The following is a 56062-nucleotide window of genomic DNA, read 5'->3' as shown; positions in this document are numbered from 1 at the left end:
GTTGACGTTGCACGAGGACCAGACGGTCCTCGGGGTGCTGGGGCTGGCGTCGGCCGTGGCGGCGTTCGCGGCGCCGACGCCGGGGGCCCGGTTGAAGAGGGTGCCCGAGCCCACCAGGGCGAGCCCGCCGCCGACCGCGGCCGACCACTTGAGGAGGGAACGGCGCCCGAGCCCGCCGATGAGGGTCCGGCCTTCGGGTCCGGCCGGGGCGACGATGGCCGTCCGCCCCTCGGTGGCCGGCCGTCCTGCGGACCGGTCCGCCTCCGTGTCGTACGACATCGCATGCTCCTGTGGGGATGTGGCGCTCCGTCACGCGCCCGACGATCACCGTCAGTCTCCGCCCCCGCGGCGGGCGAACCGTCCGGTGAAAGTCGGGGTCCTGCGGGCCCAACGGCCCCAACCGCGGGTGCCATGAGGCCATGAGGGCACCCTTACCCGGCCGCCGCGGCCCCACGGTCGGAGCCCGTGGGGCACCGCGGAAGGCGCGCGGCGCGCGCTCGCGCGGCAGGGGATCCCGGGGGTCCACGTGCAGACCTTGCAATGGACCTGTCAGAAGGGTTGGCGTCGCAGGCCCGGATGCCTACCGTAGGAGCAGAACATGAGCCGGACTCACATTAAGGATCCGTGTGATGATCATGCTTCACCCCCCACGCCGCAAACTGAGATCCGTCACTGCGGTGTCCCTGCTCATCGCCGTGATGGCCCTGGTGCTCGGCGCGATTCCCAGCTCCGCGGCGGAGTCCGACTGGTGGACCCCGACCGCGCGGCCCACGCCCGACGCCCAGGTCAACGTCACGGGCGAGCCCTTCAAGGGCACCGACGCCCAGGGCCGCGTCAAGGGCTTCGTCGACGCCCACGACCACATCATGGCCAACGAGGGCTTCGGCGGCCGGCTGATCTGCGGCAAGCCGTTCTCGGAGCAGGGCGTCGCCGACGCGCTCAAGGACTGCCCCGAGCACTACCCGGACGGCTCGCTGGCCATCTTCGACTTCATCACCAAGGGCGGTGACGGAAAGCACGACCCCAACGGCTGGCCCACGTTCAAGGACTGGCCCGCCCACGACTCGCTGACCCACCAGCAGAACTACTACACCGGGATCGAGCGCGCCTGGCGCGCCGGCCAGCGGGTGCTGGTCAACGACCTGGTCACCAACGGCGTCATCTGCTCGGTCTACTTCTTCAAGGACCGCAGCTGCGACGAGATGACCGCCATCCGCCTGGAGGCGAAGAAGTCGTACGACATGCAGGCCTACATCGACAAGATGTACGGCGGCCCCGGAAAGGGCTGGTTCCGGATCGTCACCGACAGCGCGCAGGCCCGCAAGGTCGTCGAACAGGGCAAGCTGGCCGTCGTCCTGGGGGTCGAGACCTCCGAGCCGTTCGGCTGCAAGATGATCCTGGACAAGGCCCAGTGCAGCAAGGCGGACATCGACCGCGGCCTGGACGAACTGCACGATCTCGGCGTGCGCAGCATGTTCCTGTGCCACAAGTTCGACAACGCCCTGTGCGGGGTGCGCTTCGACTCCGGCGCCCTGGGCACCGCGATCAACGTGGGCCAGTTCCTGTCGACCGGGACCTTCTGGAAGACGGAGACCTGCCGCGGCCCGCAGCACGACAACCCCATCGGCAACGCCGCGGCACCGGAGGCGCAGAAGAAGCTCCCGGCAGGGGTGTCCGTACCCACGTACGCCGCGGACGCGCAGTGCAACACCCGCGGGCTGACCGACCTGGGGGCGTACGCGACGCGCGGCATGATGAAACGCGGCATGATGCTGGAGATCGACCACATGAGCGTCAAGGCCGCGGACCAGGCCTTCGACATCCTCGAATCCGAGGCGTACCCCGGCATCATCTCCTCGCACAGCTGGATGGACCTGGGCTGGACCGAGCGGCTCTACAAGCTCGGCGGGTTCGCCGCCCAGTACATGAGCGGCTCCAAGGCGTTCAGCGACGAGGCCGGACGCACCAAGGCGCTGCGCGACAAGTACCAGGTCGGCTACGGCTACGGCACCGACATGAACGGTGTCGGCGGCTGGCCCGCGCCGCGCGGCGCCGGCGTCCCGAACCCGGTGAAGTACCCCTACCGCAGCACGGACGGCGGCTCGGTGATCGACAAGCAGACCACCGGCCAGCGCACCTGGGACCTCAACACCGACGGCGGAGCGCACTACGGCATGGTGCCCGACTGGATCGAGGACATCCGGATCGTCGGCGGCCAGGGAGTCGTGGACGACATGTTCTCGGGCGCCGAGTCCTACCTGCGCACCTGGGCGAACTCCGAGAAGTACGAGCCGGGGAAGAACCTGGCCGCGGGTGCTTCCGCCAGCGCGTCCTCGACGGAATGGTGGGATCCGTTCACCAACTTCGCCCCCGCGAGGGCCGTGGACGGCGACACGGGCACCCGCTGGGCCAGCGAGTGGAAGAACGACCAGTGGCTGCGGATCGACCTCGGCGCGGTGAACCCGGTCAAGCGCGTCACCCTCGACTGGGAGGCGGCGTACGCGAAGTCGTACCGCGTCGAACTGTCCGAGGACGGCACCAACTGGAAGACGGTGTGGTCCACGACGGCCGGTGACGGCGGGCTGGACACGGCGCGGTTCGCCGAGACCAAGGCGCGCTACGTGCAGATCAAGGGGCTGGAGCGCGGCACCAAGTGGGGCTACTCGCTCCAGGAAGTGGGCGTCCACAGCAACTGACGGTGCCGGCGGCCGGTACGGCGGAACCGGCGGCCGGTGCCCGGGGCCGGTCCTGCCGGACGAGAGTTCCTCGTCCGGTGGGGCCGGCCCCTCCCTGTGCGCCCCGAGACCCGGCCCCCCAAGCGGAATGGCTGCTCGCACGTCTTCACCGCCCGGCCGACCTGCTGAGCTCCCTGCCGTACGTGCCGGTCCCGCCGATCGCCTCTCTCGTGCTCGGCGGGCCCGGCGGGCCGCGGTGTGTTCATCCGAGCCGGTGGTTCAGGTAGCTGTTGAGGACTCGTTTGCACTCGGCGATCATCTCGGCGTCGCCCTCGGGGTCGGTACGGAAGGCCAGCTTGAGCACGCTGTCCGCGCACTCCAGGGCCACCCGCACGGCGAGTTCCAGATCGGCGTCGTCCCGGATCCGGATCAGCGACGCGGTCAGCGAGCGCAGCCGCGCGGCCACCGCGGTGTTGTTGTCCAGGGACGGCGACAGGATGCGGTCCTGCCCCTCCGAGCCGAAGTCGACCACGCCGAACCCGGTGATCGTGCGGCGCATGGTGACGAACTCGTCGACGGTCACGTCCACGATCCCCGGGATGCCTTCGGGCTCCTCGCGCTCCAGCCGGTCCGCGACCCGCTCCAGGAAGGACTCCAGGTTGCGCGAGGCCAGCGCGCCGATCAGCCCCTGCCGGTCGGAGAAGAACTGGTACAGGGTGCCGATCGGCACCTCCGCCCTGCGGGCCACCTCCTTGGTGGTCAGCGCTGCGTAGCCGACCTCGTCCAGGAGTTCGGCGCAGGCGTCCAGCAGTCGTTCGAAGCGTTCCGCGCTGCGCTTCTGGACGGGCAGCCGGCGCAGCGTTCCCGCGTTGCGATCTTGATTCACGCTTCCATCATCCCATCGAACGCATTAACGTGAGCCATGCTCATGTTTTAGGAGGACAGACGTGACACTGGACCATCTCCCCGCGGACTTCGTCTGGGGCGCCTCGACGGCGTCGTACCAGATCGAGGGCGCCACCAAGGAGGACGGCCGCGGGCCGTCGGTGTGGGACACCTTCACCGCACGCCCCGGCACCGTCCGCGACGGACACACCGGCGACGTGGCCTGCGACCACTACCACCGGTACGAGGAGGACCTCGCGCTGATGGCCGAGGCGGGCCTCACCGGCTACCGCTTCTCGATCGCCTGGCCCCGCGTCCTGCCGACCGGTACCGGCGAGGTCAACCAGCGGGGCCTGGACTTCTACGACCGGCTCGTCGACGGTCTGCTCGCCCGCGGCGTCGAACCCGTACCGACCCTCTTCCACTGGGACCTCCCGCAGGGCCTGGAGGACCACGGCGGCTGGCTGAACCGCGACACCGCATACCACTTCGCCGCGTACGCCGCTCTCGTCGCCGACCGGCTGGGCGACCGGGTGAAGAAGTGGATCACCCTGAACGAGCCCTTCATCCACATGGTCTGGGGCTACGGCCTCGGTACGCACGCGCCGGGCCGCGCCCTCTTCCTGGACTGTCTGCCGGTCGCCCACCACCAACTCCTCGGCCACGGCCTCGCATTGGCGGAACTGCGGTCGCGCGGCCTCCAGGTGATGATCGCCAACAACTGCACCCCGGTGTGGCCCGCCTCGGACTCCTCCGCCGACCTCGCCGCCGCACGCGCCTACGACAACCTCCACAACCGCCTGTTCAACGACCCTCTCCTCACCGGCGGTTACCCGGATCTGTCCGCCTTCGGCGCGGACCCCACGCTCGGCGGTTCGGTCCGGGACGGCGATCTGGAACTGATCTCGGCCCCGCTCGACGCGCTCGGCATCAACTACTACAACCCGACCCGGATCCAGGCCCCGACGTCCGAGGGGCTGCCGTTCGAAGAGGCCCCCATCGAGGGCTACCGCCGCACCGCCTTCGACTGGCCCGTGGTCCCCGACGCACTGCGGGAACTCCTCGTCGGACTCAAGGAGCGCTACCCCGCGCTGCCGCCCGTCTACATCACGGAGAACGGCTGCTCGGTCGAGGACGTCGTCGGCGCGGACGGCACCGTCCCCGACCACGACCGCATCGACTACCTGGACACCCACATCCGGGCGGTCGACGCCGCCGTGGCCCAGGGCGTGGACGTGCGCGGCTACTTCACCTGGACCCTGATGGACAACTTCGAATGGGCCGAGGGCTTCCACCAGCGCTTCGGTCTCGTCCACGTCGACCACGACACCCAGGTCCGCACCCCGAAGGCGTCCTTCGCCTGGTACCGGGACCTCATCCGCGCCCACCGCGGCTGAGCCGGCCGTCGCGGGACCGGGGAACCCGGGCGTCCTTTTCGGACGTTCTCGCCAGGTCCGGCGAAGCCTGCTCCGCGCGGGAGTCACCCGGCCCTATGCTTCTACACGCTCGTAGAGCAAATGGGGGTGCCCCGCGCCCCGCCGTCCCGGCGGCGGGGCACCGCGCCCCCTTCATCTGCGTGCCTCTGAGTCCCACGCACAATATGAAGGAGCGGACGCCATCATGGTGTTCAAACGACTGCTCGGCTCGATCGGTGTCGGTGGCCCCACTGTGGACACGGTACTGGAGGGGGGACCGTTCCTGCCCGGCGGGACGGTGCGGGGCGAGGTGCAACTCGTCGGCGGAAAGGCCGACTTCGACATCGAGCGGATCACCCTTGAGCTGGTCGCCCGGGTCGAGGCCGAGCACGAGGACGGGGAGAGCGAGGGCGTCGTCGTCTTCGACCGCGTCCAGGCCGGTGGCGGCTTCCGGCTCGCGGAGGGCGAACACCGCGATGTCGCCTTCGCGTTCACCCTTCCGTGGGAGACCCCCGTCACCGAACTGTGGGGTCAGCAGCTGGGCGTCGCGCTCGGGGTACGGACGGAACTGGCCGTCGCGGGCGCCAAGGACAAGGGCGACCTCGACCAGCTGACCGTACGGCCGCTCGCGGTGCAGGAGGCCGTACTGGAGGCCCTCGGCGGGCTCGGCTTCGGCTTCAGGTCGGCCGACCTGGAGTACGGGCACATCGACGGCACCGGCCAACAGCTCCCCTTCTACCAGGAGATCGAGCTCACCCCGGCCCCGCAGTACGCGCACGCCATGGGCGAGATGGAGGTGACCTTCCTGGCCGGTCAGGGCGGCGTCGAGGTGGTGCTCGAAGCGGACAAGCGGGGCGGACTCTTCTCCTCCGGCCACGACGCGCTCACCTGCTTCGCCGTCAGCCACCAGAGCGTCGGCCAGTACGACTGGAACGCGGAGGTCGACGGCTGGGTGCGTCAACTGGTCGGCTCCCACGGCGTCCCCGCCCCGCACAGCGGCGACGCGTACGGTCACGCCCACGGATCCCACGGCTCGCACGGCGGGCATCCGCACAAGGACGAGCACGGCCACCACGGCGGCGGACACCGCTCCGGGCCCGGCATGGGCACCGTGGTCGCCGCGGGCGCCGCCGGTGTGGCGGTCGGCGTGGTCGGCGGCATGGTGGCCGCCGAAGTCGTCGACGAGGTGGGCGACTTCTTCGAGGGCGACGACGAGGACTCCGAGGAGGAGTACGGCGGCGACGAGGACTGACGGGGACCCAGGCCGCCCCGGCCGCACCCGGCTACCGGGCTGCCCCCTCCCGGGCTCAGGGCTCCCGGCTCCCGGGCCCCCGGGCTCCCCGGCCCCGGGCTCCCTCGCTCCCTCGCTTCCTCGCTTCCTCAGCGGACGCTGCGGAAGTCCGGGCCGACCACGAGCGTCACCGTCTCCACCGGGGCGGCTCTCGTCGCCGCGCCCGGGATCCGGGACGCCAGGACCTCCGCGTGCTTCTTGAGCGCCGCCGGATACTCGACCGCGGTCCGCTCCACCGGGGCGGGCGCGTTGCCCGTTCCGGTGACCGAGTAGCCCAGGGCCGTGAGGCTCTGGGCGACCTTGGAAGCCGCCCCCGGCCTGCCGCTGCCGTTGAGCACCCGCACACGTACCGACTTCGCGTGGACCGGGTTCTTCGCGGCGGCTTCCAGCTTCTTCTTGTCGACCTCGCGGTCCTGCGCCAAGGAGTCGAACAGCTCGGCCGCCTGCGGGAACTGCCACACCACATTGGCCCGGTCGGACGGCACGTCCGCCTCGCGGGCGTAGTTCGGCACGGTCAGGAAGGTCAGCCGGTCGCCCTCGATGCCCTTGAGTTCGGACGCCAGACCGTAGAGGGGCTTGATTCCCGCCAGCGCGTTGTCGGTGGTCAGCGACTTGGTGATGGAGTCGAGCACTCCGTACAGCGCCCCCGGGCTGGTGAGCTTCTGCTGCGCCTTCCCCATCAGCGCCTGGAGGAACTCCTGTTGGCGGTTGATGCGTCCCAGGTCGGAGCCGTCGCCGATGCTGTAGCGCGTGCGTACGTAGCCGAGCGCCTGCTCGTCCCGGACGGTCTGGCAGCCGGCTTCGAGATCGAGCTGCGCCTTCGGGTCGTGGATCGCCGACCTGGGACAGATCTCGATGCCGTCGAGAGCGTTGACCATCCCCTTGAAGCCCTGGAAGTCGACGGACACGAAGTGGTCGATGCGCAGCCCGGTGTTGCGTTCCACCGTCCGGATGGTGCACGCGGCGGCCTCGGAGACCCGGCCGCTCGTCCCGCCGATGGCGAACGCGGAATTGATCTTGAACGTGTGCGGGGTGGAGGACGTTCCGTCGCCCTTGTCGCAGGCGGGGATGGGGACCCAGGAGTCGCGGGGCAGGGAGACCACCGTCGCCCAGCTGCGGTCGGCCGACAGGTGCAGGACCATCAGCGTGTCCGACTGCATGGTGACCAGGCCCTTGCCGTACTTGGCGTTCCCGCCGGCACGCGAGTCGGAGCCCACCACGAGGATGTTCTTCGAGCCGGGGCTCAGATTGACGGGCCGGTCGGTGCCCAGCTTGGCGTCGACGTCCGCACCCCGGATGTTCCCGTCCAGTCCCTGATAGACCCAGAACGCCGCCCCGCCGGCCAGCAGGAGCAGCGCGACCACGGCACCGCCGCCCCACAGGGCCCAGCGGCGGCCCCGCCGGACGGGCCTGCCCGGGGCGCCGCGTGCGGCCCTCTCCCGGCGTTCCGACCTGCTCCTGCCGCGTGTTCCCATGCTGTCGCCTTTCGCACCCGTCGGCCCTCGCCGGGCCGTGATGCGGCGCGACGGATGCGGATTCTACAGCTCTGTAGAAGTAATGCGGAAAGCTCGTTCCGTACGCCCGCCACGACGGGCGAGAGGAGGCTTCGGGGTGCCCTCATCCGTAGGTGGCGGCCTCCAGGACCAGGAACAGGGCCACGGCCGCGTTGAGCGCGGAGAACGTGGAGGCGGCGGCTCCGGCCGCCGCGACGATGGCCGCGAGCCCGGCGGAAGTGAGCGTCGGCGGCCAGCTGTTGACGGGCGGGCCGGGCCGGAGCAGCGCGGCCACCCGGCGCGGAACGGGGCCCGCCTCCGCGAAGGCCGCCAGCCCGCGGAACACCGTACGGGCGGACGGGCGCGGGCCGGAGACGAGCGCGGCCCTGCCCACCGCACGGGCGGTCGTGCGCCGGTCGCCGGTGGCGCGGGCGGCCTCCTCGTCGGCCCACCGCTCGGTGCAGTAGCCGACGGCCTCGCGGAGCGGCCGCAGCAGCGGATTGGCGCGGCTCGCCAGCCGTACGGCGAGGAGCAGCCGGTGGTGGTGGCCGTGGAGGTGGGCGCGTTCGTGGGCGAGGAGGGCGTGGCGTTCGGTGTCGGTGAGGGCGGCGAGCATGCCGGTGGAGACGAGGATGCGGCCGGGTGCACCGGGCAGGGCGTAGGCGTACGGTGCGTCGTCGCTCAGTACGGCGACCTCCGAGGACGTCCCCAGACCGGCCAGCGCGCGGTGCGCCCGGGTGCGGTAGCGGCGGTCGCGGTGGAGGGTGAGCCCGCAGGCGAGTACGACCGCCATCAGCGCGACGATGGAGAGTTTTCCGGCGATCTCGTCGTGCGGGACGGCCTCGCGGACTTCAGGGTCGGACCAGCTGTCGGGCAGCGGGTTGCCGGGCAGCTGCGCGGTGCCCACGACCACCAGGAGGCACAGGCACACGGTGCTGCACACGGCCAGGATCACCGCCACGGCCGTCAGCAGACGCGCCGCGGTACGCGGATGCAGATGCTGCTCGGCGAGCCGGGCGATGGGCAGAGCGGTCAGCGGCAGGATCAACGGCAGGAAGACGAAAACGCCCATCGGCTCAGCTCTCCGGCCCTTCGGACCCGTCCGCCGAACCCTCACCCAGCAGCGTGCGCAGCAGCCGCTCGTCGTCCGGCGACAGCGCCGAGACGAAACTGGAGAGCACCGCGTCCCGGTCGTCCTCCCGGTCCAGCAGCTTGCGCATCCGCAACGCCACCAGCCCCGCCCCGTCCGCCACCGGCGTCCACTCGAAGGACCGCCCGGCACGCGTCCGCGTCACCGCCCCCTTCTCGTACAACCTCGTGAGAATCGTGATGACAGTGGTGTAGGCGAGGTCGCCGCCGAGCTGTTCCTGCACCCACCCGGCGGTCACCGGGCCGGGCGCGGAGCCGAGCAGGGAGAGCACCTGCGTCTCCAACTCGCCCTGACCACGCCTGCGTTCACGCGGTCGCGCGGCCTTCCCGTCGCCCGCGCCGCCGCCGTTGTCCTCGGCCGTCATGTCCGGCACCCCTTTGTCCACCGCCCGGCGGCTGCCGCGCGGGCATCGCGACATCGTACGCGGGGCGAGTTCCTCCAACGGGTGCCGCGAGCGGCCCGTGGCCGGAAATGCCCTGGCAACAGTCGCAGTTCGTATGCACCAGAACTTCTACAGTGCTGTAGATTTTTGATCCTGTCACACCTGCCGCCGGGACGTCGTGTGCGTCCCGGCACCAACGAAGGGAATCCCCATGGGCGTCAGCCTGGCCAAGGGCGGCAACGTATCGCTGAGCAAGGAAGCCCCCGGCCTGTCCGCCGTCCTGGTCGGCCTGGGCTGGGACGTACGGACCACCACCGGCGCCGACTACGACCTCGACGCCAGTGCGCTGCTCGTGGACGAGGCCGGGAAGGTGCTGTCCGACGCCCACTTCGTCTTCTTCAACAACCTGAAGAGCCCGGACGGTTCGGTCGAGCACACCGGCGACAACCTCACCGGCGAGGGCGAGGGCGACGACGAGTCGATCAAAGTCGACCTGGCGGCCGTACCCGCCCAGGTGGCCCGCATCGTCTTCCCCGTCTCGATCCACGACGCCGAGAGCCGCGGCCAGAGCTTCGGCCAGGTCCGCGGTGCGTTCATCCGCGTGGTCAACCAGGCCGGCGGCGCGGAGATCGCCCGCTACGACCTGAGCGAGGACGCCGCCACCGAGACCGCGATGGTCTTCGGCGAGCTGTACCGCAACGGTGCGGAGTGGAAGTTCCGCGCGGTGGGCCAGGGTTACGCCAGCGGACTGGCGGGCATCGCGCAGGACTTCGGCGTCAACGTCTGACCGACCCGGCCCGCCACCGGGCCGTGTCACCGGGGTGCGGGTCTCGCCCGCACCCCGGGCGGGGTGCCCCGAACCCGCACACCCACCTCTCACCCACTCCCCTCGCGCCCCCTCCGTACCACTCCGCCCTCTCCGCCCCCCCTCCACACCTCAACGCAAGGAGAACCGCGTGTCCGTGAACCTGAGCAAGGGTCAGCAGATCAGCCTGAGCAAGTCCGACGGCGGCACACTGACCGTCGTACGCATGGGGCTGGGCTGGAAGGCCGCGCCGCGCAAGGGATTCCTGGCCAAGCTGACCGCCCGCGAGATCGACCTGGACGCCTCGGCGGTCCTCTTCGCCGACAAGCAGCCGGTGGACGTCGTCTTCTTCCAGCACCTCGTCAGCGACGACGGCTCCGTCACCCACACCGGGGACAACCGGGTCGGCGGCGCCGGACAGGGCGGTGACGACGAGTCGATCGTCGTCGACCTGGCCCGGGTGCCCGTCCACGTCGATCAGATCGTCTTCACCGTGAACTCCTTCACCGGGCAGACCTTCGAGGAGGTCGACAACGCCTTCTGCCGGCTCCTGGACGAGACGAACGGCCAGGAACTCGCCCGGTACACGCTCACCGGCGGCGGGCGCCACACCGCTCAGATCATGGCCAAGGTGGTCCGGCAGGGCAGCGGCTGGCAGATGGCGGCCCTCGGCTCGCCTGCCGACGGCCGCACCTTCCAGGACCTCATGCCCGCCATCACTCCCCACCTGTAGGACCTGTCTCCCCAGAGGATTCGGATGAAGAGACCACTGCGTTTTACGGACGAGGACCGGGCCGCGTACGCGCGGCTGGTGGACGAGGCGATGGCCTCGGAGGAGATCCGGGGCCTGCTGCGGCACTCCGCCCTCGACCGGGGGAAGCTGCGGACCGGGGCGCTCGGCGCGGGCCCGGCCGTCGCCGCCGCGGCCCGCGAGGAGTACGAGGAGTTCGCCGCCCTGCGACGCGCGGCCGGAAACCCCGCGGCCCTGTCCGGGCCCGCGCACCAGGAGCGGAGCAGTGCCGGGGCGAGTGCCGTGCTGGCCGTGCTCGTGCCCGTGCTCTCCTTCGCCGCCGCAGCGACGTTCCTCCTCCTCGGATGGGGGATACGCGTCACCAAGGGCGATGCGACCGTGGCCGAGCCCCTGATCACCACCGGGTGGAGCTGCCTGGTCCTGGCCGTGCTCAGTGCTGCGGCGGCCTGCGTCGCCCTCCTGCGCACCGCCCTCGCCCACCGGGCCCCCGGCCCCCGAACCGCGCCTGCCCCCGAACTGCTCCGCGCCCGCGAAGCCTGGCTGACCGCCCTGCGCGACCGGGGCGTCATGCCGTACCTGAGGAGCCGGCTCCAGGCGGGCGGCACCACTCCCCCGGACCCGGGCAAGCCCGCGGCACACCACCGCCCGGCATGGGACAGCCCATCCTTCACGAGCCCCGGCGCCCCCTGACGCGAGCCGACGGACAGCGGTCCGGGCGGGGTCGCTCAGCTTGGGGTGCGGCCCAGGTAGGCGGCCAGCCGGTCGAGCGCGGGCGCGTCGTCGGGCACGGGTCGCGGCGGGGCGAAGGAACCGGCGGCGGTGCGGGGCAGGCCGCCGAAGATCTCCCGTACGACGGGCAGGGCCGACCCGGCGGGGCCCGGAACGAGATCGCGGTCCTGCCCGGTGGCCCTGGCCAGGTCCCAGCCGTGGACCAGCATCTCGATCACCAACTGCTCGACCAGCCGCCTGCCCGGCGCGGGACCGTACCGCCGGTCGAGCATGCCGGGCCGCCCGAAGGCGGCCAGCGCGGCGTCCGATGCGGTACGGAACGCCTCGACGTGATCCGCGCCGAGGTGGTCGGCGGCCATGTCGGTACGGGGAGCCCCCTCGGCCAGGCCCGCCCACAGCAGGTTCTCCCACACCAGGTGGTCGAGCAGGGCCCGTACGTCCCAGTCGGCGCACGGTGTCGCCAGGGCGAACTGGTCCGGAACCACGGCGGCCACGAGGCCGTTCACCGCGGCCAGGACCTCACGGCAGGCGCTCAGCACACCCGCCGGCCCCCACGCGTCGGCGCCGCTGTCGTACATCCCGTCGAGTTCCGCCGCGCGGGCGCCGGGTTCGGGGTTGGTCCGCAGCGCGGTCGTCAGCCATGCCCCGGCGGCTGCCATGCCCGGCCGCACCGGCAGGCCGTTGATCAGGCACAACAGTTGCCAGTACCGCTCCACATGGGCGTCGGAGGCGACTTCGAGCTGCTCCAGCAGCACTCTGCGGGCCCGCGCGTCGTCCACGCGCGGCGGGTCGGGCAGCAGCGCCTGGGAGGGCAGCCAGGCAGCCACCACCTCGGCCACCAGGGCATCGGCGGCGGGTGAGTCCGGAGCGAGCCCGTCCGCCATGGCCGCACCGACCAGACCCAGCCAGTGGTCGGTGACCCGCTGCACCTCACGCAGCACGTCCTCGTCGTGCTCACCGGGTGCGTACGCGGCGGCGTACCGGGCCATCCGGCGCATCCCGGTGCGCAGCGCGGGGTCCGCGACCAGTTCGCTCAGTTCGAGCCAGGCGTCGACCTGCTCGTCCGTGGGGTCGTCGGGCAGCTCGGGCGTGGCCGCAAGCAGCCCGCGGCGGTAGGCCGGAACGTCCAGGTCGGCCAGTGTTCCGGTGACGAATTCCCTGATCAGGGTGCGGCGTTCGGCGGCGGACATACGCGCCAGTGCGGTCATGGAGGCAATTCCCTCGGTCGTGGTGTTCCGGCGGGTCACGGAGCGCAGGACCGCCTGCTGAGAGCGCAGCGTACGGATCCGCTCCTCCAGTGCGTCGGCGTGCGCCGCGGCCACTTCGGCCAGGGTGTGCTCGCGGTCCAGGACGTCACGGATCGCCGCCAGACCCAGCCCGAGGTCCCGCAGGGTCCGGGCCAGCTCCAGGCGGACCACGGCGTCGGGGCCGTAAACCCGGTATCCGGCAGAGGTCCGGGAGGCCGGTGGTACGACCCCGGTGTCGGACCAGTGCCGGACGAGTTTCACCGTCAGCCCGGTCTTCCGCGCCACCTCTCCGATGCTCCACGCCTCGGCGTCGTCGATGTTCACGCACACCACTCTCGGGTCTCCCACGGTGGGAGAGTCAACCGCAGGGGGGATTCAGGCGCTCCACCGGCTCCCGGACCGGTCGCGAGACAAGTGCAGAAACGATTCAGCATCTGATTTCGCACTCCTACTCATCCACGCCGAGGGGGCGGGGTCGGCGGCCGTTGGATCCACCAGCCGACGGTGCACCGGGTCGGGAGCGCCGGGCCGGGCGGGACCGGCCGGGGTTGCCCGTACCCCGCACCCGGGCCCTCGTCCGCCTCGGCGATACGGGGAAGTTGGCGGCCCTGCTGCTGCCAGGCGAGTACCAGGGCATCGAAGATCGGCGTACCGGAGTCGACGTGGAACGCGGGAGGCGGGACGGGCCGCCGGGTCGGTGCCGGTAGTTGTGGGCGGGACAGGACTGCTTGTGGTGACATGGGCTGCATGTCCGGGCCAACGACTCCGGCGGTCGGCGCGTGTGGGCCCGTAACCGATTCTTCACACACCCTCACGACCGTTGGCCTACCCATCCATTCTCGCGCTACCACACGCGTCCATCGATGTCGCCGTCCCGCGCCGGGGCCGCCCGCGCCCCGGGGTCGTAGAGCCGCTTCCCCCGCGCGGGGGAGGCAGGTCACCCCGCCGAGTGATGTCCGGCGCCCCGCGCACTGGGATCTTCGAAGTGAGCGGGCTTCCCTTCGGCCCTGTCCCTCGCGGACCCGGAGGACCCGCCTTTCCACAGGCGTTCGACCGACCGTGCGAGGTAGCTCATGTCCACACCCAGGATCCTGATCGTCGGCGGCGGTTTCGCCGGGCTGGAGTGCGCTTACCGGCTGGAGCGCAGGCTGGCGGCCCGGGAGGCCGAGATCACGATGATCAGTGATCAGAACCACCAGCTGTACCTGCCGCTGCTGCCACAGGTCGCGGCCGGGAAGCTCACCGCGCAGTCCATCGCCGTACCGCTGCGGCGCCTGCTGCGCCGCACCACGCTGGTGCCGGGCACGGCCGTCGGCGTGGACGCCGCGGCGAAGGCCGTCGTGGTCCGCACCATCGACGAGCGGCTGCGCACCCTGCGCTACGACCATCTGGTGCTGGCGCCCGGCAGTGTCACCCGGCAGTTCGACATACCCGGGGTGTCCGAGCACGCGATCGGCATGAAGACCCTCGCCGAGGCCGCCTACCTCCGCGACCATGTCATCGGCCAGCTCGATCTGGCCGCCGCGGCGGGCGACGACCCCGAGGAGCGGGCCGCGCGGCTGCGGTTCGTGGTGGTCGGCGGCGGCTACGCGGGCACCGAGACCGTCGCCTACCTCCAGCGGCTGACCAGCCGCGCGGCCAAGCGCTATCCGGGTCTGGACGCCAAGGAGATCCGCTGCCACCTGGTGGACCTGGCCCCGAAGCTGATGCCGGAACTCGGCGAGGGGCTGGGGAGGAAGGCGCTGCGGGTTCTGGAGAAGCGCGGTGTGGAGATCTCCCTGGGTGTCTCGGTGGCCGCCGCCGCCCACGATTCCGTGACCCTGACCGACGGCCGGACGCTGCCGTGCCGGACGCTGGTGTGGACGGCCGGGGTCGCCCCCAGTCCGCTGATCGCGACGCTGGACGCGGAGACCGAACGGGGGCGGCTGGTGACGAACGCGGACCTGACCGTGCCGGGGCTCGACGGGGTGTACGCGCTGGGCGACGCCGCGTCCGTTCCGGACCTGGCGACCGCCGCGGACGCGGTCTGCGCGCCGACCGCCCAGCACGCCACGCGGCAGGGCAAGGCCGCGGCGATGAACGTGCTCTCCGCGATACGGGGGTTTCCGAGCGCCGACTACCGGCACCGGGACCTCGGTCTGGTGGTGGACCTGGGCGGCCCCCAGGCGGTTGCCCGGCCCCTGGGGGTACCCCTGAGCGGACTCGCCGCGCAGGGGGTGACCACCGCGTACCACCTGATGGCACTGCGCACACTGACCGCGCGCTACCGGGCGGTGGGCGGCTGGCTGCTCAACGCGCTGGCGGGGGACGACTACGTACGGATCGGTCTCCAGGCGGGCCGCAGCGCGACCCTGGACGACTTCGAGAGCAAGGAGGGCTACTTGAGCCGGGAGCAGGTGCGGGAGCTGACGGGAAAGTAGCAGCGGAGGAGCGGGTGGCGCGAGCAGCTGAAGCGGCGCCGAGCGGGTACGGGAGCGCTGTGTGAACCTGTTGTCCATGTCGACCGTCGCCACCGTCGTGGTACTGCTCATCGCAGCCCTGCACGTGTACATCCTGGTTCTGGAGATGTTCCTGTGGACCGGTCCGAGGGCGCGGGCCGCGTTCGGGACGAGCATCGAGTTCGCCGCCGAGACGAAGGCGCTCGCTGCCAACCAGGGGCTCTACAACGGCTTCCTCGCCGCCGGTCTGGTGTGGGGCGCGGTGGCGTCCGACCCGGTGGGCTTCCAGGCGAAGGTGTTCTTCCTGGTGTGCGTGGCGGTGGCCGGTCTGTACGGTGCCGCGACGGCCAGCCGGCGGATCCTCTTCGTACAGACCGTGCCCGCGCTGATCGGGCTGGGCCTGGTGCTGGCGGCCCACTGAGCCAGGCCGGTCCGGGGTACGTGTCGCAGGTGCCGGTCGCAGGTGCGACACCACCGGCGGGCGACGCGAAACCGCGTGCGGTCGCCGCCCGGCCGTGCTGGGATCGACCACTATGAAAGGCCATTTCCTCGACGAAACCGACCTGCTGGACAGGATGGAGCGGAACCTGGCGGAACACGCCTGCCACCTGCACCGGAGCATGACCGGTGCGACCGTCACGGAGACCGGTGACCTCCTGGTCGCCGACAGCGGCCTGGACGACGACACGTTCAACATCGTCGCCGCGGCCCGCTTCACCGCCGCCGACGCCTCGGCACGTATCCACGAGACCGCCCGGACGCTGGCCGGCACCGGCCGTGGCTTCTCCTGGTGGGTGGGGCCCGCCTCGACACCGCCGGATCTCAGCGCCCGTCTGACGGACGCCGGGCTGCCGGTGTCCGAACACGAGACGGCCATGTGGGCGGAGCTGGACGGCGCCCTGCCGCCGCCGGTCGTACCGGGGCTGGACATCCAGCGGGTGACCACGCCCTACCAGCTGGCCGACTACGCCACGGTGCTCGCCGCGAACTGGGACCCGCCCGCCGAGACCGTCCGCCGCTTCTTCGCCCGGACCGCCCCACAGGCCCTGGCCGCGCACTGCCCGGCCCGGTACCTGGTCGGCTATGTGGAGGGCCGTCCGGTCTGTTCGGCCGAGGTGTTCCAGCACGCGGGGGTCGCCGGCATCTACAACATCTCCACCCTGGCCCCTCACCGCCGACGGGGCTACGGCGGCGCCCTCACACTCGCGGCACTCCGCACGGCCCGCGACAAGGACCACCGCATCGCGGTCCTCCAGGCCTCGACGGACGGCGAACCGGTCTACCGGCGCCTGGGGTTCCACGCCTGCGGCCGGTTCACCGAACACGCCGTCACCCCTTGAGGCAGGTCAAGGCCCGTACGCCCGGGGCAGTACCGGGTCCGCGCCCGGCTCATCGTCGCTCGACGGGAGCGTGCGGTGGGAGACGGGGCGGATGGTGCGACGGGGCACGTACGGTGCGGGACGGCCCGTACGGCTCGGGAGGGCGCGTACGGCGCGAGACGGAGCGTACGTCCGAGGGGGCGCGTGCGGTGCGAGCGCGAGGGTCGTGAAGGCTTCGCCGGACGCAGGCCGGCTCGGGTGCGAGCCACGCCCTAGGGTCGCCCGCATGCCTGAGCCCTCCTCCTTCCTGACCGCAGTCCGTGAGTCGTACGACACCGTCGCCGCCGACTACCCCGAACGCGTCCCGCGCCCCGCCGAGTTGGACCCGCTGTCACGCGCGATGCTGGCGGCGTTCGCCGAGCTGGTCCGGAACGCCGGTCCTCGGCCGGTCGCGGACCTGGGGTGCGGCCCCGGTCTGGTGACGGCGCACCTGGCCGGGCTGGGGGTGCCCGCCTTCGGCGTGGATCTGTCGCCGCAGATGCTCGGGCTGGCCCGGCGCGCCCATCCGAACCTGTGGTTCACCGAGGGTTCGATGACCGCGCTGGAGACGGGCGACGGCGAGCTCGGCGGCATCCTGGCCTGGTACTCCACCCACCACACACCCCCGAAGTGGCTGCCGACGGTGTTCGCCGAGTTCCACACCGCCAAGCTGGAGCAGGAGCCCGGCGGGCGGGTGACGAGACCGCACGCCTGTCTGCTGGCCCGCAGGCCCGAGGGCGCCTGACGGGGCCGCCATGCCCCGGCGGACCGAAGCCGACCGGCCCGCACCCCCGGCGGCCATGAGGTGGCTTCGGGTGGGGCGGGCCGGGCGGGGCGCACGTACCGGCGCTACAGCACCAGTGACAGCAGCAGGACCAGTGCTCCGGCGACGACCGAGATGATCGTCTCCATGACCGACCACGTCTTGATGGTCTGGCCGACGTTCATGCCGAAGTACTCCTTGACCAGCCAGAAGCCCGCGTCGTTCACATGGCTGAAGAAGAGCGAACCGGCGCCGATCGCGAGGACGAGCAGAGCGGCGTGCGAGGTCGACATGTCGGCTGCGAGCGGCGCGACCAGTCCGGCGGCCGAGACCGTCGCCACGGTGGCGGAGCCGGTGGCGAGGCGGATGACGACGGCGATCAGCCAGGCGAGCAGAAGCGCGGGGATCGACCAGTCCTTGGAGATCTGCAGGACCATCTGGCCGACACCGGAGTCGATGAGGGTCTGCTTGAAGCCGCCGCCCGCGCCGACGATCAGGAGGATGCCCGCGATCGGGGCGAGTGACTTCTCGACGGTGGCGGTGATCCTTCCCTTGGAGAACCCGGCGGCGCGGCCCAGCGTGAACATGCCGACGATGACGGCGGCGAGCAGGGCGATCAGCGGCGAGCCGATGACGTCGAAGACCCGCTGGACGGTGTGCTCGGGGTTGTCGACGACGATGTCGACGAGGGCCTTCGCCAGCATCAGGACGACGGGCAGCAAAACGGTGGCGATGGTCGCGCCGAAGCTGGGCAGCCGGGCGGCGGACTTGTCCGAGTCGCCGTCGGCCGGGGCCGTTTCCTCGGACGGTCGGCGCGGCATCATCTTCTCCGGCACCGGGATGTCGACCCAGCGGGCCGCGACCTTGGAGAACATCGGGCCGGCGATGATCACGGTCGGGATCGCGACGAGCACACCGAGGGCGAGCGTGACGCCCAGGTTGGCGCCGACCGCGTCGATGGCGACGAGCGGGCCGGGGTGCGGCGGGATCAGGCCGTGCATGACGGAGAGACCTGCGAGGGCGGGGATACCGATGCGCATCAGCGAGTAGTTGCCGCGCTTGGCGACCATCAGCACGACGGGGATCAGCAGCACGATGCCGACCTCGAAGAACAGCGGCAGTCCGATGACGCTGGCGATCAGGACCATCGCCCAGGGCATGGACCGACCGCCCGCCTTGGCGAGGATGGTGTCGACGATCTGGTCGGCACCTCCTGAGTCGGCGAGGAGCTTGCCGAGGATCGCGCCGAGCGCGATCAGCACACCGACGCCCGCGACCGTCGAGCCGAGCCCGGTGGTGAAGCTGCTGATGGCCTTGTCGAGCGGGGCACCGGCGAAGGCCCCGAGCGCGAGCGACCCGATGGTCAGCGCCAGGAACGCGTGCACCTTGAACTTCGAGATGAGCAGGACAATGACGGCGATGCCCGCGAGGACGGCGATCCCGAGCTGGGCGTGGCCCGCCGAGGTGATCGGCTCTGCGGCATCCGCTGCCAGCGTCTCGACGCTGAGACTAGTCACGGTGTTTCCCTTGCAGGAGAGATGGGGGTACGGGGAATTGCGGGGGGGGCGTTACAGAGGTTCGGGGGGTTTGCGGGGAGGGGACGCGTCCACGTGCGCGTCGGGGGCGCACCGCCTGTGGGGCGGTGCGGGGTTCACTGCGAGGAAGGCCGCGGGGGCTGGGCGCCGCCGTCCGCCGACGGGTCGGGGGCAGTCGGCTCGGGGTCGCCGACGGCCGTCGTCGGGTCCAGGGCGGACAGGGCCGCGACGGCCCGCTCGGTGATCTCCTCGGGGCTGCCCGCCACGTCGACCTCGACGCCCGCCTCGTCCGGGCCGAGCGGCTGGAGCGTGGCGAACTGCGAGTCGAGCAGCGCGGTCGGCATGAAGTGCCCCTGGCGGCGTGACATCCGGCCCTCGATCAGCTCTCTGGAGCCGGTCAGATGGACGAAGGTGATGCCGGGAGCGGCGGACCGCAGCCGGTCGCGGTAGCTCCGCTTCAGCGCGGAGCTGCTGACCACGCCACCGAGTCCGGCCCTGCCGTGGGCCCAGACGCCGATGGCGTCCAGCCACGGCCACCGGTCGTCGTCGGTCAGCGGGGTGCCCGCCGACATCTTGGCGATGTTCGCCTCGGGGTGGAAGTCGTCGCCCTCGGCATAGGGAACGCCGAGCTGTGCCGCGAGCAGGGGGCCGATCGTGGTCTTGCCGGTCCCTGCCACGCCCATGACTACGACGACGTGCGGTGTGTGCATTGCTGCCTCGCTGTCTTCTTTGACATCTCGCACGGCCGCCGGTCGTGCGTTACGCCACTGAAACCCATTAGGTCAGAGGAATTCAAGAGTCTGTGACTCAAAAGTCATACTTATTATCGCCGGGGGGCCTCGTAGGCTTACGCCATGACTGCACAGGCCCGCGGGCTGCACGCCCACGTACTGGAAAGCCTCGGGCCCGCCATCACCGGAGGCGAGTACCCGCCCGGGAGTGTCCTGCGGACGGACGAGCTGTCCCAGGAGTTCGAGGTGTCGCGCTCCGTGATGCGCGAAGCGGTACGGGTCCTGGAGTCCATGCACCTGGTGGAGTCACGGCGCCGCGTCGGCGTGACCGTGCTGCCCACCGAGGAGTGGAACGTCTACGACCCGCAGGTCATCCGCTGGCGGCTGGCCGGCGCCGACCGGCCCCGCCAGCTGCGCTCCCTGACCGTGCTGCGCTCCGCCGTCGAGCCCACGGCCGCGGGCCTCGCCGCCCGCAACGCCACCGCCGAGCAGTGCGCGGCCCTCACCGAGTGCGCCATCGGCATGGTCGCCAACTCCCGCGGCCAGCGCCTGGAGGGCTACCTCCTGCACGACGTCGAGTTCCACCGGACGATCCTGAGGGCGTCCGGCAACGAGATGTTCGCCCGCCTCGGCGACGTGGTGGCCGAGGTGCTCACCGGCCGCACCCACCACCAGGTGATGTTCGAGGACCCCGACCCGGCGGCGGTCACCCTGCACGTCAAGGTCGCCGAAGCGGTCCGGGAACGGGACGCGGTGCGCGCCGAACAGCTGACCCGCGAGATCACCATCGGCGCCCTGGAGGAACTGGACGTGCTGGCCCCCTGAGGGCTGCCGGACGCGCGGGCGGCCCGTACACCGGGACCGGGACCTCACGACCGGAACCTCACGGCCGGAAGGTCAGGACACCAGGCCGACCAGGGCGAATCCGCTGCCCACCGCCGTGGCGGTGGCGACGAGGCCCGGGATCATGAAGGAGTGGTTCAGGACGAACCGGCCGATCCTGGTGGTGCCCGAGCGGTCGAAGTTCATCGCCGCGATGAACGTCCCGTAGGCCGGCAGCAAAAAGTAGCCGTTGACCGCGGGCCACATCGCGATCAGCAGCGGGGCCGGTATGCCGAGGGCGATCCCGAGCGGCATCAGCGCCTTGGTGGTGGTCGCCTGGCTGAAGAGCAGCGCGGACAGCAGCAGGAGCATCACGGCGAAGAACCACGGGTGGGCCTCGGCCACCGAGCCGAGCGCGCCCGTGATCCGCTCCTGGTGGGCACCGATGAAGGTCAGTCCCAGCCAGGACAGGCCGAATACCCCGATGACGGCGACCAGCCCGGAGCGCGCGGCCTCCGTCCTGGGGACCTTCGCCGCGTCCACCCGGCACAGCATCAGGATCAGCGCGCCGGCCCCCAGCATCAGGATCTCGACCATGGACGCCATGGCGATCGGACTGCCGTCGTCCGCGACCGGCCGCAGCACCGGGAAGAGGCCGGTGACGACGACGGCGAACGTGCCCGCCATGAAGAGGTACGCGGAGCGCCGCGCCCCCTCGGGCAGGGTGCGCCCCGCACCCTGCGCCCCGCCGCTCCCCGCGACCGCCACCTCTTCGATCTCGCCCGCTGCGAGCCGCCTGCGGTACTCCGGGTCCCGGTCCAGGGGTTTTCCGATCCGGGACTGTACGAGGGCGGCGACCAGCACGCCCAGCAGGGTCGCCGGCACCGATACGGCCATGATCTTCGGCAGGCTCCAGCCGTCGCCCTCGAAGAGCACGATCATGGCCGCCATCGCGGCGGAGACGGGCGAGGCGGTGATGCCGACGGTGGCCGCGATGGAGGAGACCGCCAGGGGGCGTTCCGGACGTATGCCGCCCTGCCGGGACACGTCGTGGATCACCGGCAGGAGCGGGTAGAAGACGTGCGCGGTGCCCGCCCCGACGGTGAAGGCCCAGCTGACGACCGGGGCGATCAAGGTGACACGGGACGGGTGGCGCCGGATGATCCGCTCGGCGACCGACACCAGGTACTCGATACCGCCTGCCGCCTCCATGGCCGAGGCGGCCATGATCACGGCCAGGATGATCAGGATCACGTCGACGATGCCGCCGGTGTCGGCGGGCGCGACGCGGAACACGGTGGCGAGGACGAACACGCCGACCGCCCCCCAGAGCCCCATCGCCACGCCCCCCTTGCGCGAACCGATGGCGATGACCGCGATCATCACGGCGAGCTGGAGAAACATGCTGAGCACGGAGGCAACCTTGGGGTGTGGCCCGGGAGAGGCGGAACTCTGATCCTCGCCACCCTGACACCGGCCCGAACCGGATCGGGAGGGGGCCATGGTCGGGGCTGTCGGAGCACAAGGTCCCCCGCTCGCACGGCCTAAGTCGCACGGCGGTGGGCACCCCCGGTGCCCGTGGTCTTCGCCGGGATGCCGCCGCCCGCCGCCCCCGGCGCCCTGCCGCGTCCGCGGGGGCCAGGAGGTACCGGGCCGAAGGTCCTCACCCGCGCGGGCGAAGGGTCGGGGAAGGGCCGGTGTGCCGCGCGTCTCCTCGGCGGTCGGCCGGACCGGCGCTCGGCGCTCCGAACCCGCCGTGCGGCATCGCCTCCCCCACGTGCGGTACGGCGCCCACGCCCGCCGCGCGCAGCCTGCGGTGCGTCCGGAGCCCGTCAGTTCGCGGGGGCCGGGGGCTCGGTGGGTCCGGTGTCGCCGCGGTCGCGGGCGGCCGGGCGGGTGCGGTGCATCGCCCAGCCGACCAGGGCCGCGGAGACCACGGTGAGCACCGCTCCGGAGAGGGTGACCGCCGACCGGAACTGGCCGGTCTGCGCCGCACTCCAGTGCCCCGCCGCGACGTTCCCGGCGAACAGGGCGGCCAGTACGGTGCCGACCACGGCGACCCCGACCGCGGCGGTGACCTCGGCGGCGGTGTCGATCAGCGCCGCGCCGGTGGACGTGCGGTTGCGGGGCAGGCCGTTGAGCACGTTGACCCCGGCGGCGGCACCGACGACCCGCATCCCGGCGGCCACGAACACCAGGGCGACCGCCACGCCCGGATAGCCGAGGTTGCCGCACAGCGTGTAGATCGCGAGCCCGGTCACGACCGAGCCCGCGCTGAGCCAGGCGGCACGGTCGATGCCGACCCGCTCGACGAAGCGGTGGACGAACGGCCCGCCCGCGATCAGCACGGCGACCTGGGGCAGCATGCCGAGGGACGCGAGCGCCGGCGACCAGCCCCAGTCCAGCTGGAGTTGCAGGGTCACCAGGTAGGCGAGGCCCGCGTTGGCCAGTCCGGCCGCCGCCTTGTAGGCCAGCCCGCCGGAGACCTGGGGCCGGGCGACGAGCGCGAGGTCGAGCAGCGGATGCCGGGCCGACCGCTCCCGTACGACGAAGAGGACCGCTGCCACGACGGCACCGGCGACGGCGGCCCACGGGGCCCACGAACCGGCGCCCGTGTGCGCGAACAGGGTGGGGGCGACGAGCGCGAGTACGAGTGCCGCGGTGCCGAGCACGCCGCCGGCCAGGTCGGTCGGCGCCTTGTGCAGGTCGGCCGGGTCATCGGCGGGGACGCCGGTCCGGATGCCGACGATCGCGAGCACCACGATCGGCACGTTCACCAGCAGCAGTACCTGCCACGGGGCGAAGGAGAGCACGAAGCCGCCCACGGTGGGGCCGATGGCCAGCCCGACCATGCCCACGGTGGAGATCAGGGTGATCGCCTTGACCCGCAGGCCCTCCTCCTCGAACAGCCGGAAGGCCATCGCCATGGTTCCCGGCGTGGTCATCGCGGCGGCGAGGCCCATCACCGCGCGGACGGCGATCAGCTCGCCCGTGCTGCTGACGGCGATCGTCGCCAGGCTCGCGACGCCGAGCAGGGTCAGTCCGACGAGCATCACGCTGCGGCGGCCCAGCCGGTCGGCGACCACTCCGAAGACCAGCATCAGGGCGCCGAAGACCACCGAGTAGCCGTTGGTCACCCACTGGAGGGCGACCGTGGGGGCCGCGAGTTCGCGGCCGATCGTGGGCAGGGCGACGTTGAGGACGGTGTTGCTCATCATCTCGAACAGGAAGACCGCCGAGAGGCCCGCCAGTGCCACCCGCGCCTCGCGCAGGGAACGGAACGGGCCGGACGGCCCGGGGACCGGGCGCTCCTGGATGACGCGTGGGGAAGACATGGGATTCCTCTCGTGAGGAGTCGTGAGGAGCCGGACAGGGGTGGGGCGCGGCCCCGTCCACCCTCCGACGAACAGTGTTCGTTGAACGAATGCCGTTCTATCCGAGAACATCGTTCGGGTCAAGCTATGCTTGTCGCCATGGCCAACAGACGGGCTCCTGATCGCGACGAGATGCGTGACGAATGGGCCGCGAAGATTGCAGCGCTGGGCGAGCCGGGCAGGACCGAGCGGCCCGGCAAGGTCCCCCTCACGACGGGGCGGATCATGGACGCGGCGTTCGCACTCGTCGAGTCCGAGGGCTTCGAGGCGCTGACGATGCGCCGGGTCGCCACAGCGCTGCAGACCGGCCCGGCGTCGCTGTACGCGCACGTACGCAACAAGGCGGAGCTGGACGAGCTGCTGATCAGCGAATTGTGCGCCAGGGTGCCGGTCCCGGAACCGGACGCCGCGCGGTGGACGGAGCAGATGCTCGGCATCTGCCGGGCGCTGCGCGACGAGTACCTGCGCTACCCCGGGATCTCACGCGTCGCACTGGCCGCCGCCCCGAACAGCCTGGAGGCGGTACGCCTGAGCGAGGGGATGCTGACGGTCCTGCTGGCCGCCGGGGTACCGCCGCAGTCCGCCGCGTGGGCGATCGACGCCGCGTTCCTCTACGTCTCGGCCTACTGCTTCGAGGTGTCGCTGCGGTACGACCCCGGCAGCGGCGCCGACCAGCGCGTCCTGGACCGGGACGCGCTGGTGGAGCGGTACCGGATGCTGCCCCGCGACACCTTCCCGAACACGGTCGCCCACATCCGCGAGCTGACCTCGGGCGAGGAGCACGAGCGGTTCGAGTTCACGCTCGGCACCCTGCTCGGCGGCTTGCTCCCGGGCCGGCCGGACGCGCGGCCCGCGGCGGAGGCTTAGGCGCGCAGGCGCAGGCGTGCAGGCCAGGGCACCCTCTCGCGTGCCGCAGTTGGCTGCCCGCGCGCACCCGCGTCAGAGCGGGGACGTGCGGGCGGCGGGCGGTGCGGGGCTCGGGTGCGGGTTGGCAGAGGCGCCTTCCGTGTTCAGCAGGACGGCCACCGTGTCGGGGCCGATGCCCAGCGCCGCCCTGCGTCCCCCGGCGCCCGCGCCGGTGAGCGCGGCCCGGGTTCCGGCGAGCGGAGCGGCCCCGCAGGGCCCCGACGAGAGGCCGAGTCCGGCGAGGTCGGCTGCGGCCAGCGCGCTGTCCGTGTCCGATACGGCGACCGCGGCGTCCAGCCCGTCCCGCAGAAAGGGCCAGGCGATGCTCGACGGGGTGCCGCAGTTGAGTCCGGCCATGGTGGTGGTGTCGGTGGTGACGCTGACGGGGCCGCCACGGGCGAGGCTCTCCCGTGCGCAGGCCGCGGCCTCGGGCTCCACGGACAGCAGGGCCGGAGGCCGGCCGGCCGGGCGGCTGCGGTAGTGGGTGACCACGGCCTGGGCCAGGGAGCCCACGCCGACGGGCACGGCCACCAGGCCGGGGCCCTCGACAACGCCCGCCTGTGTCAACTGCTCGTCGATCTCGGCGCAGAGGGTGGAGTACCCCTCGACGACCCAGCCCGGGATCCGCTCGTATCCGGGCCACGCGGTGTCCTGGAGCAGGACCGCTTGCGGCCCTTCGGCCGCGGCTGCGGCCCGGCGGACGGCCTCGTCGTAGTCCCCCGCGACCTCGGTGAGCCGCGCCCCTTCGGCGACGACGGCCGCCGCGGCCACGGGGTGCACGCCCACGGGGACGAAGACGTGGGCGCGCTGCCCGAGCAGGCGTGCCGTACGAGCGACGGCCCGGCCGTGGTTGCCGTCGGTGGCGGTCACCAGGGTCACGGGGCCGGGCTCCGCACCGTGCACGGCCCGCTCCGCCAGCGTGCGGTGCACGGCCCAGGACGCTCCCAGCACCTTGAACGCGGGCAGCCCCAGCCGGTGCGACTCGTCCTTGACGAAGACCCGCCCGACACCCAACTCGCGCGCCAGCGAAGGAAGTTCGACGAGCGGGGTGGAGGCGTAGCCGGGCAGCGTGCGGTGGAAGGCCCGCGCCCCGGCGGGTGCGGGTGCGCACCGCCACGCGCGCGCCCCGGAACGGGCGAACCACGGCAGGGTGCGGGAAGAGGCGGCACTGTCGGTCACACCCCCCAGGGTCCGCCGCCCTGCCACAATCGGTCCAGCGCATGTTTTCGACGTATACCCGTCGAGGAATCCGATCAGTGGGGCTGCTGGGACCGCAGTCACGAGAGGACGTGTCGGCAGTGTTCGATCTGCACCGGCTCCGCCTGCTGCGCGAGCTCAAGCACCGCGGCACGCTCGCGGCCGTCGCCGCCGCCCTGTCCTACGCGCCCTCCTCGGTCTCCCAGCAGTTGTCCCAGCTGGAGGCCGAGGTCGGTGTCCAGTTGCTGGAGCCGGTTGGGCGGCGGGTCAGGCTGACCGAGCAGGCCGAGATCCTCGTCGCGCACACCGAAGCCGTGCTCGAACGCCTGGAGCGCGCCGAGTCCGACATCGCCGCCTCCCTCGACGAACTGACCGGCACCCTGCGCATCGCCTCGTTCCAGACCGCCGCCCTGGCGCTCATTCCGACCGCGCTCGGCCTGCTCCGCGAACGGCACCCGCGGCTGCGCGTCCACCTCACCCAGCAGGAACCGGAACAGTCCCTGCCCGCCCTGCACGCCCGGGACTTCGACCTGGTCCTCGCCGAGGAGTACCCCGGCAGTCCCCACCCGCGTTCCGCCGAGCTCGAACAGGAGGACCTGCTCCACGACCCGCTGCGCCTCGCCCTCCCCGAGCACTCCGGCAGCACGGATCGCGGCGGCCCGCTCACGGTGCTGCGCTCGCTCGCCCGTCGCCCCTGGGTGATGGAGCCCGAAGGCACGCCCGCCCGGCACTGGGCCGTGACGCTGTGCCGCAGGGCGGGCTTCGAACCCGACGTACGGTTCGAGTCCACCGACCTCCTCCTGCACCTGCGGCTGGTGGAGCAGGGGCATGCCGCCGCGTTCCTGCCCGACCTGGTCTGGAGCGGGCGGCCACCGGCCGTTCCGCTGCGGCAACTGCCGCTCGGGCAGCGCCGCCGCCGCGTCTTCACCGTCGTACGGCAGGGCGCCAGCCGGCATCCCGCAGTGCTGGCCTGCCGCGCCGCGCTCCGCCGGTCGGTGACCGACTCGATGGCCGACTGACCTGAATCCGCGGGGATTTCACGGCCCGGACGCCCCGGGGCGTATCGCCCGCGTATCGAAATCCGCATACATCGCCGCAACACTGGGGCCTCTTCAGTGGAACCGCTCATCACCACGGAGAGACACCGAGGAGAAGGCGTGGCCGCTGAAGACATGGTTCCCGAGGACGTGGCTGCCGCAGGCACCGACGACAACAACTGGACCCGGCGCTCGCTGCTGCGCGGTGCCGCCGCCCTGACCGGTGCCGCGGCGGCCTCGTCGCTGCTCGGCGGAACGGCATCCGCGCTGGCCGGCGGCGGTGACGCGGACGCGCTGTTCAGAGCCGGGGAGTTCGAGAAGGCGGGGCGCGCGTACGAGGAGGTCCTGAGGAAGGACCCCCGGAACGTGCACGCGGCCCGCCGGCGCGGCCGGATCGGGCTGCTGGCCAACAGGTTCGCCGACGCAGAGAAGTACCTCGGTACGGCCCTCCGGCTGGCGCCCGACGACAAGGACGCCCACTACCTGCTGGGCGACTGCTACCTCCGGCAGGACAAGCTCCCCCTCGCCGCACCGCACTGGCAGGCGGCCGGCGAGAAGGCCTACGCCCAGTGGTTCGCCGCCGTCCGCGGCGAGCCGTACCAGGTGCGCGGCGACATCGCGCGGCTGCCGATCCGGCAGATGGACCCGATGCCGCTGGTGGAGGTCTCGGTCAACGGCGGTCCGACGAAGCACTTCACGTTCTACACCGGGGCCTCGAACCTGAGCATGCGCGCCTCGGTGGCCAAGGAGACCGGACTGAAGCCCGTCGCCAGTCAGCGGGTCGAGTTCGAGGGCGGCTTCATGTGGGCGCACTACGGGATCCTGGACTCCTTCGAGCTCGGCGGCATCGAACTGCGCAACGTCCCCGTGGGCTGGTCGTCGACGGAGTCGGGGGAGGACACCGACACCGACAGCGACGGCATGATCGGCACCTGGGTCTTCTCCCACCTGCTGACCACCTTCGACTACGCGGGCAGGCAACTGGTGCTGCGCCGCCGCACCCCGGAGGCGGCGGGCCGGGTGCACGCCGCGTCCGTACGGGCGGGTGCCGAGCCGCTGCCGCTGTGGCTGGCCGACCAGTTCCTGCACACCCGGGGCACGGTCACCGGCGCCTCCGGCTCCGGCACGGGGGTGGTGGGCGTGAACTTCGGCGGCAGCGGGGGCGAGAGCGCCGCGGTCGTCTTCGCCGACACGGCCGAGAAGCTGGGGGTACGCACCGACCACGGCCGTCCCCTCGGGACGTTCGCCCACAGTCACCCGGCCGTCACCTACCCCTGCTATCCGCGGGAGATCCGCATCGGCGACGCCGCCGCCCGGGACATCTACTGCGAGTCGCACCCCCAGGCCGCTCTCGCCCCCTACGGGTTCGACGTGCGCGCCGCCTTCTTCCACTGCTTCCACAAGCCCTACGCGCTCACCCTGGACCTCACCGCCATGCACCTGTACATCGCTGCCACGGCGCCGTAGGTCAGCCCCGGGTCCGGTGTGCCGCGCCGTAGAGGTCGATGGCCAGGGCGACGGCAGCGTGGGTGGCCGGGTGGGGGTCCTGGCGGCGCCAGACGATGTGGACGGGGACGGGTGCGGCGTCGCGCAGCGGGCGGTAGGTGATGCCGTCGCGTCGGTACTGGGCGGCGGTGCCCCGGGGGGTGATGCCGACGCAGCGGCCGGTGGCGATGGCGGCGAGCCAGTCGTCGATGTCGTGGGTGTGCTCGACGGCGGGCCGTTCGCCCTCGGGCCACAGGTTCAGGGTGGTGGTGCCGGTGCGGCGGTCCAAGGCGAGGGTGCGGGTGGCGACTTCGTCCAGCCGGATGCTGCGGCGGCGCGCCCACGGATCGTCGCTCGCCAGGGCCAGGTACCGGGGCTCGTGCCCGACGAGGGCGTACGACCAGGGCTTGAGGTCGAGGGCGCTGCGGACGACCGCGAGGTCGCAGAGCCCTTCGGCGAGTCCTCCGGTGGCGGAGTTGTGCCGGATGAGCCGGAGTTCGGTGCCGGGGTGGTAGTGGTGCCAGCGGCGCTGGAACTCGGTGGTGTGCCGGCCGAACGCGGACCAGGCGTGGCCGATGTGCAGTCTGCTGTGCCCCGAGGTGGCCTCGGTGACGAGTTCGTCGGCGCCCGCCAGCAGCAGCCGGGCACGGGCGAGCACCTGGACGCCGGCCGTGGTGGGCTCGACGGTACGGCTGGTGCGGTGCAGCAGCCGTACCCCGAGGACCTTCTCCAGGGCGCCCAGGGTGCGCGAGACGGCGGCCTGCGAGACGCCGAGTTCGAGGGCGGCGTCCGTGAAGCCGCCGGTGTCGACGATGGCGACCAGGCAGCGCAGGTGCTTCAGCTCCAGCCCGGTCGCATCGCCCCGCCCGGCACCGTCACCTCGCCGGACGGCGTCCCCGCGCCCGGCGGCTTCTCCCGGTCCTGCGGTGGTCTTTCCCGGCGTATCCATACGCTCAGCGTATCGACAGCGCGACGGATGCATTTTGCGTATCCCGTGGACCGGCGCACCGTGTGGCCATGGAGACCTCACAGGGTGTCGGCCGGGCCCCCGCCGACGGCGGCGGGACGAGTCGTACGGGCAGCGGCCGAGCGGGAGTGGCGCTCATGCTGGGCAGCGGTCTGTCCAACCAGGTAGGAGCTTCGGTGGCCGCTCTGGCATTCCCGGTGGTCGGCCCGGCGGGGGTGGTGGCGATCCGTCAGTGGGTGGCCGCCGGGGTGCTGTGGTCGGCGTGCAGGCCGCGCCCGCGCTCGTTCACCGCGGCGCAGTGGCGGCCCGTGCTGGGGCTGGCGGTGGTGTTCGCGGTGATGAACCTGGCCCTGTACACGGCCATCGGGCGCATCGGGCTCGGGCTGGCCGTCACCCTGGAGTTCTGCGGTCCGCTGGCCGTGGCGCTGGCGGGCTCGCGCCGCCGGACCGACGCCCTGTGCGCGCTGGCCGCCGCGGGCGCGGTCGTCGTCCTCACCCGTCCCTCGCCGTCCACGGACTACCTCGGCATCGCGCTGGCGCTGCTGGCCGCGGTGTGCTGGGGCTGCTACATCCTGCTCAACCGTGCCGTGGGCCGGCGTCTGCCCGGTCTGGAGGGCTCGGCCGCCGCCGCGGCCGTGTCCGGCGCCCTCTACCTCCCGGTCGGCGCCCTGGTCCTCTGGCGGCATCCCCCCACGTGGCCCGCCCTCGGCTGCGCCCTGGCGGCCGGGGTGCTGTCCTCGGCGGTGCCGTTCCTCGCCGATCTGCTCGCGCTGCGCCGGGTGCCGGCGCACTTCTTCGGCGTGTTCATGAGCGTCAATCCGGTCTTCGCGGCCCTGGTCGGCCTCGTCGTGCTCGACGAGCACCTCGACGCGGCGGCCTGGACGGCCATCGCGGTCGTCGTCGGCGCCAACGCCGTGGCCGTCGCGGCGGCCTCCGCCCGGAGCCGCACCGCACCGGGCTGATCGCCGTACCGCCGGCAGCCGCGTCGGCAGGCGGGCGGGAGCGGCGGTCGCGCCCACGGTGGGCGAGCGGGCGTCGCGGCGCACCCGGCTCCGGTGGGCGGAGCCGGGTGCGGACCGTGCGGCGGACGGCGGCTTCGACTGCGTCGACTACTTCGGCTGCTTCGGCTGCTTCGGCTGCTTCGGCTGCTTCGGCTGACGGTGGCTTCAGCAGACCGTGACGTTGACCGCGAGGCCGCCGCGGGCCGTCTCGCGGTACTTGTCCAGCATGTCGACGCCGGTCTCCTTCATGGTGAGCGTCACCTCGTCGAAGCCGACCCGGTGGTGGCCGTCGCCGCGCAGTGCCATGCGGGCCGCCGCGATGGCCTTGACGGCGGCCATGCCGTTGCGTTCGATGCAGGGGATCTGGACGAGTCCGGCGACCGGGTCGCAGGTCAGGCCGAGGTTGTGCTCCATGCCGATCTCGGCGGCGTTCTCCACCTGTTCGGGGGTGCCGCCGAGTGCTTCGGTGAGGCCGGCGGCGGCCATCGCGCACGCGGACCCGATCTCGCCCTGGCAGCCGACCTCGGCCCCGGAGAGGGAGGCGTTCTCCTTGAGCAGCAGCCCGAACGCCCCGGCGGCCAGCAGGAACCGGCCGATGTACGCCTCCAGTTGGCTCGGCGACAGGTGCGGCGACGCGAACGCGAGGTAGTGGCGCAGCACGGCGGGGATGACGCCGGCGGCCCCGTTGGTGGGGGCGGTGACCACCCGGCCCCCTGCCGCGTTCTCCTCGCTGACGGCCATCGCGTACGCCGTCGCCCACTCGGTGGAGCGCGCGTGGTCGACCCCGAGGGCGGTGAGTTGGCGGACGGTGATCGCGGCCCGGCGCCGGACGCCGAGCCCGCCGGGCAGCACGCCCTCCTGCGCCAGGCCGCGCTCGATGCACCGGTCCATCACCTGCCAGATCTCTCCGAGGCGTTGGTGCACTTCGGCGTGGCTGCGCCGGGAGAGTTCGTTGGCGAGGACGAGGGAGGAGATGCGCAGCCCGGTGCGCCGCGTGGTGGCGAGGAGTTCCTGTGCCGTGCGGAAGGGGTACGGGACGTCCGGCCGGGGCGCCCGGTCGGGGTCGGCGCACGCCTCGTCCTCGTCGACGATGAAGCCGCCGCCGACGGAGTAGTACGTCTTGGCGAGGAGCGGGGTGCCGTCGGCCGCGTACGCGGTCAGGCGCATGGCGTTGGCGTGCCGCGGCAGGGTCTCGTCCGGTTTCATGACGAGGTCGGTGGCCGGGGCGAACGGGATCTCCTTCGCCCCCAGCAGCACGAGCCGCCCGGACTCCTCGACCGCCCGCACGTCCGCCTGGGCGGCGTCCGGGTCGACGGTGTGCGGGAGGTTGCCGCACAGCCCGAGCAGGACGGCCTCGGGCGTGCGGTGGCCGACGCCGGTGGCGGCGAGCGATCCGAAGAGTTCGGCCCGGACCCGGGCGGTACGGGCGAGCAGGTCGGTGCTGCGGAGCTCGCGGGCGAAGAACGCGGCGGCGCGCATCGGCCCGACGGTGTGGGAACTGGAGGGTCCGACGCCGATGGAGAAGAGGTCGAAGACGGAGAGAGACATGGGGCCCCTTGGGACGGAGGTGGCAGTAGGTGGGGGGAGCGCTCGGGTTACGACGCGACGACGACCGTTTCCTTGGTGGCGCTGTCCTCCTGGGGTGCCGTCTCCTCCTCGTAGCAGTCGCGGGCCAGTCCGTCCCGGGCGGCCTTGCGGCCGGCGTTCAGGGCCCAGTAGTAGAAGCCGAGGGCGCTCACCGCGACCAGTGCCATGTCCACACCGCCGGGGATGAGGCCGCTGCCGCCGAAATCGGGGCTGCCCAGGGCCGAGATCACGGCCATCCAGAGGAGGAAGGCGATCATCCACCAGGCGGGGGCGAACTGCCGTACCAGCGAGCCGGGTTCACGGCGGTGCATCACCACGGCGGCGATCGGGACCGAGATCAGGGCGAGGAGGATGCACAGGCCCGTGTTGGGCCACTTCGACCAGTACAGGGCACAGGCGGCCAGGACGAAGGTGAAGGGGCACAGGAACGCGGCGGCCGGGAGCCGGAAGGGGCGCTTCAGGTCGGGCTTGGTCTGCCGGAAGAGCCCAACGGCGATCGGGCCGATGAGGTACGAGATCACCATCGCGGCCGACACCACGGCGGACAGCGCGCTCCAGCTCTTGCCCGCGGCCAGCAGCAGGACGACCGAGAAGACGAGGTTGGCCCACATCGCGGGACGGGCGGTGCCGTAGACCGGGTGGACCTCCTTGAGCTTCTTGGGGAAGAAGCCGCTGTCGGCGAGGTTCTGGACCATGTAGGCGGAGGAGGCCACGTTGGCGATGTTGGACCCGGCGGGCGAGATGAACGCGCCGAACTGGAGCATCGTGACCACCCAGTGCAGGGCGAGCACCTTGGCGAGGTCGACGAACGGGGAGTCGAAGTTGACGCCCTGCCAGCCCTTGGCGGCGAGCTCGTCGGGGGGCACGGAACCGATGAACGCGACCTGGAGCGCCAGGTAGATCAGCAGGCCGAGTCCGAGGGCGCCGATGAGGGCGGCGGGGATGGCCCTGCCGGGGTTCTTGGCGGAGCCGCCGAGGTTGACGATCGCCTGGAAGCCGTTGAAGGCGAACACCACACCGCTGGTGCTGACGGCGGTGAGGACCGCGGTCCAGCCGTACGGGGCGAAGCCGCCCGCGCTGCTGAAGTTGCTGGTGTGGAAGCCCGAGGCCATGAGGGCGGCGACGGTCAGGACGGGGATGCCGAACTTGAAGAGGGTGAGCAGGATGTTCACCCGCGCGAGCAGCTGGACGGACCAGTAGCAGACGAGCCAGAGCGCGACGGTCAGCAGGAAGGCGACGACGGTTCCGGAGCCGGTGAGTTGATGGTTCGCCGTGTCGAACAGCCCGGACGCCCAGCTGAAGTTCCAGGACGCCATGTACTGGGTCGTCGCGATGGACTCGATCGGGATGAGGGCTGCCACCGCGAGCCAGACGGCCCAGCCGGTGATGAACCCCAGCACAGGACCGTGCGAGAAGGCGCCGAACCGTGCCATGCCGCCGGGTATGGGGTAGGCCGCGCCCACCTCTCCGTACGACATGGCGATCAGCCCCATGAAGATCGCTCCGAGTATCCACGCGACCACCGCCGCCGGACCGGCGACCTTCGCCGCGTTGCCCGCACCGAAGAGCCACCCCGAGCCGAAGATGGAGCCGATGCCAATCATGATCAGGGCAAAGAGGCTGATGCTCTTTCTGTTGCCCGCGCTCATGTCCATGTGCTGTCAACCGTTCGCCGTTGAACCGGATCTGATGCAACGACAGTAATGAGCGGAATTGCACAGTTGACGCGCCGTTAGTCCTGAAGGTGCGGGTAAATCGGCCTATCTCGTGATGACTTCGGACTCGCGGTCGGAACCGGCGCACGCGGCGGGCGGGGCGTCGTCAGGTGACCAGGCCCCGGCGGTAGGCGTGGACGACCGCCTGGACGCGGTCGCGCAGGCCGAGTTTGGCGAGGATGCGGGAGACGAACGTCTTGACCGTCTCCTGGCTCAGCGACAGGGCCCCGGCGATCTCGCTGTTGGAGAGGCCCTCCGCGAGGAGGCGGAGTACTTCCAGTTCCCTGGGGGTGAGCGGGTGCTCGGGCGGGGTGTCGTCGGCGGGGCGGATCCGGGCCGCGTACCTGCCCACGAGCTGACGTGTCACCTCCGGGTCCAGCAGTGCCGCTCCGGAGGCCACCGTCCGGATGCCCTGGAGGAGTTGGGCCGGCGGGGCGTCCTTGAGCAGGAACCCGCCGGCCCCGGCGCGCAGCGCCTCGTAGACGTACTCGTCCAGGTTGAACGTCGTGACGACGAGCACCTTGACGGGGTTCCGCACGGCCGCGCCCGCGAGGCGGCGGGTGGCCTCGATGCCGTCGAGCACCGGCATGCGGACGTCCATCACCACGACGTCCGGACGCAGCCGTTCGACGAGTTCGACCGCGGTCCCCCCGTCCCCGCACTCCCCCACCACCTCCAGGTCGGGCTGGGCGTCGATGATGGTCACCAGACCGGTGCGGACCAGTACCTGGTCGTCGCAGACCAGTACCCGGACGGGCTCGGTCACGAGGCGCTCCCGCCGGGGATGCGGGCCCGTACGACGAAGCCGCCGCCGTCGCGCGGGTCCGCGCTGAACTCGCCGCCCAGCACGCCCACGCGTTCGCGGAGTCCGGCCAGCCCCCGTCCGCTCCCGCCGGGGGACGCGGCCGACGCGCCGGTTCCGGCCGTGCTGACCTCCACGGTGATCTCCCTTCCGCCGTGGTGCACCTGTACCGAGGTGCGGCTGCCGTGGGCGTGCTTGAGTGCGTTCGTCAGGGCTTCCTGCACGACCCGGTAGGCGACGAGGTCGGCGCTGCCGGTGGACTGTGCCGGGGTGCCCTCCTCGGTGAACTCCACCGGCTGCCCGGCCCGGCGGGTCTGCTCGACGAGGGTACGGAGCCGGCCGGCGGCGGGGGCCCTGGTTCCGGGTCCGTGGTCGGGGTTGAGCAGGTCCAGCAGGTGCCGCAGGTCGGCGATGGCCCGGCGGCCGGTGTCGCTGACGGCGGTGAGCGACTGGTCGAGACGGTCCGGTGCGTCGGTCAGCCAGCGCGCCGCCTCCGCCTGCACGACCATCGCCGTCACATGGTGGGTGACCACGTCGTGCAACTCGCGGGCGATGCGCGACCGTTCGTCGGCGAGGGTCTCCGCGGCGACGCGGCGGCGGCGTTCCGCCTCGGCGGTCCGGTTGCCGCGCAGCCACACGCCGATGCCCCACGCCAGGGCCAGCGCCAGATAGAACGTCACGAACTCGATCGGCGGATCGCCGGTGCCGAGCCGGTACAGCGCGACCGACAGCAGGACGTACGCCCCGGAGAGGGCGAGCACGGTGGCGCGCCGGTGGCTTTCCAGCCGGGATCCGACGGTCAGCAGCGCGATGGGCAGCGCGCTGCCCGCGAACGAGTGGTAGCCGCGCAGCTGGTCGACGGCGAAGCCGAGGGACACGAGGGTGAGGCAGAGCACCGGCCAGCGCCGGCACACCAGCAGCGGAAGGGCCTCCAGCAGGATCGCGACGACGGCCACCGCGTCGAAGGGGCGGTTCGGCACGCTGCCGAGCAGCGTCCCCCGGCTGTGCAGCGCCGGCACGAACGACGCGGCCAGGAGCGCCAGTCCGAGCGCCGGATACCAGACCGCGGGACCGATCCGGCGCCACTGTTCCGGGACCCGCCGTGGAGTGATCACCGGGAAAGCTTAGGGGTGTTCGCACGGCCGGCCGGGCGGCGGGACTGCTGCTGACCGGAGTTCGCACGGCCGGCCGGGCGGCGGGAGTCCTGGTGGCCGGAGTTCGCACGGCCGGCCCGGTGGCGGAAGGGACGTTGACCGGTCGGACGGAGTGGGCGGACCGGGGCTGTGGGACGCATCGGCCCTACCCGCGCGCGGCGGCCTGCGCGGCGACGCGCTGGATGGCCCCGACGGCGATGTCCGGGCGGTCGACGTGAATGTAGTGGCCGGTCCCGGGAGCGGTGCTGAGGCTGCCGCGGGGCGAGAGCGCGAGCCACTGGCGCTGCCCGTCGGCCCACATCCGCTCCAGGGCGGGCCCGTACCGGGGCACCATGGAGTACTGGGACTCGTGCGCGAGGATCTGCACCGGGATGTTCCCCGCGGGGCGGACCGGGGCGTCGGTGATGAGGAACCTCTCCGGATTCTGGCCCTTGTTCACGCCGATGGTCTGGTCCCGCAGCTGGGCCGCCATGCCGGTGGCCGACGCGGGGATCGCCCTGTTGATGCCCGCGGTCAGGGCCGGGACCGTGGCGTCCATCAGGACCAGGCCCTTGACCCGGTCCAGGTGGTCGGGCGCGTACCGGGCGGCGATGAGGCCGCCCATGGAGTGGCCCGCGAGGACGACCGGGCGGTCGCCGACGATCCGGTCGAGGACCCCGGTCAGGATCCTGCCGCTGTCCTCGACCGTCTGGGGTCCCGTGGGTTTGTCGCTGGCGCCTTCGCCGAGCCGGTCGTACGAGCAGACCCGGGCGTCCTTGGCCAGGGTCCTGGTCAGGCCGGCCATCGTGTTCAGCCCGTCGCCGCCGCCCGCCATGAGGACGACGACCGGCCTGCCGTCCACCGGGCGGCCGGAGCACGAGACATTGACCGAGCGGCCCGCCACCCGGACCTTCCTGGTGCCCGAGAACGAGTCCGCACCGCCCTGCTCCCCCGCACCTTTGCCACTGCCCTTCTCCTCGTTGCCCCGGTCACCGCCGCTCTCGTCCTCGTCGTCCCGTACCGCGTCGATGAGGGATTCCGACAGCGACCGCGCCTCGGCTGCGACGTTCCCGTACCCGACGATGCCCGCGCCGCCCACGGCACAGAGCACGACGGCCACGGCGGTCACCTTGAGCGAGCGTTTCACGGGAGGGCCTCCGGAGGGACAGGGGAGAGGTCAGGGGCGCCTCGTACGGGACGCATGCCGAACGTTATGGATTCGGCGGCTCCGGATCGTCACCCCACGGAGCCCACTTCCGGGTAGCTCGCACGGGGGACAACGCACGGGAACCACCCACGGGGACAGCACACGTCCGGGACGGCCACGCGGCGGACCGCGTGCGTCCGCGGGCGTCCGCGCAGGCTTTGTACCCTGGCAGCATGCGCATGCGTCCCACGTTGAACTGGGTCCCCGACGGGGATCTGCCGCCCGGCACCTCGGACTGGGGACCCGTCGCCGACGTACTGGGGCGCGGCAACGCGCTGGTGCTGAGCGGGGCGGGCATCTCCACCGAGTCGGGGATTCCGGACTACCGGGGCGAGGGCGGGAGCCTGAGCCGGCACACCCCGATGACGTACCAGGAGTTCGTCTCCGACCCGCAGGCGCGGCGCAGGTACTGGGCGCGCAGCCATCTGGGCTGGCGTGTCTTCGGCCGGGCCAGGCCGAACGCCGGGCACCGGGCGGTGGCCGCCTTCCAGCGGCAGGGGCTGGTCCCCGGTGTGATCACGCAGAACGTCGACGGGCTGCACCAGGCCGCGGGCAGCGAGAACGTCGTGGAACTGCACGGCAGCCTCGACCGGGTCGTCTGTCTGTCCTGCGGCGCGGTCGAGGCCCGCGGTGACCTCGCCGTGCGCCTCACGGAGGCCAACGAGGGCTTCGCGCCGGTGGCCGCCGGGATCAACCCGGACGGCGACGCCGACCTCACCGACGACCAGGTCGGGGACTTCCGCCCGGTGCCGTGCACGGTCTGCGGCGGCGTCCTCAAGCCGGACGTGGTGTTCTTCGGGGAGGCCGTGCCGCCGCAGCGGGTCGAGCAGTGCCGCGAGGCGGTCCGGGCAGCCGACTCGCTGCTGGTCCTCGGCTCCTCCCTGACGGTGATGTCCGGGCTCCGGTTCGTACGCCAGGCGGCCGAGGCCGGAAAGCCGGTGCTGATCGTCAACCGGGACCCCACCCGGGGCGACCGCCTGGCCCTGGCCCGGGTGTCGCTGCCGCTCGGCGAGGTGCTCACCGGGGTGGCCGACCGGCTCGGTGTCCCCGTCCCGCACTGAGCGCACGCGGCGCGGGCTCGGGCCCGGCAGGCCGTACGGGGTGCCCCGGCGACGTCCGCCGGGCCCGGCGCGGAGTCCCTTCCGCGGCCCGCGGGCACCCCGGTTCCGGGGGCCGCGGGCCGCGCGTTCGGCGGGGTCAGCTCGTGCTGTACGACTCGTACGGTCCGTCGTGCTTCCACTTGCTCGAACCGAAGTCATAGGTACGGGCGTTCAGGACGACCGAGCCGTCCTCGTAGAAGTTCTTGTTGCAGACGACCCAGGTACCGGCACCGTTGGAGTTGACGCACTGACCGGTGCGGTAGACGCCGGGGTCGTTCCACTTCTTGTAGTTGCGCCAGTCGGCGACGGCCGAGGCCCCGTCGGCCTTGGCGTCGTGGACGTAGATGCGGTCGCCGTCGGGGACGAAACAGACGTCCACGTAGGAGTCGCCGACGCATCGCCAGTAGGGAACGTTGGGGTCGGAGATCTTGGTCCCGTGCTGCCACTTGTCCGCCGCTGCGGCCGGTGCGGCGGCAGCCACACCAAAAGCGAGTGCGCCTACGAGGGTCGCCGCGACGGTCATGGTTTTGCGTACCACTGGTGTGCTCTTTTCTTTTAGTTTGCCCTTTCCATTCGACACCGTGCCTTACTCACCAGACCAACAACAGGGGTCTCAGCAGGATCTCAACAATCGGAATATCCAGCTCCACCGATTTCGACGACTCTCGGCCACGTTTTACAGGGTTCCTGAAAAATGAATTTCTCGGAGTTGACCGGTTCGGCACCGGAAAAAGCAGAGGACCGCAGGTCGGCGACACGAGTCCTCGCCGCATCGGTCCCCGGTCGGAATTCCCCATGGCCCGTGCCGCAATTCCGCCGCACAGAAAGGGAATCCGCTCGATCCTCCGCACCGGCGGAAACGTTTACGGCACCTCGCGGAGATAGATGGCTCCGCACGTGTGGCAGAACGGCCTGGCGCGTTCCGTTCCCCAGGCGTCTTCGGACATCTCCTCGGCGTTCGCGACGAGGTCCCTCCCACACATGGCCTGTTCCTGGTCCCCGCGAGCCATGTGCCATTCCTTCAGGACGCCACTCTCGGGGATTCGCTCGGCGACAATCCGGTGACTCATCGCATGCTCCTTGCTTCGAGGCGGGCACGGCCACGGCTTCGGATCGAGGCCCGGCACCGCCGAGGCGGTACGGACCGCCCGTGCGCCCGTGCTCACCTGCGCCCGTGCTCGCGGCTCGCCGCTCAGACGCGGACGGCCTTCGTCTCCACCATGCCCCCGGGCGGGGTCCCTGGCGAACGCAGCCTGTCGTCGAGGGACGCGAAGGCCGTGCAGGCGAGGGGCAGCGCCAGGGCGGCGGAGACCACGATTCCGATCATGACGGGCGCGAGGATTCCGGCGTAGTACGCGGCGAAGAAGTTGCCCGTGGCCTGTTCGACGAGGCCCCGGACGAGCGGGCGCAGCGGCAGGGCGAGCTGGGTCACCAGCCGGAGCGCTCCGGCGGTGAGCGCCGCCAGCGGCAGCGCCAGGGCGAGCACCCCGGCCGCTCCGGCGCGCGACCGCGTCAGCGCCCAGGAGCTGCGGAGCGCCGCGCGGGGGCCCAGGCCGGCGGCAGCGGCGGCCGGGGCGAGGGAGAGCGAGAGGCGCAGCAGTACGGCGACGCCCACGGCCGCCACCGGTGATGCCTCGACAAGCGTGTAGGGCAGCGATCCGCGCTCCAGGGGCAGCGGGGTGTCGAGCTGGTAGCCGGTGAGGCTGTGCGCCACGAAGCCGACGAGCAGCGGTGGTGACCATACGGCCAGCCCGCGCAGCGCGTACACGGTGAGCACCTGTCGCCGCCGTGCGGGGCCCTCGGGCTTCCGGGCCGCGACGGCGCGCGAGCACACCGTCTGGAGGGCCGCGCCGCCGGTGCCCATAAGGAGCAGGAAGAGCGGGAGCGCGCAGAGGGCGACCAGGAGCAGGCCGGTGGTGTCGTGCAGGTAGGGGTCCTCAAGCTGCCGGTAGCGGATGCGTTCGTCGCGCATCCGGGTGAACACGGGCCAGGCGAGCGCGAACACGGCGACCGTCATCAGCAGTCCGGTCAGTGCGGACAGTCCGACGACGCGTCCCGTGGCCCGTGCCACTGTCCCCCGGTGCCGCTTCAGCGCGGCGAACGCGGTGGCGAGGGTTCCGCCTCGTGCCTCGCCGCGTTCCGCACCCACGCGTTCCGTATCTCCGCGTTCCGTATCTCCGCGTTCCGCGCCGCCGCCCGTCCTTGGCGCCGTGCGGTCGTCGTGCTGTGGGGGCATGGAGCCAGCCTTCCGTGCGGGGGATCCGGTCCCGACAAGGACGACGGGTGCACCATGCACGGTTCTCCGCCACGTGTGTCACGGTGGTGACGGTGCTTCACGGAAGAGTCACGAGGCCGACCCCGCTAGCATCGCCCCATGAATCGGACATATCTTGCTTTTGGGTCCACTCTGGCCGTGGGTGTGCTGCTGGCCGGGTGCGGTGGCACCACCTCCCCGAGCCCCGCCGGCTCGGTGCGGAGCAGCGGTGCGGGGCCCGCCCCGGCGGTACGCACGGCGGACGCGATCGGCGTCCTGGACGCGCTCCAGAAGGCGGCGGACGACAACGGGGGCAACCGCGCCTCCGGCAGGCCCGGGTTCGACGCCAGCCTGAAACTGGTCCGGGAACGTCTGGAGAAGGCGGGACTGACCACCCGCGTCGAGGAGTTCACCGTCCCGGGCAGCGGGCGCAGAACGGCCAATCTGCTGGCCGAACTCCCCGGCACCGCACCGGACAAGGTGCTCATGGCCGGAGCCCATCTGGACAGCGTGGACGCCGGGCCCGGCATCAACGACAACGGCTCCGGGGTGGCGGTCCTGGTGGCCGCCGCCGAGGCGATGTCCCGGGCGGACAGCAGGCCGGCCCGCACCGTGCGGTTCGCCTTCTGGGGTGCGGAGGAGCAGGGCCTCGCGGGATCGCTGGCCCATGTCTCGAAGCTGGCCCCCGCGGAGGCGTCCAGGCTTGTCGGGTACGTGAACTTCGACATGACCGCGACCAAGGGCGGGCACTACGGCATCCTCGACGCCCGCAAGGAGTCGCTGGGGCGCCTGCCGGAGCAGGTACGCCCGGTGTTCGACGAGCTCAGGTTCCCGGCCGGCTCGGACAGGATCCAGAAGGTTCTGGAGTCCGCCTACCGCGCCCAGGGGGCCACGCCCGAACCGGATCTGACGACCGCGGCGAGCACCGACAGCTACCCCTTCCAGCTGAAGCTGCCGGGCGTGCCCGTCGGCGGCATCGTGATGCTCAACGAACAGCCCGTCACCAAGGACGGCGTCCTGCTGTTCGCGCCGTGCTACCACCAGGCGTGCGACGGCCGCGACAACATCGACGAGGGCGTACTGGAGAAGAACCTGCGGGCCGCCCACCGCGCCCTGACCGAACTCGCCGCGTAGCGCCGCACTCCGGGGCTCCGGCGCCGCCCCGAAGGCCCGCCACCGCTGCCGCTGCCGCTGCCGCGCTACGGCGTACCGGGCGGCGGCAGGCGCCGGGTGACCCGGTCCAGCAGATCCGTCAGCGGCCCGCCGACGTCCCGGCCGAACTCGGTCAGACCGTAGGTGACTTGGGGCGGTGTCGTCGGCTCGACCTGCCGCCAGACCAGATCGTCCCGGACCAGTGCGCGCAGGCTCTGCGCGAGCATCTTCTCGCTGATGCCCCGGATGCTCTCGCGCAGTTCGTGGAAGCGGAGGTCACCGCCCCGCAGGGCGATCAGCACCCAGACGCCCCACTTGCTCGTCACGTGGTCGAGCACGCCGCGCGCCGGGCAGTCCGTGTGAAACACCTCATACCGCGGCTGGGGCACGGTCCGTGTGAGCTGCTGACCTTCTGTCATGTGAGGAGCTTACCCAGAGGTATGTACTTACCAGAAGTTAGTGCGGCTCCTAGCGTCACGGTCACACGGCACATCGAACGAGGAGCTGACCATGATCGTGGTGACCGGGGCGACCGGCAATGTGGGCCGACCGCTGACGCGGGTGCTGGCCGGGGCGGGACAGCAGGTGACGGCGGTGTCGCGGCACCCGGCCGCGGTGCCCGAAGGGGTACGCCACGTGACGGCGGACCTGGCCGTACCGGACGGGCTTGAGCCGGTCCTCACGGGGGCGAAGGCCCTCTTCCTGCTGCTGCCGGGCGACCTGCACTCCGCCGGGGCCGACCCGGCGGGGATCATCCGCCGGGCCGCTGCGGCAGGCGTCCGGCGGATCGTGCTGCTGTCCTCCCAGGGCGTGGCGACCAGGCCGTTCGGCGCGACGCGGATCGCGGTGCGCGCGGTGGAGGACGAACTGCGGCGCTCCGGCCTGGACTGGGCCGTCCTGCGGCCGGGCGGATTCGCCTCCAACGCCCTGTGGTGGGCGGAATCCGTCCGTACGCGGCGGACCGTCGCCGCCCCCTTCGGCGACGTGGGCGTGCCGCTCGTCGACCCGGCGGACATCGCCGACGTCGCGGCCGCCTGTCTGCTGGACGACCGGCACAGCGGCGGCGTCTACGAACTGACCGGCCCGCAGGTGATATCGCCCCGCCGGCAGGCGGCGGACATCGCGGACGCGCTCGGTTCGCCGGTCCGGTTCCACGACCTGTCGCGCGAGGAGGCCGCGGCGGCCATGGCGCGGAGCATGCCGAGGGAACTCGCCGAGGACACCCTGGACATCCTCGGGTCGCCGGCCCCGGCCGAGACGCGGGTCTCCCCGGACGTGCGGAAGGTGCTCGGCAGGGACCCGCGCACCTTCGCCGAGTGGGCCGCCCGCAACGTCGACGCGTTCCGCTGAGCCCGGTGGCGCCCGTGCGGCCGGGGCGCCCGGTTCACTCCGGTGCCGCCCTGGCCACATGGAGCGCGAGGTAGGCGATCTCCTCCTTGGGGAGGGGATCGCCGTACTCCTGCTCGATGTACGAGCCGACGCGTTCCGCCGCCGCCACGGCACGCGGGTAGCGCTCGCCGAGCTGCTGGTACAGGAAGTCGTCGTCGCTGGTGAGCAGGTGCCCGGTGAAGAAGCGTTCGGCGAAGTACTGGAGGTGGCTGATGAACCGGGCCCGGTGCAGGCTGTCGTCGTCGAACCGGGCGGTGGTGGTGTGGGTGACGATCTGGGTGATGGCGTTGATCAGGCCGACGACGCGCAGCGGGTCGACGGCCGCCGGTCCGGCCTCCGCGTTGACCAGGTGGAAGGCGATGTTCGCGGCCTCGTCCTCGGGCAGTTCGGCGTCGAGGCGTTCGCGCAGCAGGCCGACGGTACGCAGGCCGACCGCCCAGTGCCGCGGGTAGAGCGCGCGCATCTCCCAGGCGAAGCGGTTGACGACCAGCAGTCCCTGCCGGGCGCGGGCGACCGCGAAGTGGAGGTGGTCGGTGAGGGCGAGGTAGATGTGCGGGTCGAGTGCGATGCCCTGCTCGGCCGCGAACCCGACGGTCTCCCTGGTGATCTCCAGGTAGCCGGGCGGGATCGCGGAGAGGAGGTCGACGAGGGTGTGGTGGTCGGCGTCGGCGAGTTCGACGAAGACCCGGTCGGGGGCGTCGGCGGGCACGCTCTCGCCGGGCTTGCGGCCGTAGCCGATGCCCTTGCCGAGCAGCACCCGTTCGACGCCGCGCTCGTCCTCGACGAGCACCACACTGGAGTTGAGCACCTTCTTGATGGTGTGGGACGCCACTTCGTCACCCTCGTGTTCCTGACGCGGTCCGGCCGCCGCGGCCCCGCGGGCCTGCGGGGCCACGGCGCGGCCCCTCATGAAAGGTCGGCGCCGTTCGACGCGATGACCTTCTTGTACCAGGTGAAGGAGTCCTTGCGGACGCGGCGCAGCGTGCCGCCGCCCATGTCGTCCTGGTCGACGTAGACGAACCCGTACCGCTTCGACATCTGCGAGGTCGAGGCGCTCACCAGGTCGATGGGTGCCCAGCTGACGTATCCGAGCAGGTCCACGCCCTCGTCCACGGCCTGGATCAGCTGCTCGAAGTGCGCCCGGAAGTAGTCGATGCGGTAGGGGTCGTGGACATGGCCGTCGGCGGTGAGCTCGTCGCGCATGCCCAGGCCGTTCTCGACGATGAACAGCGGTTTCCCGTAGCGGTCGTACAGGGAGATCAGCGAGATGCGCAGGCCGACGGGGTCGATCTGCCAGCCCCACTCGCTCGACGGCAGGAACGGGTTCTTCACCCCGAGGACGGTGTTGCCGGGGGTGCGCTCCGCGTCGGGGCGCACGGACTCCGTCATCGACATGTAGTAGCTGAAGGAGATGAAGTCCGCGGTGTGCTCGGCGAGCAGTTCGCGGTCGCCGTCCCGGAACGGGATCGTGATGCCCCGCCGCTCCAGGGCCCGCAGGGCCAGCCGGGGGTACGCGCCGCCCGCCTGCACGTCGGTGCACAGGTAGAGCATCCGCTCCTTGAGCTGGGTGGCGGCGACGTCGTCGGGGTGACAGGTGTTCGGGTAGGTGGTCAGCATGGTGAGCATGCAGCCCATCCGGGCGTCGGGCACCATGTCGCGCAGCATCCTGGTGACCGACGCGCCGGCCACGAACTGGTGGTGCAGCGCCGTGTAGCAGGCCTGCTCCAGCTCGTCCTGGGGAATCGTGTCCGGGATGATCGCCCCGGAGGTGAAGGGGTGGCGCAGGATGCCGTCGATCTCGTTGAAGGTGATCCAGGACTTCACGTACGCGCCGAAGCGCGCGAAGCAGACGGCCGCGAACCGCTCGAACAGTTCGATCGTGCGCCGCTCGACCCAGCCGTTGTGCTTCAGGGCGAGGGCGAGCGGGGGGTCGTAGTGGGAGAGCGTGACGAGCGGTTCGATCCCGAGCCTGCGCATCTCCCGGAACATCGCCTCGTAGTGGGCGACGCCCTCCTCGTTGGGTTCCGTCTCCTCGCCGGTGGGGAACAGGCGGGTCCAGGAGATCGAGACGCGCAGGGTCGTGAAGCCCATCTCGGCGAAGAGCGCGAGGTCCTCGGGGTAGCGGTGGTAGAAGTCGATGCCGCGCCGCTTGGGGTAGTAGGTGTCGTCCTGGTCGGCGGCGGCCTTCTCGACGCCCGCCTTCGTGACGACGTGGTGCGCCGCGTACTCGGTGGGGTCCGTGTGCGGCTTGTACGTCGCGACGTCGGAGACCGCCGGGCCGCGTCCGCCTTCCTTCCACGCTCCTTCGACCTGGTTGGCGGCGAGTGCGCCGCCCCAGCGGAATCCGTCAGGCAGTGCCATGGGTCAGCTCCTTCTTCTCGGTGCCCCGAGCGCTCTGCTCGTGGGCGTCCCGGGTGCGTACGGTGGCGAGGGGCGCGCCCGTCTCGATCGGGCCCGCCGCGAGGTCGGCCACGGAGAACTGCGCGGCGTTGACCACGACGACCGGGGTCGTGGTGTCGTAGCCGGCGGCGCGTACCGCGTCGAGGTCGACGTCCAGCACGTGCCGGCCGGCCTCGACCCGGTCGCCCTGGGCGATGTGTGCGGTGAAGTGCTCGCCGGCGAGCTTCACGGTGTCGACCCCGATGTGCACGAGCACTTCGGCGCCGGAGTCGGTGGTGATGCCGATGGCGTGCCGCGAGGGCAGCAGCGAGGTGACCGTGCCGCCGACGGGGGCCAGGACGCGGCCGGAGGCGGGCACGATGGCGATGCCCTCGCCCAGGGTTCCGCTGCTGAAGACCGGGTCGTCGACCTCGGCGAGGGGGATCGCGGTGCCGCTCATGGGGGCGACGAGGAGGTCGCCGCCCTGGGGCGCCTGCTGGGCGGTGTCGGTGCCGGCCGCCGCTCCGGGGTCAGGGGCGGTGGAGTCCTTCCAGGTCAGCAGCGAGACCAGGAAGGAGACCGCGAAGGCGATGCCGAAGCCGATGAAGGCGTTGACGATGTTCATCGGCGCGTCGTCGTTGGCGAACATCGACATGCTGGCAAGTCCCGGGCCGACGACGGCGTGCGCGGAGACGTGGGTGAGTCCGACGTAGGCGCCGCCGCTGAGCGATCCGGCGACGACGGCGACCATCGTGCGGCGGTTCTGGAGGGTGACGCCGTAGAGGGCCGGTTCGGTGATGCCGAACAGCGCGGAGACGCTGGCCGACACCGATGTGGCGCGCAGTGCGGCGCGCTTGGTGCGGAGCGCGACCCCGAGGGTGGCGCCGCATTCGCTGAGGTTGTGCGCGAGGGACGCGGGGAGGTACAGCGACTCCGCTCCGGTGGCGCCGACCTGGTTGAGGGTGGGCGGCAGGAACGCCTTGTGCATGCCGACCGAGATCACGAAGGGCAGCAGTGCGGCGAGCAGGGCCACGGCGACCCAGCCGAGCGTCTGGTGCATCCAGAGCATCGCCGAGGTCAGCAGGGTGCCGAGGCCGTAGCCGAGCGGGCCGAGCGCCACCATCGTGACGGGCACGACGATCAGGAAGCACATCATCGGTACGAAGAACACGCGGATCGGGCCGGGTGTGATGCGCTGGAAGGCCCGTTCCACTGCCCAGAGCAGCAGGACGCTGAGGATGGCCGGGAAGACCTGCGAGCTGTAGCCGATGTTGGTGACCGGGACGCCGAACAGGGACACTCCGCCGTCGCGGGCGATGAGTGCGGTGAACGCGGGGAAGAGCAGTACGCCGACCGCGCTGATCGCGACCGGGCGGTTGACGTTGAGCTTCTTCGCCGTGGTGTAGGCGACGAGCAGCGGCAGGAAGGCGAACACCGCGTCCGGAATGGCGGCCAGCAGGAGGTAGTTCTGGCCCTCCTTGTCCATCCAGCCGAGCACACCGCACAGCACGAGCAGCGACTTGAGCACGCCCGCGCCCGCGATGGCGGGCACGACGGGGGTGAAGACGCTGACGACGAAGTCCATGACGACCCGGCCGACGCGCTTGCCGCTCCACCGCTCGCGGGTCCCGTCCGCCCGGCCGCCGCCCTCGGCGGTCGCGGAGTCCTGACCCGTGTCGGTCAGCTTCGTGAGGGCCCGGTGGACCTCGATCACCTTGCTGCCGATGATGATCTGGGTCTGCGGGCCGGTGACGACACCCAGCACGCAGGGCACCGCCCGCAGGCGGTCGACGTCCGCGGCACCGGTGTCGGCGAGGCTGAAACGAAGCCGAGTCGAACAGTGCTGCAACGCCGTGACGTTGCCGGCACCACCGACCGCTTCGAGAATCGCTCTCGCGCTCCCGTTCACGTCCATGTGCTCTCCTCGTAGATCGGGGAACACGTGGCCGGGGGTGTGCGGGCAATAAAAAAAGGACCCGTCGCTGAACGCATTCAGCGGCGGATCCTGCCTGCACTACCAGTCACATGTCCTATAAAGATCCTGCCAGATTCCTTCAAAAACGGTCAACTCTGGTCAGCCGGTCGCCCGGCTCTCCCCGCCCCGTACGTCGGCCTCCCGGTGCTCCCCCACTCGGGGCCGGTCGAAGGCCGCGGCGAGGAGTTCGAGCAGGGGCGCGGTACGGGGGTGGGGGTCCCGGCGCGGTGTGATCGCGTAGATGCCGCGGGCCGGCGGATCCACCAGGCCGACGGTGGTCACGTCGGCCCGCAGGGCGCGCGTCAGAGCCCGGGGGATCAGCGCGATGGCGTGACCGGTGGCGACCAGGGCCAGCTTGCCGGGCAGATCGGCGGCGGTCAGGTCGATGCGGACCGCGACGCCGGCGCGGGCAGCGTGCTGGCGCAGCAGCGCCGCCGATCCGTCGTTGTCCTCCGCCCAGGTCCGGTCCGCCAGCTCCCCGACCGGGACCGGTCCCCGCCCGGCCAGGTCGTGGCCGAGGGGCAGTACGACGACCATCTCGTCCAGCCCCAGGAACCTCCGGTCCACGCGCGGGTCGGCGACCAGTCCGGGCGGGGCGTCGGTGACCACGGCGACGTCGAGATCACCGGCCGCCACCCGCTCGTGGAGCTGTGCGCTGAGGGCCGGGAACAGGCTCCACCGGACGGGGCCGGTCCGCTCCAGCAGGACGCGGACCGCCTCGGGGACGATGCCCGCGGCGAGGGACGGCGTCGCTCCGACGGACAGCGGCCGGTCGGACACCCCGTCGCGCACGTCCCGTACCGCACGTACGGCGCGGTCCGCCTCGTGGAGCGTGACCAGGGCGTGCCGCCGGAACACCTCGCCCGCCGCCGTCGGCCGCACCCCGCGCGCGTGGCGCTCCACCAGGGGCACGCCGAGCTGCCCCTCCAGCCCGGCGATCTGCCGGGAGACGGCCGACTGCGTGTGGTGCAGCTCGGCCGCCGCCGCCGACAGCGACCCGAGACGGCACACGGTCACGAAGGTCCGCCAGACAGTCAGATCCATGGCGGCAGTATGCCTCGCAGGTATGCGTGATGCGCAGGGCTGGTATGCCACATCTGCGCTTGTCGCAGCTCTCGGGGTGCACCAGTGTGGCCCGCATGACCTCACCACGTACGACCGCCGTCCTCGGACTGGGGCGCATGGGCGGCGCGATAGCGGCACGGCTGGCCTCACAGGGCCGGGACGTCGTCGGCTGGACCCGCTCGGGGCGCGCGTCCGGCGGCATCCGCACGACGGACGACCCGGGGAAGGCCGTCGCCGACGCCGACCTCGTGATCCTGGCCCTGTTCGACGGCCCGGCCTGCCGGCACGTCCTCGACCGCGTCCGCGACTCGCTCCGGGCCGACACCCTGGTACTCAACACCAGCACCATCGCCCCCGCCGAAGCAGCCTCGCTGGCGGGAGAGTTCGGTCCTCGCTACGTCCACGCGCCCGTGCTCGGCTCGGTACCGGCCGCCGCCTCGGGCACGCTGCGGATACTGGCCGCCGCCGACGGGGACGTACTCGCCCGGCTGCGGCCGGTGCTGGAGACCCTGGGCACCGTCCACCGGGCGGACGACTCCCGTACCGCCGCCGCCCTCAAGCTGATCGCCAACAACAGCCTCAGCGGCGCCGTCCTCGCGCTGCGCGACGCCCTGCGGCAGGCCGACGCCCTCGGCCTGCCGCGTGCGCAGGTCCTGGACGTCCTCGAACTCGGCCGGCTCGGCGGGCTGGTGGCCCACAAGCGGCCCTTCCTCGACGGCGGTCCGGCCCCCGCCGAGGCCGACTTCACCCTCGGCGCACTGGCCAAGGACATGGCGCTGCTGGCCGCCGCCTCGCCCGTCCCGTTGCGCAGCGCGACGGGCCTGGAGGCGCCCCTTGCCGCGACCGGCGCCTCCGCGACGAACCCCGCCCACGCCGACATCGCCGTCGCGGCCACCGCCCCCGCCGTGGCGGACGCCGTACTCGCACCGCTCCGCGCCTACATCCGCGGCCACGCCACCGGCGACCCCGCCCACTTCCGGGAGGCGTTCCTGCCCGGTGCCCGCATCGAGGGGCTCCGGGACGGCGCCTTCCTCTCCTGGCACCTGGAGGAGTACTGCGGCCTCTTCCCGGGCCGGCCCGCCCCGGACGAGCCGGCGCGCGCCCGCCGCATCGACTCCGTCGACGTCCACGGCACGGTCGCGACCGCCACCATGACGCTCGCGCACGGCGCGGACACCTTCACCGACGTGTTCCTGCTGGTACGCGCCGACGACCGGTGGCGCATCGCGAACAAGGCGTACCACCGGCACACCTGAGCCCCGGAACGGCCGCCCGCTCCAAGGGAGTTGCCCCTCGCGAACCACCGGGCGAGGAGGCTCGCTTCTCCCGTCGGAGTACGTCCTCCAGGGACATCGCCGCACCCCGAGCGAAGGCGGCCCCGTACCGGTCGCCGTCCAGGGCGGTCCGCCGACGCGTCGGCCGACGAGCGGCCCGGGGGCGGCCGTGCGGCCCCGGGCCAGGTGTCGGGGGTCCGCGCGTCAGGTGTCCGCGCGTCAGGTGTCCGCGTGCCGGGTGTCAGGACGCCTTGCGCAGGGCCTCGATCGCCTGCTGGCAGGCCGCGCCGGCCTGGGCGGTCACCTCCGAGCAGATCCGGCAGTGCGCGTGGTTCCGCGCGTGCTGGTTGCACGCCTGGAAGCTGCGCTCGCAGGCCAGCACGCACGCCTCCAACTGCGCGGTGAGCACCGCCGGTTCGGGGTCGCTGCCCCGGGCGAGCACCCGCCGCGTCGCCGCGGCGACGTCCGCGCAGTCCAGGTCCCGGTTGATCGCCGCTTCCAGCTCGCCCGCCGCCTCGTGCGCGAGCATGCCGCGCGCGCAGACGGCGGAGGCCTGCTCGCACTCCAGCAGCGCGTCGACCGCGCGCGCGACGGTCTCGTTGTCGAGGTGGTCGGAGCGGGGTGTCAGGCTGTCGAACAGTTCGCGGGTCTGCATCGTCATCACCGCCGTATTCGGGAGGACTCCGGGCTCCGACACTAGCCCCGCCCCTATGCGCCGGGAAGTGCCCCCGCACCGGAATCGGCCGCCGCGACACGGCCCTTGCCGGAGCCCTCCGCCGGGTCCCGGGGCTGCTGGTCCGACGGTGGCGCAGGGTCCGCGGAACCGGTGGGGCCGGTGGGTTCGACGAGCTGGGAACGTACGTAGTTCCAGACGACCCCGATCAGCGCGGCGGCCGGTACGGCGAGGAGGCTGCCGACCACTCCGGCCAGGCTGCCGCCCAGCACCACGACCATCAGGACGACCGCCGCGTGCAGGCCGAGCCCACGGCTCTGGATCATGGGCTGGAAGACGTTGCCCTCCAGCTGCTGCACCACGACGATGATCGCGAGCACGATGAGCGCGTCCGTCGGACCGTTCGACACCCAGGCGATGAGCACCGCGACGAAGCCCGCGAAGAAGGCGCCCACGATCGGCACGAACGCGGAGACGAAGGTGAGCACCGCCAGCGGCAGCACCAGGGGCACGTCGAGGACCCACAGGCCGATGCCGATGAACACCGCGTCCAGCAGACCGACCAGCGCCTGGGAGCGCACGAAGGTGCCCAGCGTCGCCCAGCAGCGGGTGGCCACCACGGGGACGTCGGTGGCGAACCGGCCGGGCAGCTGGCGGGTGAGCCACGGCAGGAAGCGCGGGCCGTCCTTGAGGAAGAAGAACATCAGGAAGAACGCGAGGACCGCGGTGACCAGGCTGTTCACCACGGTGCTCACGCCCGTGCCGAAGGCGGTGACCATGGTGCCCGCACTGTTCTGGATGCGCTCGACGGCCGAGTCGAGGACGCCGGTGATCTGGTCGTCGCCGATGTTCAGCGGCGGCCCCGAGGCCCATTCGCGGAGCTGCTGGAGTCCGGCGACCACGCCGTCGGCCAGCTGTCCGGACTGGGAGGCGACGGGCACCGCGATCAGTGCCACGATGCCCGCGAGGAGCAGCAGGAAGACCACGGTCACCAGGGAGGCGGCCAGTGCGGGCCGCCAGCCGTGCCTGCGCAGGAACCGGACCGTCGGCCAGGTGAGGGTGGTGAGGAAGAGGCCCACGACGACCGGCCAGACCACCGACCACATCTGGCCCAGCACCCACAGGGCCGCCGTGGCCATCGCGAGGACCAGCAGTACGTCGATGGATATGCGCGCCGAGCGCCGAAGCGCGGTCGCAGATTTCGCAGAACTCAACATGCCGGACATTCTGCCAGCCGGGGTCCGGTCATAACTTCGGAGGGCCGACCCGGAGTTGACCTGAGTTCAACTGTTTCACAGGCTTCTGCGCGCCCGCACCTCGGCGCCTACCCGCTCCGGCTCCTTTCAGCCCCGCCGTCTGGGGTCGAGAAGCTGCTCCCGCAGGGCGGTCAGCTGGTGCGAGGACTCCACCGCGCGGGTCTCGTCCAGCGTGGCCAGTGCCAGGATCAGCGCGTCAGCGACCAGCAGCCCGGTCAGCGACTCGGCGGTGATGCCGGTCGGGGTGTGCGGCGCGGTCAGCACGGCCTCCACGCGGTCGGCGTACGCCTCCCCCAGCTCGTCCGTCACGAGGATCACCCGGGCGCCGACGGCGCGGGCCCGCTCCATCAGCACCGTCAGCTCGACCAGCCGTCGGCCCGGCTGGAAGATCACCACGGCGTCGCCCTGGCCCAGGGCGAGAAGCTGGTCCGCGAGGGCGAAGCCCGTCTCCGAGACGAAGCGGGCGCGGCGGCCGATCCGGCCGAGGGCCAGTGCCAGGTGCCGGGCGCCCGGCTCGGACGCGGCGATTCCGTAGCAGAACACCTCGTGGGCCTCGGCGAGGACCTCCACCGCGCGCCTCAGCGCGTCCGGGCCGGTGAGCCGGCGGCAGTGGTCGATCCGCTCCCGGGCCTCGTCGAAGACATCGCCCCAGATGGAGTCGAGGTCCCGGCCCACGTGCGCGATGCGCTGCTTGAGGCGCACCTCGGGGGCGACGGCGGAGGTGAAGTCGTTGGCCAGTTCGCGCTTGAGGGCGGGCAGGCCGGCGTACCCGAGGCGCTGGAGCGCCCGGACGACGGTGGCGTTGCTGGTGGAGCTGGCGGCTCCCAGCTCCTGCGCGCTGGCGAAGAGCAATTGCTCGACGGGGGCGCTGACCAGGTACTGCGCCACGGCCCGCTCCGAGGCGGACAGCCCCTCCCACTGGTCGCGGATCGCGGCGCGCAGCCGCGTCACTCCGGTCTCGTTCTCTGGAATTTCCATTACAACCATTGACTTTCGTGTGACCGGCGTTACTGTCCTGGGCAGAACGTTCCAAGGGGAACGCATCCTGAAATCGACGTTACAGGACCGTGGTGGTCCCGCGCCGCCGTTCCCGGGAGCGTCCCGTCGCGAGGAGAAGAATGGCACCCCGTCCCACGGCACCCGGCCCCGCCCGGGTCCTCCCGGTCATCGAGATCTCCGGCGGTCCGCTCGCACGCGGCCGTCAGTACGGCGAAGCCGTACGCCCCCAGTTGCACGCCGCCCTCGGCTACTACGAGGAGGCCTTCGGCCGCTCCGCCGGACTGACCTGGGAGCGGGTGACCGCCCGCGCCGCCCGCTGGCTGGAGCCCGTACGCGCCTACGCACCCCACCTCGTCGAGGAGATGCGGGGCATCGCCGACGGCGCCGGCGTCGGCCTGCTCGACGTCCTCGCCCTGAACGCCCGCGGCGAGGTCATCTACGACAAGTCCTTCGCCCGGATGGAGGCGGACGGCAGCCCCGCGGACGGCGGCCCCTCGGACGGCAGCCCCCCGGCCGGCGGCCCCGCGGACGGTCTCCCGGCGGACGGCGGTCCCGTGCAGGGCCACCCCGCCGAGGAGGAGCCCGCCGAGGGCTGCACCTCCTTCGCCGCCTACGGCGAGGCCAGCGGCGACGGGCACGTCTACGCGGGCCAGAACTGGGACTGGCGCGCCGGCGTCGCCGACACCGTCGTCATGGTGCGGATCGTCCAGCCGCCCAGGCCCACCCTGATCATGCAGGTCGAGGCCGGGCAGATCGGCCGCCAGGGCGCCAACTCGGCGGGCATCGCCCTCAACGCCAACGGTCTCGGCGGGCGCTTCGACGACACGGTCGGCCTGCCCCAGACCGTGGTGCGCCGCAGCGTCCTGGACCAGAGCACCATCACCGACGCCCTCGACGTGCTGTGCCGCACCCGGGCGCACATCGCCAGCAACGCCCTGCTCACCTGCCGCGAGGGCTTCGCCATCGACCTGGAGACCACCCCCGCGGGACACGGCTGGATGTACCCGACCGACGGCCTGCTGGTGCACGGCAACCACTACCAGGCCGGCGTGCCCGCACCGCTGGCCGCCGCCGGGTACCGCCCGATGTCCTCCGACTCGCTGGTCCGCGTGCCGCGCGCCGAGCAGGGACTCAGGGCGCTGCGCGGCTCCACCGGGCCCGACCGGTCGCGGGCGATCGTCCGCCGGGCGATGTCGGACCACCTCGGCCACCCGGAGTCCCTGTGCACCCACCCCGACCCGCGCCGGCCCCTCGTCGAGCACTGGGCCACCCTCGTCTCCTCGCTGGCCGACCTGACCACCGGGGACTACCACGTGACCGCGGGCACCCCCTGCGACCGCGAGTACCAGCACCTGCCCTGGAACCTCTACGACGGCCCGTACGGCCAGAACTGACGGGAACTCAGTGATGACGAACCGCATCTCCCCGAGAAGGGCGGCGCCGGCCGCGGGACTCGTGGTGGCGGCGCTCGTGGCGGCCACCGGCTGCAGCGGAGCGACCCAGAACACCACGGGCGGCGCGGGCGGGGCCTCGGCCGCCGCCCTCACCCTCACCCCGACCACCCCGGCGGCCAAGGGCGAACTCGCCAACGCCAACTGGCTCCTGGAGGACGAACCCGACTCCCTCGACCTGGACACCCAGGGCTCCAGCGCGGGCCGCGTCGTCCTCACCAACGTCTGCGAGCGGCTCTACCAGCTCCAGCCGGACATGACGACCAGGCCCTTCCTCGCCGAGAAGGCCGAGACACCGGACGACACCACCCTCGTCCTGACCCTGCGCTCCGGCGTCACCTTCCACGACGGCACCCCGATGACCGCGGACGACGTGCTGTGGAGCCTCCAGCGGCACGCGGACCCGGACATGGAGCAGGGCGACGAGTTCGAGAACGTCGCCTCGATGAAGAAGACCGGCGACCGGCGGATCACCATCGCCTTCAAGGCTCCGGACGCCATGTTCGTCAAGGCGCTCGCCGGTGACGCGGGCATCGTCTGGAACAAGGAACAGGTCGAGAAGGCGGGCAAGGACTTCGGCACGCCGGGCCGGCCCGACGCCTGCACCGGCCCCTACACGCTGGGCGACTGGAAGTCCGGCGACTCGATCACCATCCGCCGCTACGACGGCTACTGGGGAGCCAGGCCGCTGACCAAGCAGGTCACCTTCCGCTGGGCCGCCGACAGCGCACTCGTCAACGCCCTGACGACCGGTGCCGCCGACGGCGCGTACGCCGAGTCCCCCAACACCGCCGCCGCGCTCAGCGGCAAGAAGGGCATCGAGCAGCACTACGGCCCCTCGACGGCCTCCCTCGTCCTCATCCCGACCGGGCGCGGCGGCCTGAAGGACCCGAAGGTCCGCCGGGCGCTCTCGCTGGCCCTCGACCGCAGGGGCATCGCCGCCTCGGGCTACGGCTCGATGGTGCAGCCCTGGGGCACCCCGGTCGGCTCCGGCGCCTGGGGCTACCGCAAGGACCTGTTCACCGCCGCCCAGAAGGACATCGCGTACGCCCCCGAGAGCCCCGCCGCGGACGACATCGCGCAGGCGAAGAAGCTGGTCAAGGAGGCGGGGGCGGCGCCCACCGACCCGATCGTGATCGGCACCGACGCCAGCCAGGGCCGCACCGTCGTCGCCAACGCCGTCCGCTCCGCACTCCAGCGCATCGGCCTCACCGGGCAGATCAAAACGGTGCCGACCTCCCAGTTCGAGCAGTACTACAGCGACCCGGAGCTGCGCGACGGGATCGACGTGCTGGTCGGCGACTGGTACATCTCCAAGGCCGACCCGATGGGCTTCTACGACAACGCGCTCTCCGGCTCCTCCAACAACTGGGTCGGCTTCAAGGACGCGGCCTACGACGCCAAGGTGAAGAAGGCGCTCGGCACCCTCGACGACACCGCGCGCGCGAAGCTCGCCGTCGACGTCCAGAAGACGTTCACCGACGCGGCCGTCTGGATCTCCGTCGCCCAGGTGCCGTCCGTCCTGGTCCTCGACGAGAAGCTGACCGGACCGCCGGCCTCCATGGCGTACCTCTACTACCCGTGGGCCGCCGGACTCGGCGCCAAGAAGGGCTGACCACCGATGCTCGCCCGGATCTCCCGGCGGCTGGCCGGACTGCTGGCCACCCTCCTCGCCGCCTCCTTCGTCATCTTCGCCGCCGTGTACGCGGCACCCGGCGACCCGGCCGTCTTCCTGGCCGGGGGCCGCGACAAACTCACCCCGGAGAAGCTGGAGCTCGTCAGGGCCCAGTACCACCTCGACGAACCCCTGATCGTGCAGTACGGCCGCTGGCTCGGCGACTGCCTCCACTTCGACCTCGGCCGGTCCTTCAAGTACAGCGACGAGGTCGCCGAACTGCTGCTCGCCCGCTTCCCGACGACGCTCGCCCTGGTGGCGTACGCGACCGTGCTCTTCGTCGTCCTGGGCGTCGGCGCCGGCATCCTCGCCGCGGTCCGCCGGGGCACCTGGATCGACTCGACCGTCGTCGGCGGAACCACCCTGGCGGCCTCCGTGCCGTCGTTCGTCTCGGCCATCGCGCTGGTCGCGCTGTTCGGCGTCCAGCTCGGCTGGTTCCCGGTGACCGGCAGCGGCGAGGGGTTCGCGGGCACCCTGCACCATCTGACGCTGCCCGCCGTCTCCCTGGCGCTCGGCGCACTCGCGCTGATCAGCCGGGT

51 protein-coding genes (2 of these 51 only partly in view) are annotated in these 56062 nt (G+C 72.0%); 23 read left to right on the top strand and 28 right to left on the bottom strand.

Annotated elements, in window-relative coordinates; genetic code table 11:
* A protein-coding gene (locus tag ACFYVL_RS34460) for a DMSO/selenate family reductase complex A subunit (protein ID WP_389252025.1) crosses the window boundary here: on the bottom strand, positions 1–279 show its 5' end (the start). The gene continues 2247 nt to the left of window position 1, outside the view; the window shows 279 of its 2526 coding nt (coding positions 1–279); it begins with the start codon at positions 277–279; its stop codon lies off the left edge, out of view.
* Positions 280–635: 356 nt separating this feature from the next.
* Between ACFYVL_RS34460 and ACFYVL_RS34455 the strand changes: the two genes are divergently transcribed.
* The gene (locus tag ACFYVL_RS34455; RefSeq protein WP_389252023.1) at positions 636–2696 is read left to right on the top strand and encodes a discoidin domain-containing protein; all 2061 of its coding nucleotides are present in this window, start codon (positions 636–638) and stop codon (positions 2694–2696) included.
* A gap of 241 nt (positions 2697–2937) precedes the next feature.
* Here the strand turns inward: ACFYVL_RS34455 and ACFYVL_RS34450 are convergent, their stop codons facing one another.
* Entirely contained in the window at positions 2938–3561 is a 624-nt protein-coding gene (locus ACFYVL_RS34450; protein WP_389252021.1) for a TetR family transcriptional regulator, read from the bottom strand.
* Positions 3562–3622: 61 nt separating this feature from the next.
* Between ACFYVL_RS34450 and ACFYVL_RS34445 the strand changes: the two genes are divergently transcribed.
* Both ACFYVL_RS34445 and ACFYVL_RS34440 read left to right on the top strand, forming a co-directional pair.
* A complete protein-coding gene (locus ACFYVL_RS34445) occupies positions 3623–4957 on the top strand; it encodes a GH1 family beta-glucosidase (RefSeq protein WP_389252019.1) in 1335 nt (444 codons plus the stop codon).
* 223 nt (positions 4958–5180) lie between these two features.
* Positions 5181–6227 carry a sporulation protein gene (locus ACFYVL_RS34440; protein WP_389252017.1) on the top strand — a complete coding sequence of 349 codons (1047 nt, stop codon included), beginning with the start codon at positions 5181–5183 and terminating at the stop codon, positions 6225–6227.
* A gap of 128 nt (positions 6228–6355) precedes the next feature.
* Here the strand turns inward: ACFYVL_RS34440 and ACFYVL_RS34435 are convergent, their stop codons facing one another.
* The 3 genes from ACFYVL_RS34435 to ACFYVL_RS34425 form a co-directional block, all read right to left on the bottom strand.
* Entirely contained in the window at positions 6356–7741 is a 1386-nt protein-coding gene (locus tag ACFYVL_RS34435; protein ID WP_389252015.1) for an LCP family protein, read from the bottom strand.
* A gap of 142 nt (positions 7742–7883) precedes the next feature.
* A complete protein-coding gene (locus ACFYVL_RS34430; protein ID WP_389252013.1) occupies positions 7884–8831 on the bottom strand; it encodes a M56 family metallopeptidase in 948 nt (315 codons plus the stop codon).
* Between the two features lie 4 nt (positions 8832–8835).
* Positions 8836–9273: a BlaI/MecI/CopY family transcriptional regulator gene (locus ACFYVL_RS34425; protein ID WP_389252010.1), complete on the bottom strand. Its 438-nt coding sequence runs from the start codon at positions 9271–9273 to the stop codon at positions 8836–8838.
* Between the two features lie 229 nt (positions 9274–9502).
* Here ACFYVL_RS34425 and ACFYVL_RS34420 point away from each other — a divergent pair, with 229 nt between their 5' ends.
* From ACFYVL_RS34420 to ACFYVL_RS34410, 3 genes are all read left to right on the top strand, one after another.
* A complete protein-coding gene (locus tag ACFYVL_RS34420; RefSeq protein ID WP_389252008.1) occupies positions 9503–10078 on the top strand; it encodes a TerD family protein in 576 nt (191 codons plus the stop codon).
* A 169-nt stretch (positions 10079–10247) separates the two neighbouring features.
* Positions 10248–10829 (top strand): TerD family protein, encoded by a 582-nt coding sequence (locus ACFYVL_RS34415; RefSeq protein ID WP_389252006.1) that lies wholly within the window; start codon positions 10248–10250, stop codon positions 10827–10829.
* Positions 10830–10853: 24 nt separating this feature from the next.
* The gene (locus ACFYVL_RS34410; RefSeq protein WP_389252004.1) at positions 10854–11537 is read left to right on the top strand and encodes a hypothetical protein; all 684 of its coding nucleotides are present in this window, start codon (positions 10854–10856) and stop codon (positions 11535–11537) included.
* Between the two features lie 35 nt (positions 11538–11572).
* Here ACFYVL_RS34410 and ACFYVL_RS34405 read toward each other — a convergent pair whose 3' ends face one another.
* A complete protein-coding gene (locus ACFYVL_RS34405; protein ID WP_389252002.1) occupies positions 11573–13171 on the bottom strand; it encodes a TIGR03086 family metal-binding protein in 1599 nt (532 codons plus the stop codon).
* 725 nt (positions 13172–13896) lie between these two features.
* Here ACFYVL_RS34405 and ACFYVL_RS34400 point away from each other — a divergent pair.
* The 4 genes from ACFYVL_RS34400 (at position 13897) to ACFYVL_RS34385 (ending at position 17364) form a co-directional block, all read left to right on the top strand.
* Positions 13897–15243 carry an NAD(P)/FAD-dependent oxidoreductase gene (locus tag ACFYVL_RS34400; RefSeq protein ID WP_389252000.1) on the top strand — a complete coding sequence of 449 codons (1347 nt, stop codon included), beginning with the start codon at positions 13897–13899 and terminating at the stop codon, positions 15241–15243.
* Between the two features lie 76 nt (positions 15244–15319).
* On the top strand, positions 15320–15682 hold the full coding sequence (locus tag ACFYVL_RS34395; RefSeq protein WP_389252165.1) for a DUF1304 domain-containing protein: 363 nt from the start codon (positions 15320–15322) through the stop codon (positions 15680–15682).
* A gap of 154 nt (positions 15683–15836) precedes the next feature.
* Positions 15837–16601, top strand: a complete 765-nt coding sequence (locus ACFYVL_RS34390) for a GNAT family N-acetyltransferase (RefSeq protein WP_389252163.1) — start codon at positions 15837–15839, stop codon at positions 16599–16601.
* 265 nt (positions 16602–16866) lie between these two features.
* Positions 16867–17364 carry a class I SAM-dependent methyltransferase gene (locus tag ACFYVL_RS34385; protein WP_389251998.1) on the top strand — a complete coding sequence of 166 codons (498 nt, stop codon included), beginning with the start codon at positions 16867–16869 and terminating at the stop codon, positions 17362–17364.
* 104 nt (positions 17365–17468) lie between these two features.
* Here the strand turns inward: ACFYVL_RS34385 and ACFYVL_RS34380 are convergent, their stop codons facing one another.
* Positions 17469–18899 carry a GntP family permease gene (locus ACFYVL_RS34380; protein WP_389251996.1) on the bottom strand — a complete coding sequence of 477 codons (1431 nt, stop codon included), beginning with the start codon at positions 18897–18899 and terminating at the stop codon, positions 17469–17471.
* Between the two features lie 134 nt (positions 18900–19033).
* Entirely contained in the window at positions 19034–19627 is a 594-nt protein-coding gene (locus ACFYVL_RS34375; RefSeq protein WP_389251994.1) for a gluconokinase, read from the bottom strand.
* A gap of 144 nt (positions 19628–19771) precedes the next feature.
* On the opposite strand from ACFYVL_RS34375, the gene ACFYVL_RS34370 reads away from it, so the two are divergent.
* The gene (locus ACFYVL_RS34370) at positions 19772–20473 is read left to right on the top strand and encodes a FadR/GntR family transcriptional regulator (RefSeq protein ID WP_389251992.1); all 702 of its coding nucleotides are present in this window, start codon (positions 19772–19774) and stop codon (positions 20471–20473) included.
* Between the two features lie 72 nt (positions 20474–20545).
* Here ACFYVL_RS34370 and ACFYVL_RS34365 read toward each other — a convergent pair whose 3' ends face one another.
* Positions 20546–21874 (bottom strand): anaerobic C4-dicarboxylate transporter family protein, encoded by a 1329-nt coding sequence (locus tag ACFYVL_RS34365; RefSeq protein WP_389252161.1) that lies wholly within the window; start codon positions 21872–21874, stop codon positions 20546–20548.
* Positions 21875–22302: 428 nt separating this feature from the next.
* Positions 22303–23805, bottom strand: coding sequence for an MFS transporter (locus tag ACFYVL_RS34360; RefSeq protein ID WP_389251990.1), 1503 nt, complete (start codon positions 23803–23805; stop codon positions 22303–22305).
* 138 nt (positions 23806–23943) lie between these two features.
* On the opposite strand from ACFYVL_RS34360, the gene ACFYVL_RS34355 reads away from it, so the two are divergent.
* A complete protein-coding gene (locus ACFYVL_RS34355; protein ID WP_389251988.1) occupies positions 23944–24711 on the top strand; it encodes a TetR/AcrR family transcriptional regulator in 768 nt (255 codons plus the stop codon).
* A 72-nt stretch (positions 24712–24783) separates the two neighbouring features.
* On the opposite strand, the gene ACFYVL_RS34350 is transcribed toward ACFYVL_RS34355, so the two are convergent.
* Entirely contained in the window at positions 24784–25929 is a 1146-nt protein-coding gene (locus tag ACFYVL_RS34350; protein WP_389251986.1) for a diaminopropionate ammonia-lyase, read from the bottom strand.
* Between the two features lie 119 nt (positions 25930–26048).
* Between ACFYVL_RS34350 and ACFYVL_RS34345 the strand changes: the two genes are divergently transcribed.
* Entirely contained in the window at positions 26049–26966 is a 918-nt protein-coding gene (locus ACFYVL_RS34345) for a LysR substrate-binding domain-containing protein (protein WP_389252159.1), read from the top strand.
* 138 nt (positions 26967–27104) lie between these two features.
* Positions 27105–28451: a tetratricopeptide repeat protein gene (locus ACFYVL_RS34340; RefSeq protein ID WP_389251984.1), complete on the top strand. Its 1347-nt coding sequence runs from the start codon at positions 27105–27107 to the stop codon at positions 28449–28451.
* Between the two features lies 1 nt (position 28452).
* On the opposite strand, the gene ACFYVL_RS34335 is transcribed toward ACFYVL_RS34340, so the two are convergent.
* On the bottom strand, positions 28453–29418 hold the full coding sequence (locus ACFYVL_RS34335) for a LysR family transcriptional regulator (protein ID WP_389251982.1): 966 nt from the start codon (positions 29416–29418) through the stop codon (positions 28453–28455).
* Positions 29419–29573: 155 nt separating this feature from the next.
* Between ACFYVL_RS34335 and ACFYVL_RS34330 the strand changes: the two genes are divergently transcribed.
* Together ACFYVL_RS34330 and ACFYVL_RS34325 are read left to right on the top strand one after the other, a co-directional pair.
* Positions 29574–30398, top strand: coding sequence for a DMT family transporter (locus ACFYVL_RS34330; protein WP_389252157.1), 825 nt, complete (start codon positions 29574–29576; stop codon positions 30396–30398).
* Positions 30399–30456: 58 nt separating this feature from the next.
* Positions 30457–30594 carry a hypothetical protein gene (locus ACFYVL_RS34325; RefSeq protein ID WP_389251980.1) on the top strand — a complete coding sequence of 46 codons (138 nt, stop codon included), beginning with the start codon at positions 30457–30459 and terminating at the stop codon, positions 30592–30594.
* Positions 30595–30602: 8 nt separating this feature from the next.
* On the opposite strand, the gene ACFYVL_RS34320 is transcribed toward ACFYVL_RS34325, so the two are convergent.
* From ACFYVL_RS34320 to ACFYVL_RS34300, 5 genes are all read right to left on the bottom strand, one after another.
* Positions 30603–31985 (bottom strand): L-serine ammonia-lyase, encoded by a 1383-nt coding sequence (locus tag ACFYVL_RS34320; RefSeq protein ID WP_389251978.1) that lies wholly within the window; start codon positions 31983–31985, stop codon positions 30603–30605.
* Between the two features lie 47 nt (positions 31986–32032).
* Positions 32033–33679: an APC family permease gene (locus ACFYVL_RS34315; RefSeq protein WP_389251976.1), complete on the bottom strand. Its 1647-nt coding sequence runs from the start codon at positions 33677–33679 to the stop codon at positions 32033–32035.
* Between the two features lie 166 nt (positions 33680–33845).
* Positions 33846–34505: a response regulator gene (locus tag ACFYVL_RS34310; RefSeq protein ID WP_389251974.1), complete on the bottom strand. Its 660-nt coding sequence runs from the start codon at positions 34503–34505 to the stop codon at positions 33846–33848.
* Positions 34502–35656 (bottom strand): sensor histidine kinase, encoded by a 1155-nt coding sequence (locus tag ACFYVL_RS34305; RefSeq protein ID WP_389251972.1) that lies wholly within the window; start codon positions 35654–35656, stop codon positions 34502–34504. The genes ACFYVL_RS34310 and ACFYVL_RS34305 overlap by 4 nt, the downstream gene beginning before the upstream one ends.
* A gap of 184 nt (positions 35657–35840) precedes the next feature.
* Positions 35841–36821 (bottom strand): alpha/beta fold hydrolase, encoded by a 981-nt coding sequence (locus ACFYVL_RS34300; RefSeq protein ID WP_389251970.1) that lies wholly within the window; start codon positions 36819–36821, stop codon positions 35841–35843.
* A gap of 233 nt (positions 36822–37054) precedes the next feature.
* Here ACFYVL_RS34300 and ACFYVL_RS34295 point away from each other — a divergent pair, with 233 nt between their 5' ends.
* A complete protein-coding gene (locus ACFYVL_RS34295) occupies positions 37055–37942 on the top strand; it encodes an NAD-dependent protein deacetylase (protein ID WP_389251968.1) in 888 nt (295 codons plus the stop codon).
* Between the two features lie 136 nt (positions 37943–38078).
* On the opposite strand, the gene ACFYVL_RS34290 is transcribed toward ACFYVL_RS34295, so the two are convergent.
* From ACFYVL_RS34290 to ACFYVL_RS34280, 3 genes are all read right to left on the bottom strand, one after another.
* On the bottom strand, positions 38079–38519 hold the full coding sequence (locus tag ACFYVL_RS34290; protein WP_389251966.1) for a hypothetical protein: 441 nt from the start codon (positions 38517–38519) through the stop codon (positions 38079–38081).
* 325 nt (positions 38520–38844) lie between these two features.
* Positions 38845–39051 (bottom strand): hypothetical protein, encoded by a 207-nt coding sequence (locus ACFYVL_RS34285; protein ID WP_389251964.1) that lies wholly within the window; start codon positions 39049–39051, stop codon positions 38845–38847.
* Between the two features lie 122 nt (positions 39052–39173).
* Positions 39174–40130, bottom strand: a complete 957-nt coding sequence (locus tag ACFYVL_RS34280; protein ID WP_389251962.1) for a hypothetical protein — start codon at positions 40128–40130, stop codon at positions 39174–39176.
* Positions 40131–40355: 225 nt separating this feature from the next.
* Here ACFYVL_RS34280 and ACFYVL_RS34275 point away from each other — a divergent pair, with 225 nt between their 5' ends.
* Entirely contained in the window at positions 40356–41369 is a 1014-nt protein-coding gene (locus ACFYVL_RS34275; protein ID WP_389251960.1) for a M20/M25/M40 family metallo-hydrolase, read from the top strand.
* 65 nt (positions 41370–41434) lie between these two features.
* Here ACFYVL_RS34275 and ACFYVL_RS34270 read toward each other — a convergent pair whose 3' ends face one another.
* The gene (locus ACFYVL_RS34270) at positions 41435–41806 is read right to left on the bottom strand and encodes a winged helix-turn-helix transcriptional regulator (protein WP_389251957.1); all 372 of its coding nucleotides are present in this window, start codon (positions 41804–41806) and stop codon (positions 41435–41437) included.
* Between the two features lie 91 nt (positions 41807–41897).
* Here ACFYVL_RS34270 and ACFYVL_RS34265 point away from each other — a divergent pair, with 91 nt between their 5' ends.
* Entirely contained in the window at positions 41898–42737 is an 840-nt protein-coding gene (locus tag ACFYVL_RS34265) for an SDR family oxidoreductase (RefSeq protein ID WP_389251955.1), read from the top strand.
* Between the two features lie 34 nt (positions 42738–42771).
* Here ACFYVL_RS34265 and ACFYVL_RS34260 read toward each other — a convergent pair whose 3' ends face one another.
* The 4 genes from ACFYVL_RS34260 to ACFYVL_RS34245 form a co-directional block, all read right to left on the bottom strand.
* Positions 42772–43608, bottom strand: coding sequence for a PRD domain-containing protein (locus ACFYVL_RS34260; RefSeq protein WP_389251953.1), 837 nt, complete (start codon positions 43606–43608; stop codon positions 42772–42774).
* A 74-nt stretch (positions 43609–43682) separates the two neighbouring features.
* Positions 43683–45137: a glycoside hydrolase family 1 protein gene (locus ACFYVL_RS34255; protein ID WP_389251951.1), complete on the bottom strand. Its 1455-nt coding sequence runs from the start codon at positions 45135–45137 to the stop codon at positions 43683–43685.
* The gene (locus tag ACFYVL_RS34250) at positions 45124–47070 is read right to left on the bottom strand and encodes a beta-glucoside-specific PTS transporter subunit IIABC (protein WP_389251949.1); all 1947 of its coding nucleotides are present in this window, start codon (positions 47068–47070) and stop codon (positions 45124–45126) included. The genes ACFYVL_RS34255 and ACFYVL_RS34250 overlap by 14 nt, the downstream gene beginning before the upstream one ends.
* A 159-nt stretch (positions 47071–47229) precedes the next feature.
* The gene (locus tag ACFYVL_RS34245) at positions 47230–48174 is read right to left on the bottom strand and encodes a LysR family transcriptional regulator (protein WP_389251947.1); all 945 of its coding nucleotides are present in this window, start codon (positions 48172–48174) and stop codon (positions 47230–47232) included.
* 95 nt (positions 48175–48269) lie between these two features.
* On the opposite strand from ACFYVL_RS34245, the gene ACFYVL_RS34240 reads away from it, so the two are divergent.
* Complete coding sequence (locus tag ACFYVL_RS34240) at positions 48270–49451, top strand: nuclear transport factor 2 family protein (protein ID WP_389251945.1); 1182 nt, start codon at positions 48270–48272, stop codon at positions 49449–49451.
* A 259-nt stretch (positions 49452–49710) separates the two neighbouring features.
* On the opposite strand, the gene ACFYVL_RS34235 is transcribed toward ACFYVL_RS34240, so the two are convergent.
* The 3 genes from ACFYVL_RS34235 to ACFYVL_RS34225 all read right to left on the bottom strand — a co-directional run bounded on the left by ACFYVL_RS34235 (position 49711) and on the right by ACFYVL_RS34225 (position 52385).
* On the bottom strand, positions 49711–50130 hold the full coding sequence (locus ACFYVL_RS34235) for a hypothetical protein (RefSeq protein WP_389251943.1): 420 nt from the start codon (positions 50128–50130) through the stop codon (positions 49711–49713).
* A 47-nt stretch (positions 50131–50177) separates the two neighbouring features.
* Entirely contained in the window at positions 50178–51368 is a 1191-nt protein-coding gene (locus ACFYVL_RS34230) for an AI-2E family transporter (protein ID WP_389251941.1), read from the bottom strand.
* Between the two features lie 117 nt (positions 51369–51485).
* Positions 51486–52385 carry a MurR/RpiR family transcriptional regulator gene (locus tag ACFYVL_RS34225; protein WP_389251939.1) on the bottom strand — a complete coding sequence of 300 codons (900 nt, stop codon included), beginning with the start codon at positions 52383–52385 and terminating at the stop codon, positions 51486–51488.
* Between the two features lie 131 nt (positions 52386–52516).
* Between ACFYVL_RS34225 and ACFYVL_RS34220 the strand changes: the two genes are divergently transcribed.
* The 3 genes in view from ACFYVL_RS34220 to ACFYVL_RS34210 are tightly spaced (at most 13 nt apart) and all read left to right on the top strand, a layout consistent with a single transcriptional unit that may run on beyond the window.
* On the top strand, positions 52517–53791 hold the full coding sequence (locus ACFYVL_RS34220) for a C45 family autoproteolytic acyltransferase/hydolase (RefSeq protein ID WP_389251937.1): 1275 nt from the start codon (positions 52517–52519) through the stop codon (positions 53789–53791).
* Positions 53792–53804: 13 nt separating this feature from the next.
* Positions 53805–55463 carry an ABC transporter substrate-binding protein gene (locus ACFYVL_RS34215; protein ID WP_389251935.1) on the top strand — a complete coding sequence of 553 codons (1659 nt, stop codon included), beginning with the start codon at positions 53805–53807 and terminating at the stop codon, positions 55461–55463.
* A gap of 6 nt (positions 55464–55469) precedes the next feature.
* A protein-coding gene (locus ACFYVL_RS34210; RefSeq protein ID WP_389251933.1) for an ABC transporter permease crosses the window boundary here: on the top strand, positions 55470–56062 show its 5' portion. It continues 355 nt past the right edge of the window; 593 of the gene's 948 nt are visible here — the first part of the coding sequence; it begins with the start codon at positions 55470–55472; its stop codon lies beyond the right edge, outside the window.

This window comes from Streptomyces sp. NPDC004111, assembly GCF_042874215.1.
Taxonomy (GTDB): domain Bacteria; phylum Actinomycetota; class Actinomycetes; order Streptomycetales; family Streptomycetaceae; genus Streptomyces.
This window is presented reverse-complemented; position numbering and strand designations above follow the sequence as displayed.

What these genes read in the sequence shown, in the direction of transcription:
- ACFYVL_RS34455 (WP_389252023.1), top strand. Translation starts at nt 636, where the DNA reads ATGCTTCACCCCCCACGCCGCAAACTGAGATCCGTCACTGCGGTGTCC.
- ACFYVL_RS34440 (WP_389252017.1), top strand. Translation starts at nt 5,181, where the DNA reads ATGGTGTTCAAACGACTGCTCGGCTCGATCGGTGTCGGTGGCCCCACT.
- ACFYVL_RS34435 (WP_389252015.1), bottom strand. Translation starts at nt 7,741, where the DNA reads ATGGGAACACGCGGCAGGAGCAGGTCGGAACGCCGGGAGAGGGCCGCA.
- ACFYVL_RS34430 (WP_389252013.1), bottom strand. Translation starts at nt 8,831, where the DNA reads ATGGGCGTTTTCGTCTTCCTGCCGTTGATCCTGCCGCTGACCGCTCTG.
- ACFYVL_RS34425 (WP_389252010.1), bottom strand. Translation starts at nt 9,273, where the DNA reads ATGACGGCCGAGGACAACGGCGGCGGCGCGGGCGACGGGAAGGCCGCG.
- ACFYVL_RS34420 (WP_389252008.1), top strand. Translation starts at nt 9,503, where the DNA reads ATGGGCGTCAGCCTGGCCAAGGGCGGCAACGTATCGCTGAGCAAGGAA.
- ACFYVL_RS34410 (WP_389252004.1), top strand. Translation starts at nt 10,854, where the DNA reads ATGAAGAGACCACTGCGTTTTACGGACGAGGACCGGGCCGCGTACGCG.
- ACFYVL_RS34400 (WP_389252000.1), top strand. Translation starts at nt 13,897, where the DNA reads ATGTCCACACCCAGGATCCTGATCGTCGGCGGCGGTTTCGCCGGGCTG.
- ACFYVL_RS34395 (WP_389252165.1), top strand. Translation starts at nt 15,320, where the DNA reads ATGTCGACCGTCGCCACCGTCGTGGTACTGCTCATCGCAGCCCTGCAC.
- ACFYVL_RS34390 (WP_389252163.1), top strand. Translation starts at nt 15,837, where the DNA reads ATGGAGCGGAACCTGGCGGAACACGCCTGCCACCTGCACCGGAGCATG.
- ACFYVL_RS34385 (WP_389251998.1), top strand. Translation starts at nt 16,867, where the DNA reads ATGCCTGAGCCCTCCTCCTTCCTGACCGCAGTCCGTGAGTCGTACGAC.
- ACFYVL_RS34375 (WP_389251994.1), bottom strand. Translation starts at nt 19,627, where the DNA reads ATGCACACACCGCACGTCGTCGTAGTCATGGGCGTGGCAGGGACCGGC.
- ACFYVL_RS34370 (WP_389251992.1), top strand. Translation starts at nt 19,772, where the DNA reads ATGACTGCACAGGCCCGCGGGCTGCACGCCCACGTACTGGAAAGCCTC.
- ACFYVL_RS34365 (WP_389252161.1), bottom strand. Translation starts at nt 21,874, where the DNA reads ATGTTTCTCCAGCTCGCCGTGATGATCGCGGTCATCGCCATCGGTTCG.
- ACFYVL_RS34360 (WP_389251990.1), bottom strand. Translation starts at nt 23,805, where the DNA reads ATGTCTTCCCCACGCGTCATCCAGGAGCGCCCGGTCCCCGGGCCGTCC.
- ACFYVL_RS34355 (WP_389251988.1), top strand. Translation starts at nt 23,944, where the DNA reads ATGGCCAACAGACGGGCTCCTGATCGCGACGAGATGCGTGACGAATGG.
- ACFYVL_RS34335 (WP_389251982.1), bottom strand. Translation starts at nt 29,418, where the DNA reads ATGGATACGCCGGGAAAGACCACCGCAGGACCGGGAGAAGCCGCCGGG.
- ACFYVL_RS34330 (WP_389252157.1), top strand. Translation starts at nt 29,574, where the DNA reads ATGCTGGGCAGCGGTCTGTCCAACCAGGTAGGAGCTTCGGTGGCCGCT.
- ACFYVL_RS34320 (WP_389251978.1), bottom strand. Translation starts at nt 31,985, where the DNA reads ATGTCTCTCTCCGTCTTCGACCTCTTCTCCATCGGCGTCGGACCCTCC.
- ACFYVL_RS34315 (WP_389251976.1), bottom strand. Translation starts at nt 33,679, where the DNA reads ATGGACATGAGCGCGGGCAACAGAAAGAGCATCAGCCTCTTTGCCCTG.
- ACFYVL_RS34295 (WP_389251968.1), top strand. Translation starts at nt 37,055, where the DNA reads ATGCGCATGCGTCCCACGTTGAACTGGGTCCCCGACGGGGATCTGCCG.
- ACFYVL_RS34285 (WP_389251964.1), bottom strand. Translation starts at nt 39,051, where the DNA reads ATGAGTCACCGGATTGTCGCCGAGCGAATCCCCGAGAGTGGCGTCCTG.
- ACFYVL_RS34275 (WP_389251960.1), top strand. Translation starts at nt 40,356, where the DNA reads ATGAATCGGACATATCTTGCTTTTGGGTCCACTCTGGCCGTGGGTGTG.
- ACFYVL_RS34270 (WP_389251957.1), bottom strand. Translation starts at nt 41,806, where the DNA reads ATGACAGAAGGTCAGCAGCTCACACGGACCGTGCCCCAGCCGCGGTAT.
- ACFYVL_RS34265 (WP_389251955.1), top strand. Translation starts at nt 41,898, where the DNA reads ATGATCGTGGTGACCGGGGCGACCGGCAATGTGGGCCGACCGCTGACG.
- ACFYVL_RS34255 (WP_389251951.1), bottom strand. Translation starts at nt 45,137, where the DNA reads ATGGCACTGCCTGACGGATTCCGCTGGGGCGGCGCACTCGCCGCCAAC.
- ACFYVL_RS34250 (WP_389251949.1), bottom strand. Translation starts at nt 47,070, where the DNA reads ATGGACGTGAACGGGAGCGCGAGAGCGATTCTCGAAGCGGTCGGTGGT.
- ACFYVL_RS34245 (WP_389251947.1), bottom strand. Translation starts at nt 48,174, where the DNA reads ATGGATCTGACTGTCTGGCGGACCTTCGTGACCGTGTGCCGTCTCGGG.
- ACFYVL_RS34240 (WP_389251945.1), top strand. Translation starts at nt 48,270, where the DNA reads ATGACCTCACCACGTACGACCGCCGTCCTCGGACTGGGGCGCATGGGC.
- ACFYVL_RS34235 (WP_389251943.1), bottom strand. Translation starts at nt 50,130, where the DNA reads ATGACGATGCAGACCCGCGAACTGTTCGACAGCCTGACACCCCGCTCC.
- ACFYVL_RS34230 (WP_389251941.1), bottom strand. Translation starts at nt 51,368, where the DNA reads ATGTCCGGCATGTTGAGTTCTGCGAAATCTGCGACCGCGCTTCGGCGC.
- ACFYVL_RS34225 (WP_389251939.1), bottom strand. Translation starts at nt 52,385, where the DNA reads ATGGTTGTAATGGAAATTCCAGAGAACGAGACCGGAGTGACGCGGCTG.
- ACFYVL_RS34220 (WP_389251937.1), top strand. Translation starts at nt 52,517, where the DNA reads ATGGCACCCCGTCCCACGGCACCCGGCCCCGCCCGGGTCCTCCCGGTC.
- ACFYVL_RS34215 (WP_389251935.1), top strand. Translation starts at nt 53,805, where the DNA reads ATGACGAACCGCATCTCCCCGAGAAGGGCGGCGCCGGCCGCGGGACTC.